Consider the following 57671-nt stretch of genomic DNA (forward strand, 5'->3'; position numbering starts at 1 on the left):
TGCACGAGAGTGGCTTTTTGCTTTTTTGATTAATTTACCAATTACGTAAGCTATTAGAGTAGCTGTTAAGCTAGCTAATACGCCAATCAAAAAATTATCCATACATACACACCTCCCTTCTATACGTTGGGAGGATAATCTTTTGTATGAACTCCACTCTATAAATTGTAGATTACATCTTCTTGCTTACAACTATTATAGCACATAATTCTTACATATTTTTCCTATTTATTACTTTTTTCATTATCATCACATCCTTTCAATTAAAAAAACACCTACTATTTAAGTAAGTGTTCTTTGATATTTTTAATTTTAAGTCCACATAGTTAGTATAAATTATTTACTATTACTTTACTGTTTATCTCAAAAGAAGACTTTACATACCACTTAGTTAATATAAAATTAAGATAGAAATACCAATAATTTTAATGGTTACACTCTTTACATACCACTTAGTTAATATAAAACACTTATAATATTGTCTAACCATTCTTTAAATTTTCCCTTTACATACCACATAGTTAATATAAAACGTAGACAAGAGTTTTCTAGCATGTTAGAAGAATTAACTTTACATACCACATAGTTAATATAAAACCAAATTTTTCTATCTTATTTACATAATCTAAAAGAATCTTTACATACCACATAGTTAATATAAAACTAGTTGGATAGAATTTTTTACTCAACATCGTAAATTCTTTACATACCACATAGTTAATATAAAACGAGATGACGTTGATGATTCTGTATAGCTTTCTGAATGTCTTTACATACCACATAGTTAATATAAAACTGAGAGCACTTTAAAGGACATTTTTTTGTTAATTCAACTTTACATACCACATAGTTAATATAAAACGAGTCCTAGTATGCCAATTCAAATTCCAAGTGTTGCTGCTTTACATACCACATAGTTAATATAAAACTTCTTTAAAAGTAAGTGTAAGAAAAGAACTTTTAAACTTTACATACCACATAGTTAATATAAAACGAGATGGGAGATAAGTTATTAATAGAATGTGCAAGACGCTTTACATACCACATAGTTAATATAAAACTAGTTGTGCGTACAATATAAAAGCTAGGAGTAGTAAGCTTTACATACCACATAGTTAATATAAAACCCCAAAATAAGTTGAGTATTTTCAATACTTACACACATAAAACTCTCTCAAATTTGCAGTGAGCGGCTAGCAGTGCAATTGATAACACTTATCAGACCTTCTCGATGCCTTATATTTCAACTGTTAAAGCATACTTAAACAGAAAAATCGCACGCTGCAAAACTCTTATATTTTTATTATATCATAAATAGATTATTTTTGAATATTTGTAACAATTTATAATTTAATAAAAATAAATACTTTTTAATAAACTCTGAAAATTTTTTTCACTTGTTATAAAATATAATTAAGTAATTAATTCAAATTAACTCAAAGGGTGGTGCTCTTATGAATATTAAATCAGCCTTCATAAGAAAAAGAAATGAAAAATTTCATGTATATGTGGAGTATGTGGAAGAAACCGGTAAAATAAAACAGAAAAGTTATGGAAGTTATGAAAAGAAAAAGGATGCTGAAAAACATTTAATTGAAATAAAATCGACTATAAACAATAATAGGTTTGTTGCTCCAAGTGATGCAACACTTGTAGAAAGATGTTACAAATATATAAAAGATAGAGAATGTAGTTTTTCTCCTAATACTGTTAGAAATAGAAAAAACATGATTAAAAATCAAATTGAAGTTTTCTTTAAAGATATGAAATTAATAGATATAACTCCTTCTATTTTACAGTCTTATATAAATAGCATCTATAATGAACACATGTTAAATTCAGCAAAAAACCAAGTCGGTTTTATAAAATCGGTATTGAAAGAATCTTATAGATTAAAAGAAATATCAGAAAATATTTGTGATTTTGTTACAACTCCAAGCAAAAAAAATAATTCAACTTCTAATTTTTATACAAAACAGGAAGCTCAATTATTATTAGAAAAATCAAAAAACACTCCTATAGGGATACCAATTTTTTTGATGCTAACTCTTGGATTACGTTTTGGTGAAGCTGTATCACTTAGATGGTCAGATGTAGACCTTGATAAAAAAATCATACATATAAATCAAACATTAGTTTATGTAGACAATAAAATAATCTTCAAAGACCCTAAAACCCCTAAATCAAAAAGAAAATTATTTGGTCCTGATGAACTTATAAGTTTACTTAAAGAGGAAAAATTAAAACAAAATAAGTTAAAATTACAAGGTATATTGAAAAATGAATTCGATTTGATATGCTTAAATAAAAGATTCAACCCATGGGTTCAACCAACTTTTGTTGCTCCTTTTAAAAAACTATTAAGAGATAATAATCTTAGAGATATAAAAGTACATGAATTAAGACATACAAATGCAACTTTAATGTTACTCTCAGGTACTAACATAAAAGCTATTTCTGAAAGATTAGGACATGCAGATATAAAAATAACTATGAATAGATATTCTCACCTATTAGATGAAATGGACAAAGAAGCATCTGAAAATATAAGCAAAATACTATTCAAATAATGGTCAGTTAAATGTCAGTTAAAGTACTTTTTTTCCTATTTGTCAGTTAAATGTCAGTAATATATATAATAGAATATACTTATAAAACGCTTAAAATCACTATCATTTAATAAAATCTATAATTATTTACTATTTGCTGTTGACATTAGTACTATACCATAGTTTATCATTTATACTAGAAATAAAATTATTAATTAATAGTTTAATATTTTTATAATAGATTTACAAGGAGTGGTAATAAATGGATACCAAAATATCTATAAACGAAAACATGAGCCTAGGTAAGAGGTTTTTTAAATACCTAGCACCATCTGTAGTTGCAATGTGGGTTTTCTCATTATATACAATGGTTGATGGAATATTTGTAAGTAAAGGAGTTGGTGAATTAGCTTTAGCTGCTGTAAACATATCAATGCCATTTATTAATTTTATATTTGCAGTTTCTCTGTTATTTTCAACTGGTGCATCTACTATAATTGCAATTTATCTTGGCAAAAAAGATATTAAGTCTGCAAATGAAGTCTTTTCATTCAACTTAGTATCAATAATTATATTATCTATAATTATTTTAGCTATAACTTTTTTTAATTTAGACAGATTAGCATTATTTTTAGGAGCCACAGAATCTACAATTGGTATGGTTAAAGATTATCTAGGAATAATAATATTTTTTAATGGCTTCTTTATAGTATCTTACTCTCTAGAAGTTATAATAAAAACTGATGGATTCCCAATATTAGCTACTGTTGGTGTAATAATATCTGCTCTTACAAACATCGTACTTGATTACTTATTTGTAATTGAATTTGGATGGGGTGTAAAAGGTGCCGGCATCGCGACAGGTCTATCTCAAGTCTTTTCTACTGTTTTTTTCTTGATACATTTTTTAAGAAAAAACTCAACTTTGAATTTCTCAAAATTTAAAGTCGATTTCAAAACACTTAGAAAAATTATATTTATAGGCTTCCCAGATTCGACTACTGAATTAAGTTGTGGTATAGTTGTCTTACTTTTTAACTTGAGTCTTACTAAATATATTGGTGAAAGTGCTCTTATCTATTACAGTGTTATAAATTATATAAATACATTGGTACTTATGACTATGATGGGTATAACTCAGGGTATGCAACCTCTTACTAGTTTTTATTACGGTGCAGGGAATATAGATAACGTAAAAAAATTATTAAAGATGGGGATAAAAGCCACAGTAATAGCATCAATTGCTGTATTTGCAACTTGTATGGCTTTTTCAGGACCAATAGTTTCTTTATTCATACACCCAGAGGAAACCGTACTATTCAATGAAGGAATTCGTGTATTTAAAATATTCTCTATATCTTTCTTACTTGTAGGAATTAACGTAATAATTTCTGGATTCTTTGTTTCAGTAGAAAAACCATCAATTTCTACTGTTATATCCCTTGGTAGAGGACTTGTAATAGTTGTTCTAAGTCTAATTTCAATGATACTAATATTTGGCGGTCAAGGAATATGGATGACTACTATTGTTTCAGAATTTATATGCCTTATTTTATCAATAGTTTTCCTAAAAAAGAATTATTCTACATTAGACTCTAATCTAAATAAGGTTGCTTAAAGAATATTATGTAAAATATATAAAATAAAAAATACCTATTATACAATCTTGCAAAAACTAGACCTTTGCAAAAACTAGGATTATATAATAGGTATTTTATTTATGTAATTATTTTATTTCTAAATATCCATAACCATCTTTTGTTGAAGTTCCTTTCACTTCATACTCTACAGGCTTTTTAAATATTGGACCATCCACTACAAATGTATGATATTCACCATGTTCTCCACATGGGTCAGCACCTGCATCTTTTATCTTTTTCACAAGCTCTCTAGTCAATTTTTCTCCTAAGAATTCCTCTCCTAGATACTTTAAGTTTACTTTTGTTACAACACTGCAAAATCCAGTTTCTATAAATTCATATACTAAATTTTCTCTACTCTCTTGCCACAATGGTAAACTTACTTTCATACCAACTGCATCACATCTATCAGAATCCCATTTTCTATGACTTTCTATGTCTATATCTCCATATGCACATATTGTTGCTCCCATATTTTTAGCTTTTATTAAAGCTCTCTCAAAACTCTCTTCATATCCTTCTACTCCACACTCAGCAACTAATAAAGGTAATCCTATATTGCTACTTACCTGTTTAAGCATATTATATTCTAAATTATGTGTCCATGATTTCCCATGTTCTTCACTTATAGTTGTCAAGAGTGCCACAGGCTTATATCCTTTTTTCAACATTCGATTTAATGCTAATATACTATCTTTACCACCACTAAATGACATTACAAATTTTTCATCAGCCAATTCTAACACCTCTTTCATCTAACTTTGTTTTGTTACCATAATTATACCAAATATCTGAGTTGTATAGCAAATTATATAGTACTTTAAATTACTAATTTACTATAAAAAATGTTCCCAATATTAAAAGTATAACACCTATGTACTTGTATAAATGCATTGTTTCTTGTCCTAAAATCACGCTATCAATAAAAAAACCAACTAGAACTTGAGATACAAGAGTTAATATAAGTGTATTTGATACGCCTAAATTTGGAATTGCTTTTACTGTAAAATATATTATTAGCCCACCAAATACTCCCCCTAGTAATAACTTATAGTTAAAACCATTTATAGACACCAAACACTTTAAATCACCTGTAACTATTATACTTGCCAAAAAAAATATTGCCCCTACAGTTAAGCTTATAAATGTTGCAACTAACGCTGTTGTACTTTTACCTAGTTCTCCATTTATAAAGGCTTCAAGAGCAGTAGACCCACCTGCTAATAATGCAAATATTATTGCCCATAATTTTGTCATGGACAAACCTCCTCCTATATAATTCTATTAATAAAAGTTTATGATACAACCTATCAATTAATTACTAAGTACAGTTTAATTTTTATACTTGGTGACTTTATTTGAATATAAATTTCTGTTATAATTGTTCTATTGATTTTGGAGGTGATTTTATGTACACAAATTTTAATATCGATTTTAATAACTTTAATAAAAAAGAAAATGCTACTAAGTTTATGTTAATGGGAGTATTACTCATTGTATTAGGAGTATTATGCCTTACATTTAAGACATTAGGGATAAAACTAATTTCTTGGACTTTTGGTATTGCTCTTTTATTCTTTGCATATTTAAATCTAAAAAATATCAATGAATTAAAAAGATATGCTACTAAAGAAGAGATTAAGCCATCTACTAATGTTCAATGGATTCTAATAATTGCATGTATATTACTTTTCATATTTCCGCAAAAAATACAAAGTATATTTTCATTATTTTTAGGATTTTATTTAATATTTAATCAATTAGTGGCACTTGTAAATAGCAAAAACAATCCATATTCTAAATTTACAACTTGGAATATAATTAAGACTCTATTTGGCATATGTCTTATACTGTCTCCACTTTTTCTATCTAGATTTATAGTATCAATAATGTCCTTTTTCATAATATTATTTGGACTAATTCTATTCTTTTCTGGAAATAATGCAAGAAAATATTAAATATTTTCTTGCATTATTTTCATATAATTTAAAATAGAATTTGTTTAAGTTATATATTTATGGTAATATGTTTTTTGTACAAGTCCAGTGTACAATTTTATTAGAAATAGGTGATTACTTTGGATAAATTTAAATATGCTTTTGATAATAAAAGGTATCATACTTGGAATTATTATCTTAGAAATACTTTTGGTGAAAAAGTTTTTAAGGTATCAATAAATGCAGGATTTACTTGCCCAAACATTGATGGAAGTATTGGCTATGGTGGATGTACCTATTGTAGCAAGGAAGGTTCTGGTGACTTTGCTGGTAACCCTAAAGATAATCTTATTAGTCAATTTTATAATATAAGAGAAATGATGTTAAAAAAATGGCCTCATGCAAAATATATTGGTTACTTTCAAGCCTATACAAATACGTATGCTCCTCTTGAAATTTTAAAAGAAAAGTATGAAACCATATTAGAACTAGATGATGTCATAGGTCTTTCAATATCAACAAGACCTGACTGTTTGCCAGATGATGTTGTAGAATACTTATCTGAACTAAATAAAAGAACTAACTTATGGGTTGAGCTTGGCCTTCAAACGATTCATGATTCCACATCTAAAATTATAAATAGAGGTCATGATTATAAATCGTTTGTAGAAGGTGTTGAAAAACTAAAGGCTAAAAATATAAAGGTTGTTGTACACATTATAAATGGTCTTCCTGGCGAAGATTATAATATGATGATGGAAACTGCAAAAGCTGTTGGTAAAATGGGTGTAGATGGCATAAAAATCCATCTATTACATGTTATAAAAGACACTCCTATGGAAAAGATGCTACAAAATGGCATGCTAACTCTTATGGAACAAGATGAATATATAAATCTAGTATGTGACCAATTAGAAATACTTCCCGAAACTATGATAATCCATAGACTTACTGGTGATGGCAAAAGAGATGAACTAGTTGGCCCTTTATGGAGTCTAAAGAAATGGGAAATTTTAAATCAAATTGATGATACCTTGAAAGCTCGAAATTCTTATCAAGGTTGCAAGTTTTTTTAATTATGTATATGTATTGCACATAAAACAGTATCAAAATAATAATAACTATAGAAAGAGTTATGTAAACATGATTCTCTCTATAGTTATTTAGTATTTATAAAACAAGATATTAATTTGTATATTTTATAGTATATAATAAAAAATTTAATTTATATTTCTAAATTAACTACAATTACCTATAATTTTATGTAACATTATTAATTTCAATGTTTTTAAATCTCAATACCTTTAAACCTCTAATTCTAAATACTTTCTGTTTTTTCAATCTGCTTTAACTTGTTGGATTTACAAAACATTTTTATTCCATCATAAGAAAGATTAAGTGCTACTACTGCTGATATTAGCATCAGCATCACTCCAAATAACTTCCATAAAGAAAAATTTTCTCCTAATATAGTACAACCGATTATTACAGAACCAACTAGCTCTACTGATGCCACAACACCTGCAACAGATAACTCTACTCCCTTAGATATACCTGCTGCATAAAAAATATATGCCAGTGCAGCTGGTACAACACCTAACATTAACATACAAGATAAAATATTTAAATCTTTAGCATAATACAGTATCTCCCAAGGTCTAGCAGATGGAATCATAAAGATAGCTCCAAATAAGAAACTGTATACTAATATTGTCGAACTTGAGAATTCTTTCAAGGCATTTTTACTAATAGTTGGCATAAGTGCATATGCTATTGCTGATAATATACCAAGTAAAAGTCCAAAAGCACTTAAATTTTGAAAATCTAAACTTCCACCAGTCACTGCCATAACTGCACCCATAAAGCAAAAAATAAGTGAAAGTACTTTACTTCTAGTAATGCTCTCTTTATAACAGATTTTTGAAAATACTGCTAAAAATAATGGTGAAGTATATAATAAAACTGCTGCTACTGATACACCTACAGTTTCAATTGCTTTAAAATAACATAAGTTAAACATAGCTTGACATATAATACCTATTATTATTGAATATATGATTCCTTTTTTACTTATTTTTAAAATATGTGGTGTTCTTATAGAAGAATATACTCCCAAAACTATAAACCCAAAAAACAACCTTGTAAATGCTACCTGTTCTGATGTCAATCCATTTCCCATTAAAAACTTTCCAAATAAACCAAGTGTAGCCCATAATATTCCTGCTGTCGCTATAAATACATACCCTTTACTTTTTTCTCCCATTTTAAAATCCCCTCTAATTTTATTTAAGTCAATGCACATCGTTTTTGTTAAGCAAAAATTATGCCACTTTAATCCAATATGTGTCAACACCAAAAACCTAGTATTTTCAATAATACTGATAAATCTTCAATTTTTTCATATTTGTTTCATATACATTTTAAGTTGATTTAGACTTGTTTTAATTGTAAAATAAGTTATATATAACTTATTTAAAGTTAAAATAGACTGAAACTTATATATTATATAAATATTAAATTTTAATTATATTTAACAAATTAAACCTATTTTAATATATCATTAAAATTTTAGGAGGACAACGGAAAAATGAATTTTGAATTAGATTTGGAATTTTACCAAAAGATATTGGAGGCTTCTCATGACGAAATATGTGCCTCTGATAATAAAGGAATAATAATATATTGTAATAAAGCATTTGAGGAAAATTACGGTCTAAAAAAAGAAGATATTTTAGGGAAAAACGTTTCTTTTTTAGAAGAATCTGGATATTCAACAAAAAGCCCCATACCAGTTGTATTAAAAACAAAGTCTAAATTTTCACTAGAACAAGATACTCAAACAGGAAAAAAACTCATTATAACTGCTACCCCTGTATTTGATGAAAATGGAAACTTAGAATTTACTGTTGAGAATTGTAGAGACATAACTGAACTTAATAATATAAAGAATAAACTTGAAGATACAAGAAAACAAGTAAAAAAATATAAGTCTGAAGTAGAAACATTATATAGAACTGCTCTTAGAATTGAAGATACTGTAATTATGGATGGTCTAGTTATGAGACCTATCATAAATACAGTAAATCATGTTTCTAAAACAGACGTAAGTGTTCTTCTCTTGGGAGAGTCAGGAACAGGAAAAAGTTCACTTGCTAGATATATACATCACAACAGCAATAGAGCTAATGGTCCATTTATAACCATAAATTGTGCTACTATATCTCCACAACTCCTTGAATCTGAACTTTTTGGATATACTTCAGGTGCTTTTACAGGTGCAAGTACCAGGGGTAAGGTTGGACTTGTAGAATTAGCTGATGGAGGTACTCTTTTCCTAGATGAAATAGGAGATATACCACAAAATTTACAAGCAAAATTTTTACAATTAATACAAGATAAAACTTTTACCCCAGTTGGAAGTTTAAAAAACAAAAAAGTTGATATAAGGATTATATCTGCTACAAATGCTGATTTAATTTCAAAAGTAAAGGAAAAAAAGTTTAGAGAAGATTTATATTATAGATTAAACGTTATAGAAATAAAATTACCCCCTCTTAGAGAAAGAAAAGATAATCTCGTAGAAATTATAAAATATTATTTTAATAGGTATTCAAGTGACTTTAATTTAAATAAAACTATTTCTAAAGAGGCTATAAATATTATTGCAAACTATAGATTCCCAGGCAATATAAGAGAATTACAAAATATAATTCAAAAAATCTTACTTACTTGCACAAATAATCATATAACAGTAAATGATTTACCAAATATACTTACAAAAAATGTAACTATTGACAATAATGAAAATAAATTGAATATATCTCAAATTAATGAAGATATAGTATCTGATTTAACATCCATTAATTGTAAGAATAAAAATCTTGACACACTAATTATGGAATATGAAAAAAATATAATTTTGGATAGTTATGAAAAATTTGGCAGCTCTTATAAAGTAGCTAAACACCTTGAAATTTCTCAATCTAAAGCTAGTAGGTTAATTAGAAAGTATACTAATACTTAATTTTAAATTTGATAAACAAAAACTTAACACTATTTACATATTGTAAATTTGGCCATTTACTGGTATTATGAATATGGTTGAAATTATTTAAATAAATATGATTGACTTAGTTTCATATATTTACCATTAAACTTTTATCATAAATATCATATCATAATAATATATTTAATAAGTCTAACAAACTATACGAGGTGTAAATATGTTAATGAATACTCATTTTATTATGGCAAAATCAATACTTGATAATATAGATGAAAATAAAACATTCTTTATAAGTGAAAAAAACTTTATATATGGTAATATAAAGCCAGATGCTTTTTCTAAATATAAATTAAAAAAACATTATTTAGATGAATCATTTAATATGGTTGTTTCCAAAATAAACTATTTGTGTAGTCTTACTATAGATAGTCTTTCTAAATATTTCTCAGTAAGCAGACTTAGCCAAGAGCTAGGAGTTATATGTCACTTTCTATGCGATTTTTTCTGTGTAGCTCATAGTGAACGTTGGGAATTTAAACATAGTCTAAATAAACATGTTACTTATGAAAGAGAACTTGGAGCATTTGCAAAAGATGTTGATTTGTCTAAAATTAAAGGTACTAGTATAAATAACGGTTTTGAAAAATTTTTTACTAAGCTTTACAATGAATATAAAAAGAAAACTGATTATATGAATGATTTAAAGTTTTCAGCTTATACTTGTAATAGTGTTATAAATTATATATTGGATGCTATTTTATCTAATACAATAAAATCATATCATATAGCAAATTGTGGTTAATTTAAGAACTTTTGAACTTATAATTAAGTATAATCAAAATGACTGCTCTATAGAATATAAAAGATAATTTTATAATTCTTTAGAACAGTCATTTTTTATATTAAGTAAACAAAATCTCTAAAATTAATTACTTAATATATTTGTAGGAAAATATATTCCATTAAATTTTTATTAACTATATAAATCTTGTATCTAACTATTTATCGCCATTATAACATCAATAGCATTTTTCACACTATCCACTATATAATTTGCACTTTGTTTTACTTCTTCCCTCGCTTTGGACATTGCAAAACTGTATTTAAATCCTTCCAACATGCAAATATCATTTGGAGAATCTCCAATAGTAGCAACCTCATCTGGACTTACATTTAAAGTTTTTATTACATGTTCTATACTTCCTCTTTTTGATACACTTTTAGGTACTATATTTAAAGTATAAGTTCCAGAAAAATATATTTCTAATACATCACTGAACTCACTTTTTAGATACAATTCTATTCTAGATAACTCTTCTAAATTTTCAGAGCATACCCCTATATTTCCTATAAGGTTATCAAAACTACTTCTTTTCTCAAAGTCAGGGTCAACTATGAAATCACTAGAATAGTGTCTAAAAGCAGTTGTATCACTACCCACAATTACATCACCCTTATACTTAAAGTACAATTGTGCATCACTTGACTCAAATCTATCAATAACTTTTTTCACTAAATTATCGTCTATAGTTCTTTTAAAAATTACATTATAATCTTTATCATGTATAAATGAGCCATTTTCACATATATAATATCCATTCATATCTAAATTGTCTTTAATAATATTACGAGCCTGTTTAAATATTCTACCTGTAGCAACATTAAACTGCACACCCTTTTTTTCTACTTCTTCAATTGCTGATATATCCTCTTCTGTTATAGTTCCATTTTCGTATAGAGTTCCATCTAAATCACAAAATATATGTTTTATCATAAATTAAAAGCCTCCAAAAATGATTTTATATTATACCAATGCTTTAAATATATCCAATATAATAATAATTTAAAGCTTTTCTAATTGTATTCTCAATTCATTAAGCAAATCTCTAGTAGCTCTTAATCTTATCTTTCTTCTATCTCCATTAAATATATTTTTTTTCACTACCGTTTTCCCATTTATATATATTGCAGTATAAACTAATCCTACAGGCTTCTCTTCAGTTCCTCCGCCAGGTCCAGCTACTCCAGTTGTAGATATGCCTATATTAGCTCCTAGCCCTTTAGCAATGCCCTCAGCCATTTCTATTGCTGTTTGCTCGCTTACTGCTCCAAATTCTTCTAAAGTTTCTCTTTTTACTCCTAATCTTTTCATTTTAGCCTCATTAGAATATGTTACACACCCTTCAAGAAACACAGAAGATATTCCTGAATAATTTATAAGAGATGAAGAAACTAAACCTCCAGTACAAGATTCAGCTACTGCTATTGTTAAGTTTTTTTCTACAAGAAGTTTAGCAACAGCATCTTCTAATGCAGTCTCTCCTTCAGACACTGAAATATCACCTTCAGTATATATATATTTACCAACTCTATTTTTTATTTCTTCTTCCACTGGTTTTATTAATTCAAAAGCATCTTTTTCATTTTTAGCTTTTGCAGTTATTCTTATTGTAACTTCTAACTCCTTTGCATACAAAGCAACTGTTGGATTGGTTTGTTCATTGATTATATCGAGAATTTCTAATTCCAGATTTGACTCCCCTATTCCATATAGTCTTAAAGTCTTAGATACTAGCATTTCATTTGTAAATTGTTGTAAGTAAGGTTTGACACTCTCATTAAACATAGCTTTCATTTCTCTTGGTGGTCCAGGTAATACTATTATACTTTTATCATTTTTCTTTAGAATTGCTCCTGGAGCTGTACCATTATTATTTTTTAATACTATAGCATCTTTTGGAAAGTATACTTGTTTCATATTGTTTTCAGCCATTTTTCTTCCTGTTTTAACGAAGAAAGATTCCAAAACTTCTAATGATGGTTTATGTAATTCTAGTTCCTGACCAAAGTATTCTGCTGCAGTTTCTTTTGTCATATCATCACCAGTTGGTCCAAGACCACCTGTAGTAATTACTAAATCACTTCTCTTTAAACTTTCATCAAAACATTCTAAAAGTCTTTGCTTATTGTCTCCAACTGTACTCTGATGGTATACTTCTATTCCCAATGATGCAAGCTCTTTAGCCAAAAATTGAGAATTTGTATTTACTATATCACCTAATAATATTTCTGTTCCTACACTTATTATTTCAGCTTTCAAAATTTATCACTCCTTGATTTTATAGCCATTAAGACTAGTCTTAAGTTCATAACAATAATTTTAGCAAAAATAATAACATAAATAAAGTTAAAAAATCATTTAAATATATCTTTAAATTAGATTATTACTCCAAAACCACACATGATACAAACTTCATATATAGTGGTACTTTCATCATCAACTCTTAATTCATATAATTAAGTAAGTAAATAAAAAATTTAATTTAAAATAATAAAAATCAAAATAGGAGTGTATAATATGAAAATAGCAGTTATAATGGGTGGAATATCATCAGAGAGAGAAGTTTCTTTAAACTCAGGAAAAGAGATATATAATAATCTTGATAAAAATAAATATGATGTTGTAAAAGTAATAATAGATGATAAAAAAGATATATTTACAAAAATACCAGAAGATGTAGATTTTGCAATACTTGCCCTACATGGTAAGTTTGGAGAAGATGGATGTATTCAATCAATACTTGAAACTATGGATATACCATATTCTGGATGTGGACCTCTTTGCAGTGGAATGTGTATGGATAAAAATATAACTAAAAAAATGCTTAGAGATTCAAATCTTCCTACTGCTCCATGGGCTTTAGTAAAATCAGTTGATGAAATAGACTATGATGAAATAGATAAGATAGGTTATCCAGTATTTATAAAACCAAATTCAGGAGGTTCAAGTGTAGCCACATTCTTTATTCATTCTAAAGATGAAGTTGAGGATGCAGTTCGCAAAGGACTAGAAGTTGATGAATTTGTAATGATTGAAAAGTATATACCAGGTGGAGAATATACTTCATTTATACTAAATGGAGAAGTATTCCCTACAATATCTATAAAATCCGATTCAGGTTTCTTTGATTATGAAGCTAAATACTCAGTTGAAAAAGGAGCAAAAGAAGAAGTTGTTTATTTAGAAGATGAACTTCAAAAAAGAGTAAATGAAATTTCTGAGACTTGTTGGAAAATTTTTAATTGCAAAGCATATGTAAGAGTTGATATGATTATAAGTGAAGGTATTCCATATGTTCTTGAGCTAAATACTCTTCCTGGCATGACTCAAACTAGTTTAATTCCTAGAAGTGCATCTGCTAGAGGTATTAAGTATAGTGAGCTATTAGATAAACTTATAGAATACTCTTTAAATTAGATAAAATAATTTGAGGTGGTAATTTGATATTTTCAAATCTAAAATTAAATGATAATGAACCAATTTATATACAAATTAAAAATTATATAAGTGATATGATATCAAAAGGATTAATTCCAGACAATAGTAAGCTCCCTTCTACAAGGGAGCTTAGTCAGCTTTTACAAGTTAGTCGAAATTCTATAGTCTTAACCTATGAAGAATTAAAATCTGAAGGACTAATCTACTCTATTTCTGGAAAAGGTACATTTGTTAAATCAAAGAATAAATCTTCAAATACTACATGGTCTTTGAACTGGGACTGTTTAGAGAATACATACTCCAAAAAAGCTAATGAATTGGATATTATAAAAAGTGAGATTCCTTGGAGCTCTGACTTAATCTCATTTAAAAGTATCTCTCCAGATGGAGATTTATTTGATATGGAAGAATTCAAAAAATCTTTTCTAAATAGAATATCATTAGAAGGTCACAAATTGCTCAATTATGGATATGCACAGGGTTACAAACCCCTTATTGATTATTTACTAAAATACATGACAAACAAGGGTGTTGATATTAATAGCAAAGATATACTAATAACAAATGGATTTACAGAAGGCTTTGACATTATTATGTCATCTTTTACGCAAGAAAAAGATTACATAATATGTGAGAATCCTACTCATAATACTGCTATAAAAATTATGAAATCGCATAATCTTAATATCTTAGGTGTAGACATACATGAAGATGGTTTGGATTTTAATATGCTAGAGAAACGCTTAATTGAGTACAAAAATAAAATAAAATTTGCATATATTACACCTTCTTATCACAATCCTACAGGGATTGTAATGACTCCTGAAAATAGATACAAATTCTATAATCTTATGAAAAAGTATAACATAGCAATTATAGAAGATGGTTTTAATGAAGAATTGCTCTACAATAGTTCTCATATATTTCCTATCTGCTCTCTTGACAATATGAATAATGGAGTTGTATATATTGGCAGTTTCTCGAAAATTTTATTTCCTGGAATGAGAATTGGATGGATATTTGCAGATAAAAAAGTAATCGATAAGTTAGAAAGTGTTAAAAGATGCAGAAATATACATGTATCATTTTTGGACCAAGGAATTTTATTCGATTATTTGAGCAATGGTGCTTTTGAAAAATATGTTAAAAAAATACGTAAATTCTATGGAGATAAATTTAACTTTGCATATGAATGTATAAAAAAATATATAAACACAGAATACATCTTAGGTGATGGTGGTTTGCATATATTTATAAAATTAAAAAACATAGATACTAGAAAACTATTGGAAAAATGTTATGAAAAAAATGTTATATTTATGCCTGGAGATTTATTCTTTACAGACGATTCTGGTTATGACACTCTAAGACTTGGATTTTCTAGGTTATCTTTCAAAGACATTGAAATTGGAATAAAAATAATTGGAGAAACTATAGATGAAATGTCCTAGGTTAACTAAATATTGTTAGCCTAGTTTATTTTTATGATGTATAATATATATAGTTTATATGAATCTAACACTGGGGGATAATATGAGTAAAAAGTCAAAACGAAAAAAGATTAATAAATTAAAATTAACAATTGTAATAACTGTATTATTTCTTGCCTTATTATCTATATATGAGATACTTTTCTCTAATCCTAACAAAAAAGATAACATAAACAGCCAAGAAACTATGCAAAATAAAAACAATACAACAGATGATTCTAAAAATAATCAAAGCTCTAGTAAAAAGCAGGAAGACAACAATATCAAACCTACTTTTTCATATTCTTCAATACCAGATAATATAAAAACCAAGATGATTGGTAAATCTATGCCTTCTGATGAACCTATAAGCTTTGATAGCCTATCTTATTTAAAGCTTACATACTATGGATTTGATGAAAAGACTCATCAAGGAGAAATGATAGTAAATAGTGAACTAGCTCCAGAAATTGTGGATATTTTTAAGGAATTATATGAAAAAAAATATCCAATTGAAAAAATCAAACTAATAGATGATTATGATGCTGTAGATGAAAAATCTATGTCTGATAATAATACCTCATCATTTTGTTATAGAACTGTAGCTGGTACAAGTGTCGTTTCAAACCATGGTAAAGGACGTGCTATAGATATAAATCCATTACAGAATCCTCAAGTTTCTGGAGATAATGTTAGTCCTAAAGTAAGCACAGTCTATGCTGATAGGTCTACTTCGAAATTTGGAATGATAAAAAAAGGTGATGATTGTTATAATGCTTTTGTAAGCAGAGGTTGGAGTTGGGGTGGATATTGGAAAAACCCAGACTATCAACATTTTGAAAAATAATAGATTAGAAATAAAGGTGAATTATATGAATTTAATGACATTGGAAAACATAAGTAAAAGTTATTCCGAAAAAAAATTACTTGAAAGTATATCTCTTGGAATCAATGATGGTGAAAAAATAGGACTCATTGGTGTAAATGGAACTGGTAAATCTACTTTACTTAAGATTATTGCAGGAGTTGAAGAAAGCGAAACTGGTAATATAACAAAAACTAATGGTATTAGAATAGAGTATCTACCTCAAAACCCAACTTATAATGAAAATTCAACTGTACTTGAACAAGTATTTAATGGGACTTCAGAGGAATTAAAACTACTTGGTGAATATCAAGAAATTTTGGAAAGACTTAATTCAAACTTTACAGATGAATTGAATAAAAAATTATTATCAATACACGAAAAAATAGATGCTTTAAATCTTTGGGATTTGGAAAGTGAAGCCAAGTCAGTGCTTACGAAACTTGGTATAAATGATTTTAATCAAAAAATAGCAGAACTTTCTGGAGGTCAAAGAAAGAGAGTTTCTTTAGCATCAGCCCTTATTACTCCTTGTGAGCTTTTGATACTGGATGAGCCTACTAATCATCTAGATAATGATACTATAGATTGGCTTGAAGAATATCTCAATTCAAGAAAAGGTTCACTACTTATGATAACTCATGATAGATACTTTTTGGATCGTGTTACGAATAGAATCATTGAACTAGATAAAGGTAGATTATTTAGTTATGATGGTAATTATTCAATATTTCTAGAAAAGAAAATGGAAAGACTTGCACTAGAAGCAAGTATTGAAGATAAAAGACAAAATTTAATTAGAACAGAACTTGCTTGGGTTAGACGAGGAGCTCAAGCTCGTAGTACAAAACAAAAAGCTCGTTTACAAAGATTCGATGAACTTACAAACAGGGAAACTTTCAAGCCTGATGAAAATCTTGATATATCAGTTGCATCAAGTAGGCTTGGAAATAAAATAATAGAAATACACAATATATCCAAAGCTTTTGAAGGTAATACAGTTATAGATAACTTAGAATATACTTTAGCTCGTACTGATAGAATTGGTATAATAGGAAAAAATGGTATGGGTAAATCAACCCTTATAAACATACTTAATGGAGAAATAGAACCTGATAGTGGATATATTTCAATTGGAGATACAGTTAAAATAGGTTGTTTTTCTCAAGATGACTCTCATATGAACATTGATATGAGAGCTATAGACTATGTAAAAGAAGCTAGTGATTATATAGAGACTTCAGATGGTACTAGAATTACAGCTTCTCAGATGTGTGAAAGATTCCTTTTTAATGGTACCATGCAGTATACTTTGATAGGTAAATTATCTGGTGGTGAAAGAAGAAGACTCCACCTTCTTAGAATCCTTATGACAGCTCCTAATGTACTTCTGTTGGATGAGCCTACAAATGACTTAGATATTGAGACACTTAAAATCTTAGAAGAATATCTTGATGAATTTAGAGGTGTAGTAATTACAGTATCACATGATAGATATTTCTTAGATAGAATTTGTAATAAAATATTTGCATATGAAGGAAATGGAAAAATCCATGTATATACAGGTAATTACAGTGATTATCTTATATATAGAGAGATTCAAGGAATTGAGTTTGAAGAGTCTAAAAAGGAGTCAATAAAAAAAGACGATTCTACTACTTCAAAAAAAGAAAAACCTAAAAATGATAAAAAACTCAAATTCTCATATAATGAACAAAGAGAATTTGAAAATATTGAATCTGATATAGAAAAACTTGAATCTAAAATTTCAACACTTGATGAAAGTACTTCAAAATTTTCAACTGACTTTACTAAGCTTCAAGAAATTTTAGATGAAAAGTCAAGACTAGAAAAGGAACTTGAACATAAATATGAGAGATGGGAATATTTAAATAATCTAGCTGATGAAATAGCTAATAATAAATAATTATATGTTAATATTAAGTTTAATAATTTCTAATTTAAATTTACAGGTTTTAAATATATTTTCATAATTTTAACACTAAAAAAGAGGCTTATCTCCATTTTGAGATAGCCTCTTTTATAATTATCTTCTAACTTTTACATTCCGATATATCCTATAATAAGCTTCCTTATATTTATATATCCAGTCTTTCAACATAGTGACAATTAACTTCAATATGATTTAAAAAAACTAACAATCTTTCATAAAGTGGATAAGATTCTTCTCCATATTTAGCTTCTAGGTTCTCGCCTATCGCTCTAACAGTCCTTTGACCATCAATCTGTAAAAATACGAAACTAGAATATTCATCTAGTTCTATTTTTTTATATTTAGGTATCCTAGCTTTTAACTTTCTAAAAAACTTTTGGATTTTATGGTCCTGTTTTTCAAGTATCGTTACAATACTATTTTCATCTACTTCATATTCAAGTCCACTAGTAATTTTAAATACAATATCTAAAACATCATTACTCTTGCTCATTATTTTTTACTTTAGATAAAACAATAGGTAATGCTGTAAGTACAACTAAAACTACCAATAAAGCAATTGCCATTGAATTTGTTGCAGCAAATCCACTTGGTACTTTTGGAGTTATAACTCCAGTTACTTGTAATATTATACCTATTAAACCAATGATAGAACCACCAGCAACAAGACCAGAAGATAAACTTATACCATTAGAAACTTTAACTTCTTTTTCTTTTTCAGTTTTAGATACCAATTCAACAAATAAACGGATTAATGCTCCAACTAATATTATAGAAGTAGTTGCTATTGGTAAATAGAATCCTATAGCTATAGTCATTATTGGTAAATTTAATGCATATAAAACAATTGCCATAAATACTCCAACAATAATCATAACCCAAGGTAAACTACCTGACATAATACCAGAAGTTAATGTTGACATTAAGTTAGCTTGTGGTAATGCAAATTGAACATTATCACCAGTTGCTTTAAGTTGGTCAGAAAGTAATAAAATTACTCCAACAACAACTATAACACCAACTATACTTGCAATTGTAAAGTAACGTTGCATTTCATTTTTGCTACCACCAATGATATAAGTTACTTTTTGAGATTGAGTATAACCTCCAGCTATAGCAATAGCAACAACTATAAATGAACCAAATAAAAGTAATGATTTATTAGCTTCTAAATCAGTCCAGCCCATTACAACAAATACTAATGTTACAATAACTAGAGAAGCAATAGTCATACCAGAAACTGGAAGGTTTGATGTTCCTATTGTTCCTGTTAAACGTCCTGCTACTATAACAAATAATAAAGATAATAAAAGAGATATGATAGCTCCAATAATTGCCATAGCAATATTACCAGAAATTAAGAACGCTGCTAGGAATCCAACAACTACTCCACCTAATAAAAGTATCATTTGTATAGATGAACCTTCTTCTCCTTCTCCAGTACTTGATTTAGCTTTAAGTGTTTCTTTTATAGAAGCGATTATAGTTGGTATAAGTTTTATTGCACCAATAATACCACCACAAAGCATCATACCAGCACCTATATATTTTACATAACTACTAGATATAGCTCCAACATCCATTTGGTTAAGAGGCATTGCAGGATTATTCCATACCATAGCTCCATCTCTAGCCATATCTGTAAAGTATCCTATTAAAGGTGCGATACCAAAGTTTGATAATATACTTCCTGCAAACATTGTTAAAGAAACTTCAAGTCCTACTATAAATCCTATTCCTAAAAGTAGAGGATTTACTTCGATATCAAATTTCCATTTGTAGAACTTACTTCCTACAAGACTCATTACATTGTTTGCTACATTTAAGAATGAACCAGTTAATACAGTAATAAATCCACTTATTACAAATCCTATTCCCATGTACTTAATTGAATCTCCACCAGCTTCTGAAGCAACAAGTGTCTCAGATATAGCCATTGATTCTGGGTACATAAGTTTACCATGTTCTTCAACTATTAGATAGTTGTGAACTATAGCAGCAACTCCTATACCAAATAAAACTCCACCAACTCCAACAGCTAAGCCTTCTAAAAATGTAATTTGGCTTCCAATTAATATAACTGCTGGTAATACGAAAATGAATCCACTTGCAACAGATTCTCCACCACTTGACATACCTTGGATTAAGTTCTTACCAAGAATACCCTTTTGACGAGCAAATGCTCCAACAAAAGCAGAACCTATTATAGCTCCTGGAATACCAGCTGCAACAGTAAGACCAGCCTTCATTCCAGAATAAGTTGTAGATGCGGCAAAAATGGCAGCTAAAATGATACCGATAATCAGTACAGCTACATTTCCACCGGTTCTGGACTTATCTGTGATGTAAGGAACGTAATCTTTTCCACTAACCTCACCATAAGCACCCTTAGGTAATTTTTTGTTCATAAAATTTTCACCCCTTTTCAGTTTGTATATATTATAACATATATACATATAAAACTTAACTTTTTATTATTTTACAAATAGCGAGTTAAAGTTACTAAAATTTAACCCCATATTATTATTTTCTATTTTTAGATATTTTTATGCTAATATTCTTTTTATTTTTCAATTATACTAAAAAGCATTAAGATAAAAAATAAAAAAAATTTTTAATATAAAATTAAATTTGTTAAAAAAACACTTTAAAACACGCAAAAGTATAAAAAATACAATAATCATTCCCATAAACAAATTTTCATCACAGTAAAAATGTACAGAAAATTCTTTCTTTTGTGTAAATTGATTCATTCTAAAAAACAGGTGTCATAAAGAAATTTCTGCAATAACTTTACGACACCTGTCATAATAAAAAATCACTCTGGTAGTGCTTTTTTATTTACTTTTCCGATTGGTGTAACTGGTATTTTATCTATCCTCATTATTATTGTTGGAATCATATATGGAGGTAGATGCTCGTTTAAATATTCTCTAACTGCTCTTTCATTTACCTTATCACTATCTTTATCATCAATAACATAATAGGCACATATATACATATCTCCATCATTATTTGTCCTTGATATACAAACAACACTTTTAATTTCTGCAATATTGTTTATTATATTTTCAATCTCATATAGCTCTATCCTAAACTCATCAATTTTTACTTGATTATCCATTCTTCCAATATAATCTAAATTTCCATCATCTAGCCATCTTACTAAGTCACCAGTCCTATACATTAACTTATTATATTCACAAGTTTTATAAGGATTTTCTACAAATACTTGCTCTGTTAACCCTTTTTTATTTAAATAACCTCTTGATATTTGAATCCCTGATAGACATAACTCTCCTGGAACTCCAATTGGACATAGTTTATTCTTTTTATCCAATACATACGCATAAGTATTAAATATAGGTTTACCTATTGGTATTTTTCCGTATTCCTTATCTACATGGAAAGAAGTTGATACAACAGTAAATTCTGTTGGCCCATATTCATTATACAACTCATAGTTACGTTTTCTATACCCTTTTAGTCTTTCTCCTCCAGTCTGTACAACTCTAAGTGAACTATTATTACAATTTTGTATAAACAATTTTGCAAATGCTGTTGGTAATGCTAAAATAGTTATATCATTTTCCTCACAATATTCATTTACTGTATATTCATCAAATTTAGCTTCTTCAGGCATAATATTTATTGATGCACCTATAAGCAAATATGGAAATAACTGTTTCATTACAGCATCAAAGCTAAAGCTTAAGTATATGCCACATATATCATCTTCTGTAGCATTTATTACTTTTACACTATAATAGCACATATTTACTAGACTTTTATGCTCTATGGCTATAGTCTTTGGTCTACCAGTTGAACCTGATGTAGATATCGTATATGCACAGTTTGATGGTGTTATTTCTGCAGTCAATTCATATCCTATTTTGAATATATTTTCATTATTTATATCAAGTACTATAGTATTTTCATTTACAACTTTGCATCTAAGTTCATCTGTAGTTATCACTACTTTTGCATTACTATCTTCAAGAAGATAATTTAATCTTTCTTCTGGATTGCTTGTATCTATTGGAAAAAAAGCTCCACCTGATTTCATAATCCCTATTGCTGTAATAATTATATTAATATCTCTTGGTAACATTACAGCTACTATATCTTCACTTTTTACTCCGATATGATTTAAATAACCTGCAAGTTTATCAGTTAACTCATCTAATTCTCTATATGTTAAATTTCTATTTTCATCTCTAGCTGCTATATTATCAGGTGTTATTTTAGCTTGTTCTCTAAATAAATCAATGTAGTTTTTATCATATGGAACTTTATATTGATTATTATTGAAGTCTTCTAATAATACTTTTTCTTCTTTCTTACAGACAAATTCTAAATCTTCTATTAAAATATCGTTATCTTTTATTATTTGTTCTATTATATAATCAAATTGATTCAGTATTCTTCTAATAGTTTCTCTTTTGTATATAGATGGCTTATATTTTATTTTTATTTTAAGTGCCCTCTTTGTATATACTATTACAGATAAATCATATCCTTTTTTTTCTATGTCATAGTCATATGATAAGTCAAAACTTTTAGCTACAAATATGGTATTTATAAGTTTAGTATTTAGATGATTTTTATTCTCTATATCTGATAATAAATAATATCCATATTCTAAAGACCTACTCCATTGTCTTTTTAACTTTCTTACAACATCTATAAATTTCTCACTTTGTCTAACCCTAACTCTTATTGGAATTATATTTATTGTTTTTCCAAAGACTACATCATCCTCATATATATATTTTTGAAGTATAAGACCATATATAGTTTCTATGATAGAACTTATGCTGATATTATTATTTTTAGAATACCGAATTAATCTTTCATGTTTCTCAATATTCATCTTAAAAACTTCATCTACTACTTCATCAGAACAGTCTTTATAAAAAAAATCATTTGGAATTTTTGCTATATTTGTATAATCATCTAACAAATCCATCCAATAATTCATAGCTCGTTCTAAATTAACTTCATACATATCAAAATTCCCCCTTACTACTAAATCTATAGAAAAATTCTTTTGGAATTTTATTTTCGCGATACAGAAATATATCAATAATACATATGCAAGCTCTAAACACATGAGCTTGCATAAAATTATACTTATTATAACTGCTAAATTCTTAATATTTTCAATGTTTAAAATATATTATAACACATATATGATTTTATTTTTCTACATTTATATAATATATAAATTATAAATAGTTATTTAATTAATATATAACAATACCTTTTAGAATATGATATATTATATTAATTAAAATTTTTTAAGATAAGTTATATTTATTGGAAGGAGCTATATAAATGAATATTTACGCTCATAGAGGTTTTAGTGGAAAATATCCAGAAAATACTATTTTAGCTTTTAAAAAATGTTTGGATACGGACATATATGGAATAGAACTTGATGTTCATAAGACTAAAGATGGAAAAATTGTAGTTATTCATGATGAAAAAGTTGATAGAACTTTTAATGGACATGGATTTGTAAAAGACCTTACTTTAAAAAAACTAAAGACTCTAAATTCATCTTTTGAAGGATATCAAAACAACAAAGAATGTAAAATTCCAACTTTAGAAGAAGTATTAATTTTAATTTCACCTACAGACCTTATTTTAAATATAGAACTAAAAACTGACAAGGTGAATTATCCTAATATAGAAAAAGATGTTTTGGGACTTATTTTAAAATACAATATGAAAAATCGAGTTCTTATATCTAGTTTTAATGGCAATAGCTTGAAAAACTTTCATAAATTAGACCCTAGTGTAAAAACGGCATTATTGTGTTATTTACCTATAAACAATGTAGTCAATTTTGCTAAATTTCTAGGTAATAGTTACCTTCATGCACCTTTAATTTTAGTAAATGAATCTCTTGTTGAACTTTGCCATACAAACTTACTTGGTATCAATGTATATACTGTAAATGAAGAGGATGATATGCTACATTGTCTAAAGCTCAATGTAGATGGCATTTTTACTAACTATCCAAATATAGCTTCAAATCTTTTAAGTTCAAAACAACATAGTTAACCTTACAATGTTTGTACTCCTTGACTTTTATATAATTAATATGTACAATTTTATTAAATTTATCTCGGAGGTATAGCTATGGATAACTTATTAAATGAACTTGAAGCTTTAAAAAGTAATTTAGATAATCTACCAATAGAAAAAATAGAAAATTATGATTTGAGTAAAACTGCTTTATTTATAATTGATGTCAATAATGGTTTTGCAAAACAAGGAGCTTTATACTCTCCTAGAGTAGAGTCTTTAATAAAACCAATTGAAGCATTTACAAAAAAAATAGCAAATAAATTAAATCGAATAATAGCATTTACTGACTCCCATACTTCTAAGTCTATAGAGCTTTTGAGTTATCCTGTTCACTGTTTGGAAAATAATATAGAAAGTGAATTGGTTGATGAGCTTAAATCAATAAATAATCTACTAATTCTTCCTAAAAATTCTACTAATGGATTTTTTGCATTAGAACGTTTAGATTTTGATGATATAGACAACATAATTATAGTTGGTGATTGTACAGATATATGTATATATCAATTTGCAATAACTCTAAAAGCCTATTTTAATCAATATAATATTGAAAAAAATATAGTTGTACCTATGAATTTGGTAGATACTTATGATATCCCAAATGTTCACTCTGCAGAACTTTTAAACTTAGTATTCTTTAATAGTATGATTCAAAATGGTATCAAAGTATTAAAAGAAATACATTAATAATCCAATATTTTATACAGTATATTATGTAATTAATAAATGAGATATTTTCAATAAAAACTTTAATATAAGAATACAGTTTTAACAAAGACATCATTACTTATAAATATTATTTGCTACGACTAGCTTATGCAATATAAAAAATCGCAATTTACATATTCATTACATATTTTTGTAAGAAATATAAATTGCGATTTTTATTTTTAAGTTATATAACTAAATAATATTGCTTCAATAGTTAAATTTACTTTTTAATAATCATACTTGTTTGTAGTCTCACACATAACTACTTTTATCTTTTTGTTGAACATATTTTTATATTCTAATAAAAACTCATTTAATTCTGAGTCCATAAGATTTATTTTTTTATCACTACAAAGCATTATTTTTTCTTGGTCTATTATTACATTAATATCATTCAAGTCATTTTTTATGAATGTTGTTATACAACTTTTTGGCTGAATTTTTTCACCATATTTCTCATAAAAACCTGCACTCTTCTTAAACGATTCTAAATCTTCTGTAGATACTTTGCTGGAAGTATTATCACTCATAAAACCTGCTGTAGAAGGGTCGATTCCAAAGTTTCTAAGTTGTTTTTCTACTTCTTCAGTGTCCATACCATATCTCTCCATAAATTGCTTTTGTATCTTCATAAACTTTTCTTGAGATATGTTGTTATCTCTCATATAATCAAATATTTTTCTTGAAAACTCAGCCATAGACATTTTTCCATCCATAACAGAAAAATATAAGTTATATATATATTGCTCAAATTTATCTACATCAGAATCTTTAACTTTGTTCTTTAGTTCGTTAAAGTCTATTATTCTATCATCAGACATTCTTCATCCTCCTAGCTAAATTTTTACTTGTATAAGATTATACCATATTTCCATTATATTTATATACACACTATTTTTTTAATTTAATCATTTTTTCTGTAGCATTTAATTCACACATTCTACCTAAAGGAATAGTTATCATTGGGATGCAATGTCCAGACTGAAGATTATATATAGCTGGCTTATTTACCTTCCTTGCAAATTCTTCTAATAATTCTATCAAATCCTTTTCTTCAATACAATCTTTGAAATCTCCAAAAATTATACCATTACATTCCTCAAGTTTTCCTGAAGAATATAGTTGGGTTAACATTCTATCTAGTTTATATTGAGATTCTCCAATCTCCTCAATAAATAAAATTTTATCCTTTGCATCTATTTCATACTTAGTTCCCATTGTAGCAATTATTAAGGATAAATTTCCTCCCATTATTATTCCCTCTGCTTTACCTTCACATACCGTGTAAATCTTTTCTTCTTTTGGGTTTTCTAAATAGAGTTCATCTTTAAATTCTAAAGCATTTATTAGAGATTTATAGGTAAACTCATCCCATTTGGCTACATTTGCTGCCATTATGCCATGATATGGTAAGAGACCACAATTTTTATAGAAAGCTAAGCTTAAACCTGTTATATCAGAAAAACCTATAAATGGTTTTGGATTTTGCTTTATTATATCATAATTTATTTTGTCCAATATCCTTGTTGTTCCATAACCTCCTCTTAAACACATAATAATATCTACATTTTTGTCTAAAAACATATCTTCTATATCTCTAGCTCTGACATCATCATTACCAGCTAAATACCCTTTATAATTTAAACTACAACTTTCGGAAAATTTAACTTCATAACCATACTTCTCTAAATTAGACTTTATTTCTTCTAAACTTGTATTTCTCAATGGCCCAGATGGCGCAATTATTCCTAACATTTAAACACCTCTTATTCTAAAATGATATATTTTTCCTCATGCTAAATCTATCTACTATAATTATAAGATATTTTATTTGTACTTGATACAGAATAATGATTTACATTAAATAATATAATTAATGAAGAAAAATAAATTTTTAATATAGTTAGGATGTGTTTTATGCTTAATATAAAAGCTCTTTGTAATGAAATAAATGATTGGGTTATAAATATCAGGAGAGATTTACATAAAACTCCAGAACTTGGATTAGAAGAGTTTCAAACTAAGAAAAAAATCATTAAATATTTAAATGAAATAGGTATAAATTACATCGAGTATAAAAATCATACAGGAATAACTGCATATATAAATGTAAATCCAAATTTTGAAACAGTTGCAATAAGGGCCGATATAGATGCATTACCTATAATAGAAGAACTCAATTATTCTTATAAATCCATCAATCTTGGTAAAATGCATGCATGTGGTCATGATGCACATACTGCTATTTTACTTGGCACTTGTAATATACTATTTAAATTAAAGGATTATCTAAATGTAAATGTAAAACTCTTTTTCCAACCTGCTGAAGAAACCATTGGTGGTGCTCAGCTTATGATAGAAGATGGTTGTCTGAAAAATCCAGATGTTAAATATATATTTGGCCTTCATGTAAATCCCAATATCGATAAAAATTTAATTGAATTAAAATATAATACTTTGAATGCCTCCACTGATACACTTCGATTGACTGTAAATGGCTCAAAGTGCCATGGGGCTTATCCACACCAGGGTATTGATGCTATAGTTATATCTGCTCATATCATAACTGCTCTACAAACAATAGTCAGTCGAAATACAAATCCTACCGATTCTGTGGTTATTTCTCTAGGAAAAATTGAAGGTGGAATTAAAGAAAATATAGTTTGTGATAAAGTTATTCTAAAAGGAACTTTAAGAACTTTAACTCAAGAAACTAGAAACTTTTCAAAAAAACGAATTAAAGAAATTTGCGATTTTACTTGTAAAACATTTGGAGGAAGTATTTCTGTTGAAATTGAGGAGGGTTATCCAGCACTTATAAATTCAAATCCTCTTGTAGATTATGTTAAACAAAATGCTATAGATTTGTTTGGAAAAGAAAATATTATCATTAAAGATACACCCACTCTTGGAGCTGAAGACTTTTCATATTTTTTAAGGCACTGTGAAGGAGCTTTTTACCATCTTGGTTGTGCAAATAGCAAAAAAAATATTACCTCTCCTCTACATACATCTACCTTTGACATTGATGAAGATTGCCTTATTACTGGTGTCATGCTTCATGTAAAAAATATATTAGCTTTTTAATTATTAATATTTATATCTAATAATTTTTTATATTGACTCTCACATGGTGTTAGGTACTATCCTAAAATTACAAATGACAAACCAAATAATTGGAGGTAATATTATGAAACAAATATCAGTAAATCCTATAGGAAAAATACGTGTTCAAGGTGAAGAAATCTTTATTGAATTGGATAAAAAATATATACCCGCACTAAAGGAACTTGATGACTTTGCTCACTTAAATGTACTTTGGTGGGCAGATGGATTTGATAATACCGAATTAAGAAATATTTTAGAAACTCCAAAACCATATAAAAATGCGCCAGATATTATGGGAATATTTGCAACAAGGTCACCTATTAGACCTAATCCAATAGCATTAACTACTGTACAAATTATTAATATAGACCATGAAAATGGTATAATAAAAATCCCATATATTGATGCTAATGACAATAGCCCTGTTATTGACTTAAAACCATATACTCCAAGTGTTGATAGAATTGAAAATCCATCAGTTCCTAAATGGTGCAATCATTGGCCTAAAAGCGTAGAAAAGTCAGGAGAATTTGATTGGGAAAATGAATTTGAATTTTAAAACTATATAATTCTTCCTTTTATTTGCTTTAATATTAGTAAATTATCTTGTATACTTAAATATAAATAAATATAAAGGAGAAAATACATGACAATATTTAGTCTACAAGCAGCAAATTTATTTGGATGGATAGCTATGGTTCTTGGTGTTATCATGTCAATTAATGATAACAAAAAACAACTTCCGAAATTCAAAAATTTAAACTACTTTTTCTTTGCTTTCATAGGCTTATTTTACGCATTTACTTTATTTGCACTTGCTCAAAATTTTATACCACATATATTTAGAATATTAAATTGTATCATTTATATAATAATCCTAATAGCATGTAATAAAATTTCTACAAAGAAAAACCTTAATAGTAGTTTCTGGACATTATTTGGATTTTCAATAAATCCTATTTTATCAATAATTATTGTTTTCTTTATTAAAAATAAAAAATACAATTAAAATAATACATTTCTTTTTGAGAGTTATTTAGCAACTATAAAGTACACTTTTGTACATTAATTATCAGCTTATTTCTTATAACTCTCTATTTTTTTACTTTTATTTCTTATAACTTTCTACTTTTTGCCTTCTCTAACTAATTAATTACAAATCTATATAATAGTTTCTATAAACAATTTAACTTAAAAATGATACTTAACTATGTTAAACTAGTAAATGTAACCACTTATATGTTACAATCTTATATAAATATTATACATAAAAAAATTATACAAATAGATGTACTTAGTATTATATTTTTAATACTAGTTCAGTAATTTTCCAGTTACAGATTTAATAATAATTAATAGTAAGACATAATATTTCTATGACCTTTATTGATTATATTTTTCTGTTATCTGTTATTATCATTAATAATAAATATAAGGGGGTCTATATTATGAAATTATATTTAAGTGCTGATATAGAAGGTACTTGTGGTATTGTAAATTGGGATGAGACAAAACTTGAATGCGAATTTTCACATCACTACAGAACACAAATGAGCAAAGAAATAGCAGCTGCATGTAATGGAGCTACTCAATCTGGCATGTATGAAATACTTGTTAAAGATGCACATGATAGTGGTAGAAATATTAATCCAGACATTTTACCTGAAAATGTAAAAATACTTAGAGGATGGACTAAAGACCCACTAGTTATGATGGCTGGAATTGATGAAAGCTTTGATGCATGTATATTTACTGGTTATCATTCTGGAGCTACTTGTAATGGTAATCCACTTTCTCATACCATGGATATTGATTACGACTATTTTAAAATAAATGATGAAATAGCGTCTGAATTTACTATAAATGCTTATATTGCTGCATATTATAATGTTCCTGTAGCATTTTTAAGTGGAGATGAAATGCTTTGTGAGAGTGCAAAAAAACTAAACCCAAATATAGTTACTATACCTGTATCAAAAGGAATTGGAAATGGTTCAATTTCAATACATCCAAATCTAGCACTAAAAGAAATAGAAAAAGGTGTTAAAAAAGCTTTATCTGGAGATTTATCTAGACACTTAATAAAATTACCTGATAAATTCAAGATAGAAATAAAGTTTAGAGAACATTACAAGGCTTTTAAAGCTTCTTTTTATCCAAATATGAAAAAAATAGATTCTCAAACAATATTATTTGAAACAGAAGACTATTATGAATTTTTAAGAATGTTATTATTTATATAAATTAAGGAGTTGATTAAGATAAGTAATAAAAGAAGAATTCCTTTAGGCGAATTTATTTCTGTATTTTTATTTTTTGCTGTTTTTTTTGGTATAACTTTTTGTATTTTCACGGTTATAGGAATTGGCTTCTTATCATTCTTAGGTTTTGAATATAAATCTCTTGGGTCTGTACTAATTTTCTTTTTAATATATTTTTGTATAACTACCCCAATTGATTTTTTATGCACTACTATTTTAGATATATTTAGATATGTAAACAAATTACCTTACTCATTATATAAATTTTGCGAATTTATAATTGATTTTATACTAACTTTTCTAGCTATGAACATAATTGATACATTTATGGATTCAATAACGATTCCTTTAAGTACAGAAATCTTATTCGCTTTACTCTCTTATCTTTTATCCGAATGTATGGATTTTTTTGATAGAGATAAGAAAAAGTCCTAATAAAAAAGATAGATTTTTTAATAGAACACATACATTAGTGTATCTATTATATAATCTATCTTTATTTTATTTAACAAGTTTTCTAATTAAAATATAGTTTCTTCTATCTCTTTAGTCATTTGTTTCGCATTATCAAAAAAATCTTCTATATATACTACTTCATCACTCACTCTTGAATATTCAGCTGCAAATGCCATTACATGACTTTGTATAGCCTCTTTCGCTGCTACTCTACTCTTTTCTAATTCTTTATTTGAAACTAATTTAACAAACTCAGAAATAAGATTTCTGTCATATTCCTCTACCATATTCTGTTTATTTGATGGTTTTATAACTATTTCTTCATTTTTTCCAAATTCTTTAATTCTTATCTCATTTTTATTTAAGTCTCCGCCAACTTCACCATGGCTAAACATTAGCTTTATAGTTCTTCCGTTTTCTTTAGTAAATGCACATAAATTAAAAGTAGCTGTCACTCCATTTTCAAACTGCAATATATTTACCATATTATCTACAACATTATTATCACATCTATAGACACATCTTCCATATGGGCTAGTCTCAAGTATTTTTAAAATATTTTCTTCTGTTGGATTTATATGAACAGCTCTGTTTATGCTTCTATCTTTTTCTAGATAAATTTTCTTGGCTGAATATGGACATTTTTTTTCAACTAAACATTGAAGACAGTTCTGTGCCATTTCTCCACTAGCATGTTGGTTGTTAAGATGCTTCAAACTTCCAAATGCAGATATTTTTTTACATCTACTACCTACTAAATATAATAAGATATCCATATCATGACAACTCTTAGCTAAAATTAAAGGACTTGTTTCATTACTATTTCTCCAATTTCCTCTAGTAAAACTATGTGCAAAATGCCAATATCCTATATTTTCATTGTACTGTATACTAACCAGTTCTCCTAATTTCTTACTTTCTGCAATTTCTTTTAATTTATTATAAAATGGAGAATATCTAAGTACATGACAAATCATAAAAATCTTATCTTTATACTTATCACATAAATCATTTATATGCACCAAACCATCTAGACTGTTAGACATTGGCTTTTCTAATAATATATGATAGCCTTTTTCAAAAGCTAGTTTTGCTACATCATAATGTCTATCATCATTTGTAGCTATTATGACTGCATCTGCCATTTTATCTTGTTCAAAAAAATCTTCTAAAGTTTCAAATACGTTTTTGCTATCTAAATTATATTTTTGTGTAAATAATTCTCTTCTTCCTTTTTTAGGTTCAGCTACAGCAACTATTTCACATACATCAGAATTTTCATAAATATATGGAGCATATGCATATGTTCCTCTATTACCTGCTCCAATTACAGCAATTTTCACCTTTTCCATACTTTAATTTATCCCCTTTATATTATTTATACTACTCTATTATAGTCTATTTTTACATACATTTGGATATTTTTAATAAAAGAAATAGCAGTTATAACTTTTCAATTTTAACTGCTGTTTTATACCAATATATTAAATATTTTCAATCTATATATTATTTAACGTTAATACAAAATCTTAAGTATTAAATACAGACTCTAAACACAATTTTTATCTATCTTATTGCTTTATTATCTTCTATTTTCTTTGTCTAATTTATCTAACTTCTTATTATATAAAAACATATAAAATGCTGCTGAAAATACTATTAAATATCCAACAACACTTAGCATATCTGGATAAACATTGAACAAGAAGATACTTAAAATTGCTGAAAAAATTATATTACTATAATCAAAGATAGAAATTTCCTTAGCAGGTGCATACTTATATGCTAGAGTTATCCCAAATTGACCTAAACTTGCAAATACGCCTCCTAGTAATAAATATATAAGTTGCATAGGAGTCATTGGTTCATATACTGCAAAAGCAATTGGCCCTACAGTAATCAACGAAAATACTGAAAAGAAAAATACAATTGTATAATAATCTTCTCTATCTCCAAGAACCCTTAAACATGTATATGCCATTGCTGCAAATATAGCTCCAGCAATTCCTCCTAAGTAAGGAATCACTTCTACACTAAATGTTGGTTTTATTATGAATAAAGCCCCTATAAATGCAATTATAATAGCTCCTATCTGTTTTACATTTATTTTCTCTTTTAGAGCAATTGCACAAAATATAACTACAAGAAATGGACTCATTTTATTTAACATGTTAGCATCTGAAAGCATCAATCTGTCAATTGCATAGTAATTAAATATAACTCCTAAAGTTCCAAATATTGACCTATATAAAAGCACTTTTAAATTTTCCTTTTTACCAGTTAGACTACCTCTATGTTTTATGATAAGCCAAAATGCTATTATGGCTGATACCAAGTTTCTAAAGAACACTTTTTGAAAACTTGGTAAATCCCCTGCTAGTTTTACAAATGCAGACATCATTGCAAAACCAAGAGCTGATAATATTATGAACATTATGCCCTTTATTCGATTTGATTTGATTGTACTACTCATACTTACCTCTTTTCTATATAAATATATAAAGTCATATTAATTAAAGACTTCTACTAATAGATTAAATAATAATTATCTAAATATTCCAATTTATACTATAATTAAAAGTATAAATTATGTCAAGTAACTAATAAAGCTTTTCAATTAATAACAATAATAATTATAATTAAAAAGTTGTATGTTTTTATAGATTATTATTACAATATATAATATAATTTTATATAGTATAGACTTTTTTTAATTTATTATTTAGATTTTTAATAGATTTTTTAATTATGGAGGTATTTAAAACATGGAAATAAAAAGATATGAAGGAACTGGAAGAATGAGTAGAGCTGTAGTTCATAACAACACAGTTTACTTATGTGGACAAACTCATGCTGAAGGTGGAGTAATTGAACAAACTACTGAAGTTTTAGCTAAAATAGAAGATTTATTAAACAAATATGACTCAGATAAACAACATTTATTATCTGTTACTATTTATTTAAGAGATATGAAAGACTTTGAAGCTATGAACTCTGTTTGGAATGCTTGGGTTGAAAAAGGATTTGAACCTGCTAGAGCTTGTGTTGAAGCTAGACTTGCTAGAGAGCATTTATTAGTTGAAATGAGCGTTGTAGCAGCTACAAAATAATTAATTTAACTAACAAGGAGATATAATATTGATATTATATCTCCTTACTATTTTATCCATATCAATTTAATTATTTTCTACAGGCAATATCAATCTGGATGGATATTTACCTCCATGATAAATGATATTTTTTGCTTCTATATACTCAATACTATTATAACCTTCTACAGTGTTGCTATTTTGAAAAATAAAGTTTTTAGCACTAGATGTTATATCTAGTCTAATTTTATGACCAACTTTAAATGTGTTTGATATTTTTGAAGTTATAATTGAGAACTTGTAAATCTCTCCTTCTTCCATAAACTCCGACTTATAAAAACCATTTCTAAATCTAGCACTAAGTATACCATCAGCTAATTTAATTGAATTCCCATCTAAATCTACATCCATGATTTTTATAACCCAGTCAGTATCTTTGGCAGAACTTGATGCAAAGAACTCTAACTTTATATCACCTGTTATAGTAAATTCTTCACTAAAAGCATCTGATGTATAACACAACATGTCACTTCTTTTTTCTAAATCCCTATAGTTATTTGGAACACCAACTTCATTTTCTGACATATCAATTAGTTGTATTGATGGGTCTTTAGGATTATATATATACTTATCACACTTTTCTTCTAAAGTACTATCAAGTACTAATCTTCCATTTCCTAAAGATGTGTTAGCATTCCCATCACTTATTAGATATAAAGGCTTATCTATTTTGTTTCTTATTGGCCAATTTGTTTCTGTCTTCCACCTATTAGAACCAACAGAATAATACTCTACTGGAGCAGTCTTATCTATATTATTTTCTATACCTTTTAAGTATTTATCGAACCACAGCAGATAATTATAATCCAAGTCATATCTCAATGAATTATTTCCTAAAGAAATACCATTTATATCTCTTAAAGTATTTGAGTTATGCATCCATGGACCTAAGATAGCCTTTCTCTTCCCTTTTTCATAACCTTTTATTACATCTAAAGCTTCTGTAGTCCCCATACCATTATCATCATACCATCCAGATACAACCAATGCAGGTACATTTATTTTACCTTTTTGTGAATGCCAATCCATCATATCCCAATACTCATCTTTTTCTACTCTTTTTAGCCATTCTTCTAGGAACTTAATCCTATACCCAAGAGCTTCAACAGGTATATTCTGTATTGGTCGTATGTTTAAAACATCATCCCAATCATCTCTTACCATTTTACTTCTATCAACTTTATTTCTTGATACCATAAATGCCCATGCAAGCATACCAGATACGAAGGCTCCTCCTTTTCTTGGTATGTCAATAAAAGGACTTCCTGATGTTACTATACTAACTAAAGCTTTAAGATGTTTATTACTTGAAGATGCAGCTGCCCACTGAACATAACCAAGATAAGATGCCCCTAACATGCCAACCATGCCATTTGACCATTTCTGTGATACTATCCAGTTTATAGTACTATCTCCATCTTCCCTTTCATGAATCATCGGCTCCCAATCACCTTCTGATTCATTTCTTCCTCTAACATCTTGTATGACAACAACATATCCTCTTTGTACATATTTATAGTATATTTCTTTATCATTTTCTTTTCCATATGGAGTTCTCATAAGAATTGTTGGTGCTTTTTTAGTAGAATCTATAAAGTTAGGAAGATACACATCTGTAGAAAGTTTTATTCCATCTTTCATATCAACCATATAATTTCCACCAAATTTTATAGAATATATCTTTTCATTTTTATGAGTTTTATTCCATTCTTTTAATACAGTATAATCTTCATATCCATCCATAACTAATATAGTACAAGTTTCCCTAGATAAGCATATGAAACCAACTATTTTATTATCCACAATAATTATATCTAATGGAAATTTTTTATTTCTTTGAACCCATATGTATTCATTAAGCCTAGAATATGTCTCTCCTAACTTATTTATAATGACGCTTTTATCTGTATTTACTAAACTACTAGTGTATACATCAAAGTTATAAAATAAAGAGTTTAAATCCATTTTTGTAAGATTTAAATAGTATGCATTTTCTTCTTTACTTATTATTTTTAAACTTTCGATTTTATTTGTAAAAGGATTTAACTTTTCAATTAATAACTCATTATCAAAAACTACATTTCCACTATATAATCCAGATATATATAGCCTAAATTTTGGCAATTAAATCACCTCCTATAATCCCAAAGACATTTTTATAGCATATGCCACTGATATACCTGCATAATTTCCTAACACTCCACCAATTACTCCCATGACCACTGCCACACTTACAAGTGAATTCCATTTTGCAGATGCAGCTACTAAAGCTGAAGTTGGTCCATCAGCAATTGCTCCTACTATAGAAAGTATTACATATTGATACTTTATTTTTAAAAGTCTAGTTATACATAGATGGAAAACAAATGAAGCAAAAATTATGCTAAAACAGTAAAGTGTTATGGTGAAAGTTGAACCTAAAAATTCTTTTATATCTACTGAAAAACCTATAGTACATAAAAAGAATAATGCAACAAATAACCCTAAATCTAAATTCCCTTTTAGTTTTTTTACTGGCTTTAACTGAGCAATTATAATTGAAATAGTTGTAACTAAAAGAATTCTTGCTGCACTACTAAAACTTGAATTGAAATATCCAGAAAGAATTGTTGCGACCTCTGTAACCACAAAACCTATGGCTAACATCCAAGCAATATCTTTAATACTCCACTCTTTTGACTCCATAAATTCTTCATTCTGCTCATCCTCTAATTCTGATTCTTCTACATGATATGGCCAAAGTTTTTTAAACTTCTTTGAATTCTTTAGTATAGCTGGTAGAGCAAACATGAATATTAATGTTGGTACTCCAATTACATAATCTGCTGCATTTGCTGCTGCAAGAGTCTGTCGACTTACATTAAGACCTGTACCAATGGCTGTAAGATTAGCACTTCCTCCAGTATATGTACCTACAAACATTCCAGCAACTTTCCAACCTTCTGATATTTTTTCTGCAAATACAAGTCCAAATAAAAATGCCATTATGCTTACAGTTAATACAGCTACAAAGATTGCAATCAAAGGCTCTTTTGATAACTTTGTCATTTCTTTTAAATCAACACTCATCAACATTATAGTCATAGAGACTGGAATGGCATATGTAGAAATAGTTCCATATAACTCAGTACTTACTGGAACTACTTTTAAGTTTGAAAGTATTATTCCCATTATGATTATTGTAAGTGCTGGTCCTAAACTCTTAATAGCTTTATATCTTTGTAAGTAAAAACCCAATGCAATCATTGATGTCATTATAGCAAGTATACTTCCTGTACTTGAAAAAAGTGTATTCATATTTAACCTCCAATTTTATCATAAGTTTACTTCTATTCCTAAGCCTGGTTTATTGACAAGATTCATAATATCTCCATCCATCACAAATCCTCCAGAGATACCATTTAATTCTTCACAAAACATGAAACTATCAAGGTCAGCTTCTGTTATATTTTTTTTAGATGCAATTAAATTTGCTGCTGCTGTTATACCAATTCTCGTTTCAAGCATGCATCCTAACATACAATTTACACCACTTGACTCGGCTATGTTATTAATTTTTATAGCAGGGTATATTCCTCCTGATTTCATCAACTTAATATTAAAGGTATCAACTGCATCCTTTTTTATAGCTTTAATAGCATCTATTGGTGAATGTAGTGATTCATCCATCATAATTTTTATATTACTCTTACTTCTTATGTAAGCAGTTCCATCCAAATCCCAATATGGAAGTGCTTGTTCAATTGCATCAACACCAAATTCTTCTAATTTTTTGATAGTATTTATACTACTATTTACGTTCCACCCCTGGTTTGCATCAATTCTAATTCTTATGCTTTCTCCAACAGCTTCTCTAATTAATCTCACAGCTTCAATATCATCTTCAGGGTTTATCCCTGCTTTAAGCTTCAATATCCTAAAGCCTTCTTTAACTTTTTCTAAAGCTTCTTTTGCCATTTTTTCTGGTTTATCTATACTTATAGTAATATCTGTTTGAACTTTATTATCAAACCCTCCAAGAACTTTATGAAGAGGTGCATTCATGAGTTTTCCTTTGATATCATATAAAGCTATATCAATAGCTGCTTTTGCAGAAGTGTTACCTATTATAATTCCATCCATGATTGTATGTATCATTTCAATATCCAGTGGGTCTTTTCCTATCAGCTCTTTTTTAAACATAAGTAATATTGAAAGTACATTATCCAAAACTTCACCTGTTACTGCTGCAAGAGGAGCTGCTTCACCAAATCCATAATATCCTTCATCAGTTTCAATTTTTAAAATTATACTTTCCCCATATTCAATTACTCCAAATGAAACTACCACAGGTTTTTTTAATCTAATTCTCAGTTTTTCAAATTTTATATCTGTTATCTTCATATTACCCTCCTTTTTGAAGTTATAATTTAATTTTTTAAATTTTATACTTCAAATTATATTATTACTTCAATACATATGTCAAGATAATTTACTGAAAATTTACTATTTTCTAAAATATGCTTCAATAATCTTCTTTTAATTAATATTTCCATGCTAAATTCTTTTTTATTATATTAATTCAACAATAATTGATTTTTATAAATTTTTATTTACATTTAATTGAATTTTAATTATCAAAATATTCTATTTATTCTTATTGCCACTAATTCTATGTTATGCTATAATTACTTTGTTTTTATCGAATATTTATATTAATTTTATTAATTGGAGGTTCTTATGTTAGGTGAAAAGATGAGAAATATAAGAAAAAGCAAGAAAAAAACATTAAGTAATGTTTCCAAATTGACAGATTTATCTATAAGTTATATCTCTCAGATAGAAAGAGATGCTATTGAACCATCCTTGTCTTCATTGAGAAAAATTGCTGAAGTTTTAGATACTCCTTTATATATGTTTATGGATGATAATAATACTGATGATTTAGTCATTAGAAAAGAAGATAGAGTTATGATGAAATTTCCAAGAAGTGAAATGTTTTATGAGATAGTATCTCCAATGCCAACATCTGAATTTACTCCTTCAAGTTTACTTGTAGAGTTTGAACTTAAACCAGAAAGTGAAGATGCTAAAGATTGTATATATCACGCATCAGAAGAAATCATGGTAGTAACAAGTGGTATGGTTGATATTTGTATGGGGGAAAAAATAATAAGATTGAATACAGGAGATTCAACATTTATAAAAGCCAACATACCTCATAAAATCATCAATCCTAGTAAAGATACAATAGCTCGTGGATATGGTGTTATTTCTCCTCCAATTTGGCCAATAAAATCTAAATAAACACTATATAAAATACATACTTTTTATATATGCTACAAAATAAAAATATTTAAATACTACTTTTACTTTCAAATTGAAGTATTTATTTAAATCTATAATATTTATTTAAACCAAAAAATAGCTATTTGACTAACTAAACCATCTTGATTATGGTAAATAGTAAATAGCTATTTGTAAATTACATTTTAATTTATAATAAGAGTTATGTTTATTAAGGTTAAATTAAACTGCTATATCATTTAACACTTTTGCTTTTACAACTCTTATATTTTTCATACTCTTGTAAATATCTTGAATCTTTTCTTCTTGTTCCCTCAGCAATCTATGTGCTTCATATATATCTACAAATTCAAATTTTACTACATCATTTGGCTTTGCTTGTGCCAACTTATACAAATCTACACTTATGACATTTCCTATTTTAGTATATCCACCACTAGTCTGTCTATCAGATAGCATTATAATAGGTTTTCCATGTCCAGGTACTTGTATGGCTCCATAAGAAATACCATCAGATATAATATCTGCTCCATTAAGGTGTTTTATACTCTCTCCATCCAGTCTACAACCCATTCTATCTATTTCATTTGTAACTTTGTATTCATTTGATAAAAACTTTTCTACTTCATCTTTAGAAAAAGCATCAAATTGAGGTCCTTTTACAATTCTTAAGACTATTTCTGAACTATAGTTTGGAATATATTTTGAATTTAATTTTTTATTTATTGTAAAATCTTTTTCCTGAATGAAAGTATTTATATAATCACCTTTTTTAAGTGCCCTACCTTCAAAACCACCAATCTTAGCTCTTGTATAAGTCGATTTACTACCCATTGCAAGTGGGACATCTATTCCACCAGCTATTGATACATATGCTCTAGCTCCTGATTTTACACCTCTAAATGATAATACATCGCCAGGGTTTATTTGATATGACCTCCAGTTTTGAATTTCTTTTCCATTTATTCTAGCGCCTAAATCTCCCCCAGTTACTGCTATTTGTGTATATTCATCAAATGTAATTGTAGGGCCCAACATTAAAACTTCTAAAGAAGCTTCATCTTCAGAATTTCCAACTAATATATTTCCCACTCTATGTGCATACTCATCCATTGCCCCACAACCAGATACACCATATTGTCCATATCCAACTCTACCTCTGTCTTGTATTAATGTTTGGAAACCTCCTAATTCAACTTTGAATCCCATATATACCACTCCCTGTACTATAACGATATTTAAATACTCAAATTATTTTTTTCAATTTCTATAAATTCATCTAATGTTATTGGAACAAATTTTATAAAATCTCCAGCTCTAAGTAAAATTTGTTCTTCTCTATTTTCATCATATAATTTTAAAGGTGTCCTACCAATTATTTGCCATCCTCCAGGACTATCGATAGGATATACACCTGTCTGAGAACCTGCTATACCAACACTTCCACCATAAATTTTAGTTCTTGGCACCTCTAGTCTAGGTGTAGCTATTCTTTCATCCATACCTCCTAGATACGGAAAACCAGGAGTAAATCCCAACATATATATCAAGTAATCTCTACTTGTGTGTATTTTTATAACATCATCTACAGTAAGATTATTATGACTTGCAACATTTTCAATATCTATACCAAAAACCTTATCATAACATACTGGAATCTCATGTATTTTAGGTTTTGGTAATTCTATACTTTCTAAATTATTTTCTATTTTTTTTAAACGCTCAATTAAACTATCAAAATCTATTTTTAGAGGATTATAACTTATCATAAGTGACCTATATGTTGGCACCATTTCTGTGACAATCCCTTTAAGATTTGATATCTCTATTGCCCTCATAAATGAAATTACTTTTTTATTTATATCTTCTGATATCTCATTTCCAAACTCAGCAACTACTGCTTTATCTCCTGATAGCAAGTATCTAGTTTTCATAAATGTCACCTCTTCTAAATTAAGCAAATAAAGTACCTAGACTACTAAGAGAAGTTATTCCTGTATAGGCAGATATTAATACTACTATTACTCCAAATATTAAAAGCCATGTAGGATGTTTGTAATCTCCAACAATATCTTTTCTTTTAGATGCTATAAGCATTATTCCTAATGTGATTGGAAGTATTAATCCGTTTAAAGAACCTGCTAAAATTAATAAAGTTGCTGGTTTTCCTATAAATGCCATTATAAGTGTTGATATTGCTATAAAGGCTATTATAAAATACTTTTCATACTTATCTATAAAAGGATTTAGTGTTTTTAAGAAAGAAACTGATGTATAAGCAGCACCTATAACTGATGTAATTGCAGCAGACCATAATACAAGTCCAAAGAATTTGTATCCTATTGCCCCTGCACTAAATTTAAAAGCTGAAGCAGCTGGATTTTCTGGGTCAAGTTGAAGACCTTTTGAAACTACTGCTAATATTGCTAAAAATAGAAGAACCCTCATCATTGTTGCAACTAGTATTCCTAAAAGAGAAGACTTAGTTATTTCTTTTATATTTTCTTCTCCTGTTATTCCACCATCTATTAGTCTATGTCCTCCAGCAAAAGTTATATAACCTCCAACACTTCCTCCAAGTAGAGTTATTATTGGGAATATAAGCCCTTTTGGATTCTCTGGTTTTACCATTTTAAAAACTGCTTCTCCAACAGGAGGATGATTTGATATTGCTACATATCCAACTATAATTATCATACCTAATGCTAAAAACTTAGTTATCTTATCTACTAGAGAATTTGAATTTTTTGACATAAATACAAATATTGCTATCAATCCACTTAATACAGTTCCAAGTGTCATATTCATATTAAACATTACATTCATACCAAGTGCAGCTCCACCAACATTTCCTATGTTAAAAGCTAATCCTCCAAGGGCTACTAAAAAAGCAACTAGATAACCTAATCCAGGCACTATTTTATTTGCTATATCTTGACCTCTAAGACCTGATACACCAATTACTCTCCATACATTTACTTGAGCTCCTATAAAAAGAATTGTTGTAATTAAGATTACAAACGAAAAACTCGGCCCAAAATCTTGAGTAAATTGTGCTGTCTGAGTTAAAAAACCAGGTCCAATTGCTGATGTTGCCATTATAAAAGCAGCTCCTATAAGTGCCCCAACATCTTTTTTATTTTTCGTTTTATCAGTAATATTTTTTGTACTCATATTTTATCTCCCCCTCATATTATCAGTCTTAAACCATGTTCTCTAATGAACAAGCTTCCATATCTTCTAATGGACAAACTTCTATATTTTCTAATTCAAAGCGTTTTCTTATCTCTTTAACAAACTCTATTGCCTTTGGATTATCCCCATGAACACATATAGAGTCAGCTTTGATATGTATAACTTCACCTGTTAAAGTTTCTACAGTTCCTTCTTTTACCATCTTAATAACTCTATCTATTGCACATTCTGTATCATGTATAACTGCACCCTCTACACTTCTTGGAACTAAAAATCCATTATTATCATAAGCTCTATCTGCAAATACTTCATTTGCATACCTAAACCCAATCTCTTTAGCAGAATTTATCATTTCACTATTGTATAATCCTAAAAGTATGATATCTTTGTTTACTTCATATATAGCCTCACAAATACCCATAGCTAAATCTTTATCTTTAGCTGCCATATTGTATAAGGCTCCATGTGGTTTTACATGTTGTATGTTACATCCATTTGAACTTGCAAAAGCCATTAAAGCTCCTAATTGGTATTTTGTATAATCTTTAGCTTCTTGCTTAGTTATTTTCATCTCACGTCTTCCAAATCCCATTAAATCTAGAAAACCTGGGTGCGCCCCTATTTTCACGCCATTTTCTTTAGCTAACTTTACTGTTTTGTCCATATGATTAGGGTCACCTGCATGAAACCCACAAGCTATATTAGCTGATGAAATATATTTTAAAACTTCTTCATCTAAACCAACCTTATATGCTCCAAAACTTTCACCTAAATCACTATTTAAATCTACTTTATACAATTTATGACCCCCCTCACTAGCATTTTGATAGAATAAGTAGTTTTAATTTTTAAATTTTGTTTATTTTATATATTGCATGAAATATTTTATTACTTTTATTCAATTTTAGTTTTGCAACTATTTCGTTGCATTTTATAATATAATTTTACCATTTGAGGAATATTTTTGCAATTATTTTAATTTCGCATTCATTTGTATTTCTTTTTCAAAAAATGTTTTTGCCATTTTTTAGTTAATAATTAATCATTTCTACCTAAAAAAAGGTATTTGACTTTCATTTTTAAAGTATTTTTCAATTTTAATCACTTTGTATGCAAGACAGAAGTATTTTTCTTCATTCATTTGTTTATTTCATCCATATAATTATCGTTTTTTGTAAATAAAATATCTTTATATTCTCTTAAGTAAATCTTTATAGAGTTTTACGTATAATAAAATCATGTATACTAAATACATGTTAAAATATTATTTTAAAACAAAGACAATATTTGTACATATTGTAGACATACAAACCTATAAATTATACAATAGTATTATTAAGATTATATATTTTTTAACATAAATTTTGTATTGGGGGAAAAACAATGGATAAAAATTATACGATGCCAATATACCAAAAAATAGCTTTGGATATTGCAAATAAAATATATACAGGTGAAATACAAGAGGATTCAGTATTATTTGGACGTTCTGTTTTGGCTGGTAAATACAATGTATCTCCAGAAACTATAAGAAGAGCTGTTAAAATTTTAGAAGATATTGGTGTTGTTAAAAGCATAAAGGGTAAAGGTGTTATTGTATTATCTCCAGACAAAGCTTCTTCTTTTATAAAAAAATACAGGGATATTACAAATATATCATCATATAAATCAACTCTTTATAATTTAATAGATACTAAATCTAATTTAGAGAATGAAATATTGGATACTATAAATAAAATTTTAGATTATTCTAACAGACTTGAAATAATAAATCCTTTAGTGCCCGTTCAGTTCACAATAAATTCTAAATGTAAGTATGTTGGACAAACAGCCGCTCAAACTAAATTTTGGCAAAACACAGGTGCTACAATAGTTGCAATTAAAAGAGGTGAGGAACTTATAATATCTCCTGGCCCGTATATCGAGTTTTTAGATGGAGATATTCTCTTAGTTGTTGGAGACAAACATATTTACAACTCTATACCAATGTTCTTATATGAAAGTGAAAAATAAATCATACAATTTAGTATGATTGTATAAAAAGTGTAAGTAAACAATAAAAAAAGAGCTTCATATTTTACATAAAGCTCTTTTTAAGTTCAAATAAATTTTGTTTTTGACTACTTTTTAAATATCTACTTCATCTTCTTTTTCCCAACTTAAAGCTCTTGATACAGCCTTCTTCCAACCTTTATATAATTTATTTCTCTTATCTTCATTCATATTTGGATTAAATTCTTTTTCTACTGACCATTTTGATGGGATTTCATTACTTCCAATATAGAAACCAACAGATAATCCTGCCAAATATGCTGCCCCTAAAGCTGTTGTTTCTACTATTTTAGGTCTATCTATATCTACATTTAATATGTCTGACTGAAATTGCATTAAAAAATTATTATTACTTGCTCCACCATCAACTTTTAGTGACTTTAATTTCAATTTTGAATCATTTTGCATTGCTTCTAAGACATCTTTTGTTTGATAAGCAATCGATTCCAATGTAGCTCTTATTATATGTTCTTTTTTTGCACCTCTTGTAAGACCTAAGATTGACCCTCTAACATACATATCCCAATATGGAGCTCCAAGACCTGTAAATGCTGGTACTACATATACACCATTAGTATCCTCTACTCTATTTGCATACATTTCACTATCTTTCGCAGATTCAATTATCTTTAATTCATCTCTAAGCCATTGAATAGATGCACCTCCTATGAATATACTTCCTTCTAGTGCATATGTCACTTTTCCATCAACACCCCAAGCAATTGTTGTAAGCAGTCCATGTTTAGATTTTACTATCTTACTACCTGTATTCATAAGTAGGAAGCAACCTGTTCCATAAGTATTTTTTGCAGTACCTTCTTCAACACAGTTTTGACCAAATAATGCTGCTTGTTGGTCTCCTGCACATCCAGCAATAGGTATTTTAGCTCCTGATAGCATACGTTCATCTGTATGGCCATAGACATAACTAGAAGGTTTTACTGATGGTAACATGCTTATTGGTATATCTAACTCTCTTAGTATATCTTTATCCCATTCTAAACTATTTATATTGTACATCATCGTTCTAGATGCATTTGAGTAATCTGTTACATGTACTTTTCCACGTGTCAAATTCCATATTAACCATGTGTCTATAGTCCCAAATAACAACTCTCCTTGTTCTGCTTTTTCTCTAGCACCTTCTACATTATCTAATATCCATTTTACTTTTGTTGCTGAAAAGTATGCATCTATTAAAAGACCAGTTTTTTCTTTTATTAGTTCTTCTAACCCTTTATGTTTAAGCTCATCACATATTTCTGATGTTCTCCTACACTGCCATACTATCGCATTATAAATCGGTTTCCCAGTATACCTACTCCAAACAATTGTAGTCTCTCTTTGATTAGTTATTCCTATTGAAGCAATTTCTTCTGGTCTTATTCCTGCTGTTTCTATAACTTCTCTCATTACTCCACTTTGTGAACCCCATATTTCCATAGGGTCATGTTCTACCCACCCAGCTTTTGGGTAAATTTGTTTGAATTCTTTTTGTGCGATTTTTACTATTTCACCCTTTTTATTAAATAGTATAGCTCTTGAACTAGTTGTTCCTTGGTCTAGTGCCATTACATACTTCTTTTCCATCACAGTATTCTCCTTATCACATAATAATATTTAATTTATTAAAAAGAAAAATCTAATATTACATATTTAAGTAAATAATCATACTTAAGTATAAATTTAATAAATTAGATACTTCTAATAAGACACTTATTTTATATCATATCTATATAATAATATTATACATTATAGCTTACATATTGATTAATAAATTTTAAAGGTTTATAATAAACAGTGTTCATAATAATTTTGATAAAAGAGGTGGTAATATGCCAAAGATTTTAGAAAATGTAAAAGAAGATATACTAAAAGTGGCTCGAGACATGATTCTAGAAGAAGACTACTCCAATATTAGTATCAGGAAAATAGCTCAAAGATGTGGTATAAGTGCAGGCACAGTATATAATTATTTTGATTCAAAGCAAGAAATAATAGAATACATAACAAAATCGGAATGGGATTTATTGATAAGGCGAATTGAATACTCCAACAAAAATACTGAAGATTATATTAAAAAATTAGATATTATTTTTACAGAAATAAGAAATTTTATAAACAAGGTTCATAATATTCAATACAATGATTTTTTAAACACTTTTGAGACTAAAAGATTTTTTGAAATGAAAAAACATAAAGATGATTTTCATGAGCAGCTTTCAAATAAAGTATATGAGGCTTTAGAAAAAGAAAAGTTTTTTAATAATGATACATTAGTATGCAATATAATTATTAAAATGTTTTTTTCATACTCAACATATACTCATATAGAATTTAAAGATTTAAAACCCTATATTGAAAAATTAATACATTAAGGTGGTGTTTGCCTTGAATTCTAATACTAGTATTCAGAACAAGGATAGTAATCCAAAAATATTTTTAGTACTTATACTTTATCTCTTAGGTATATTTATGGGAGCTATTGATACAGGAATAGTATCACCAGCAAGAACGATTATACAAAATAGTCTTGGAGTAAATGAAAAGACAGGAATTTGGATGATTACCATATATACATTAACATATGCATCTGTAATCCCTATTTCTGGAAAATTAGCAGATAAAATAGGAAGAAAATATGTGTATTTAGTTAGTATATTTCTATTTGGTAGTGGTTCATTAATATGTGGATTATCATCACTATTTTCCAATTTCAATATTTTACTAATTGGTCGTGTTATTCAGGCAATTGGTGGTGGCGGAATTATGCCTATTGCTACAGCAGAGTTTGGAACTACCTTCCCAGAGAATAAAAGAGGTATGGCTTTAGGTTTAGTTGGAGCAACGTATGGTATTGCCAATATTTTAGGTTCAAGTATTGGTAGCACAATTCTAAGTATATTTGGAACTCAAAATTGGAAATGGCTATTTTTTGTAAATCTTCCGATTTGCTTAATCATACTTATTGGTGGAATTTTGTGTATTAAAAATAATAAGTCTACATCTACAGAAAAAATAGATAAACTTGGTACATTAATGTTGATATGTATAATTGTATCATTATTGTATGGTCTTATGAATATAGACTTTTTTAACTTTACAAATTCTATGCAAGATATATCAGTTTATCCTTACTTATTGGCATTTATTGTACTTATACCTATTTTTATATTTATTGAAAATAAGGCTAAAGACCCTATTTTAAATTTTGAATATTTTTTAAATCCAAGAATACTGATAGTCCTTATTTTATCTTTAATTGTTGGTATTGGAATGATGGGTATGGTATTTGTTCCACAATATGCTGAAAATGCATTAAAGATAAATGCTGGTTCTGGTGGATATTTTGTTGCTATATTAGGATTATTTGCAGGTGTTGCTGCTCCTTTAAGCGGGAGACTTATTGATAAGTTTGGTGCAAAGAAAATACTATTATTAGGATTTTCTGTATCCATGATAGGGTCTCTTTATCTGGTATTAATTGCACTAAAAACAAACACAGTATTTAGTGTATGTATAAGTCTAATGTTTATGGGCTTAGGTATGGGATTTACTATGGGAACTCCTCTAAACTATATGATGTTATCAAATACAAGATTAGAAGAATCTAATTCAGCACTTGCTACATTGTCTCTGATACGCTCAATTGGAACTTCAATTTCTCCAGCTATAATGATTGGCTTTATAGCGCATGCAGGGTTATCTGTACAAGATAATATTATGGACTTAGTTGGAAAACCATCAACACCTAAAATAGTTCAACTTGAAGAACTTGAAAATATGATAGATGATTTAAAGTCAGACCCTGAAATGGCAAAGAATTTAAAAAATGTTTCTATACCAAATATGGATGATACATCAAATATCAACATGGATATGACAGGTGGTAAACTACCAAAATACTTGTTGGATAAGGTTCAGTCAGCAGATACAACCAACATTACCAATATCACAAAGGAAATATCAACAACCATGTTTGATGAAAAAGTTCCATCTGTAATTAATAAAATCCAGACAAATGTACAAAAAGGAATAGATGGAACACAAAGTGGAATAAATGGTATCGAAGAAGGTGAAAATAAACTAAATAGTGGTATTAAAGGAATTCAAAAAGGTATTGACAATATGATAAAAGCTAGGGCTGGCATTAATCAAGGAATAGATGGTATAAAAAAAGGCATTGATGGTGTTAATAAAGGTATTAAAGGTATGGAACAAGGTCTTGTAAAGCAAGATAAAGCCATAAATGAATTGACAATTGCTTACAATAAAATACCTACTATACCACAAGAAAATACTCCTACTAATAACGAAAATAACTCAAATGACCAAGAACAAAATAATACTAGTAATTCTAATCCTGACAACAATAAAAATAATTCTACAGAAAATAAAAATAATAATTCGGGTGAAAATAAACCAAATTTAAACGAAAAAAAGGAAAGTTTAAATGCTCAAATACAACAATTAAAAAAAGCAAGAGCTGAATTAAACACAAAGCTACAGAAAAGTAAAACTCAAAAGAAACAATTGAATAAAAAACTCAAAACAATGGAAATTCAAAAAAAGGAACTTCAAAGTAAGCTAAATGATTCTATAAATAAAAAGAAAGACATGGAAAAAGGCCTTGGCACTATGGAGCAACAAAAAAAATCACTTCAATCAGTTTTAGCAAAGACACAAGAAGTAAAAACTGAAATACCAAAGGCTTTTGATAAATCAAAATTAGATTATATAAATTCTATAGAAAACAATAGAACAAAAATAGAGAATACACTTCAATCTACTCTAAACTCAGGGTTTAAACAGATGTATATAACAGTATTCTGTATAAATTTACTTGCATTCATAATATTGTTATTCTATAAAGAAAATAAAACTAGATAAAAGAGTGTTATAGTATTATATTGTAGATTTATCTTATATCTTAAATATGTTGTCTTAAATGTTAAATTCATAAATTTTTTATAATTGATTAACATAAACTACAATATAATACTATTTCTCTTTTACTGTTTGTTATTTTTATAATCAGTTAAAAAATAACATTAGTTTATCAAACCAAATTTATAGATTAATTTACAAACCCTATTCTTAACTCTTTCACCTTTCATACCTAATTACGTCTATCGAAATATATATACAAATCAAAATAAACCACATCTTTTCAACTATAATATGTTAAAATCATAGTATGAGCATATTAATTTAAGCAAAATGTCAATTAGACTTTATTTTGTTAGTCTTTTACATATAAATTTTGATATCTTTATTTTAAATGTCATTTTGACCTCGACAATAAAAAGAAAGGAGTGTATTTTGTGGATACTTTAGGAAAAAGAATTGCTTATTTAAGAAATTCCAAAAAACTTACTCAGCGTAAACTTATGAATATTTTAAAGTTTGAAAATTTAGGTAAGTATGAAACTGGAGATAGAAAACCTAATTGTGATATATTAATGTCAATAGCTGATTATTTTGATGTTACTACTGATTGGCTTCTATATGGCAAAGAAAAAGTAAACTCTAACAATAGTGTAAAAGAAAATAAGGAAGATTACCTACATGTTACTGATGATGAGATGAAGATATTAAATCTATACAGACAATTAAATGAGCGTGATAAAATAAAAATAGAAGGAATACTTGAACTTAAGATATCTGAATATAAAGACTTAAAAAAGCATTCCTCTAATACTAATGAAGATAAAATGGTTTAAACATACATAATTTGATACGATTTTACATCATCTATTAACTTTCTTTTTTTGTAACAGACTACTAAAATATGGATATTAAGTTATTTAAAAATAAGCATAATCTAATTTCAATAATATTTAGATTACCTATCCATATTTTAGTTTATGTATTTTGAACAGTGTTGTACATTCCTATATATTATTTATGTTCCCAAGAAATGTATTATTCATGTTTTCAACTCTTCCAGCATCTTTTTATATACAATTGTGCATCCTTTGTAATTACCCTCTTTAAGAAGGCTTGAGCATGTACTAGAGTATATAGTTAAGATATCTAATCTTTCCATATTTAAACTTTTTATACCATTGAGAGCCGTAATAAAATCGTCAATCGCTCTACAGCACTCTATTACTCCATCCAAATCTGATTTACACATAAGAATACTCACCTACTTCACACACTATTTGCTAATCATCTTCTGAATATTCTATATTAAGCAATTGATAAATTGATGATTTATACTTTTTACCTGTCCTTCTGCCATTTAGAATGGCTGACAAATAGTTTTCATTAACACCTATTTTCTTTGCTAATTCTCTTTGAGTCATATTTAATTCAATAAGTCTTTGTTTAACTTGTACTCCTAAAAAAGGTATCCATTTTTTTCGAGCATCCATTTATCAAGTTCCTTTCTAAGTGATTTATACTTCCTTTTGTTTTTTAGTTTACACACCTTCCTATATTTAGTATATTTTTTTGATATATACAAATATTAAGTACATAAATTTATTTGATACTAAATAAGATTTTTTGATTACTTTATGCTAAAATTAGGATGTAATTTCGTATCATTAAATTAATTATAAAGTCATTTTGACCTTAAGTCAATGTTTTTCATGTCATTTTGACCTTTATTTTGCAGCTATTTACATTTTAGAAAGTCTTTTTGACATTAATTGAATGGAGAGTGTTTATGAATACTTTAGGAGAAAGAATTGTTTATTTAAGAAAAACAAAAAACCTTAAACAATATGAATTAGAAGAAATGTTAGACTGTGATAACTTAAGTAAATTTGAGAGAAATATTAGAAAGCCAAATTATGAAATATTAAAATCTATAGCTGAGATATTTAATGTTTCAGTGGACTGGCTATTAAATGGAACTTCTTCACAAGATCCAGATTTAATTTGTGATTTATCCTCAAATTATCCACTTAATAGTATAAACTCTAATGAAATAAATCTTTTAAATAATTTTAGAAAGTTAAGTGATTATGATAAGGCCAAAATAGAAGGTATGATTGAATTAAAACTTCATGAATATGAAAAAGAGAAAGATTTGAAAGAAACTGAATATAATAAAAATAAGGATGAGAAAATAGATAAATAATTTTTATGTTGCTTTTGATACGATTTTACATCATTTCTTAGTTCTAATATTTTTATTTCATTTATTTTCTTTTTTATAGTTTTATGATAAAATAATTAGTATATTTTGCTTTACTTGAATGTAATTATTTATACAAAAGTCAAACATAATATAAATGTGGTAAATTTTTAGTTTCAAGTAATATCTCGTTATTATAACTAAATATTTATTAAAATTAGGAGGATAAAATGGGCTTAAGAGACAAATTCGCGCAATCATTTGCTAGATCAAAAACTATGAGTGGCCCTGAGAAAAAGGCTAATGAAATAATGGGTAAATTGCTTCTTAAGAAAGCTATATTACCTATCGTTTTAATGTTCGTGATAATAATCGCTGGAGCTATGCTTAAAATTAATTCTTGGGTTACACTTGGCATAAATTTAGTTATTGCTGTTGGTGCTTTCTTCTACATAAGAAATTCTAGTAAAAAGTATCAGAACTTCAAACCTTATGTTGGCAATTTGATTAGTTTAGAGAAAAAGGGTAAAAAAGAGTATGTTGCTATTATAAAACAAGGTAAGTTACCAGTTAAGTTACAAATAGCTTATGGTGGTGAGGACCTTGAACATATTAAGAAAAATCAAATGGTTCAAATAAGTTATAATCCAGATGCTAAAATAGCTATTTTGGTTAATAGACAATAATTTAATAAAAAAAGAGGTAGCATAATGCTACCTCTTTTTGTTTTGTCTGTTTATTTTTTATTTATTTTAAATATATCTTCCTAAATATTTTAACACAAGTTCAAAAGTCTCTTTTCTGTCTTTTCCAATAAATTCAATATACTTATTAACATCTTTATTCATTGTTTTAGAGGCTTTCCCTCCTATGGAAAATATATTAGTTGCTATTTCATTTTTATAGTCTTTTACATCGATTAATGTACTATTATTTATATAAAACGACATTATGGTTGCAATTGCTTTATCCACTTCTCCAGAATATAATATTATATTTTCAGATTTTTCTTGTGAAATATCTTCTTTTATATCTTTATTTAAAATTCCTTCTGCTATTAATTTTGCAATTGTATGTTTGCTTCTAATATAATAGTCTGTATCTTCTTTGCTATCTACAAAGCAAGTTTCAATTAGTATTGCTGGTGCTTTTGTATGATTAAGCCAGTATAGACCTCTTGTATCTTTTTTTGACCCTCGATTTTTAAATATAGTTGAAAGCTTTGAGTTTACTTTTTCTGCATATATTTTTCCATTATCTGTCTTATATATTGTTTCTGTTCCCATAGGATTTAGGGTTGTCTTATTTGCATTAAAATGGATTTGTACTGCTAGGTCTATATCTTGTTTGTTGGCTATTTGACATTGCTCTGACAGATAGTTATCTGATTTATCAATTTTTCCAGTATAGGTTGTCGCTCCTCCTAGTTTTAGCCATTTTATTATTAAGTTTGTTAGGATTCTATTTTCCTTTCCTTCATCTATATATCCAACTGCTCCAGTTCCTTTTCCTGACAATGTATGTCCTGGTACTACTGCTACTTTCATGTTATACACCTTCTTTTTGTAACATGCCTTTTATATCGGTTACATTTTCTTTAATTTCCTCTACATCTGTTTTCATTGTTCCCATTTGAACAAGTACATTCTTATTTATTTCTTGCTGTTGTGTGGACAATTCTATAAAATTTTCTACAGTCTTTTTATACATGTCTCTATCTTCTTTTTTCTCCTGCATAGTATTTTTAAATAATAGAGCACATAGTATACCTATTGCCCCTAGGCTACTCAATTCTGTTATTAATTTCTCCATTATATCCTCCTGTTGTCTAAATTTTCTACACTTATAACTTTAATTTTTGTTATATTTTCATGTCATACAATGTTATATTTTAAGTACTATTATTTTAATTTTTAGTATTTTAAATTGTAGATATATTTTGTAGATTGATTAGGTATACCTACAATTTACTAATATAACAAAAAATAAGTACAAGGATTACTTATTGAAGTTAAGACCTTGTACTTTATATAAAAAAAATAACTAGTATATAGTTATTCTGAATTTATTATTCAACTGGTATTTCTAATTCTTTACATCTAATTCTAACCTGCTCTCTAATTACTGCTGGTACTTCTTCTATTGTTTTCTTTCCTCTTAGAATCAATGCTACATATACTTCTACCATTCCACTCTCACCTCCAGATTTTGCTACACTAAAAGTACTTATATTATTTAGTTTATCAACAGGGTTTTGATTTAACAACATCTCATATATTTCTGCATTTGCTATAAAGTTGCTTGTTATATCATCATCTTGCTTTATTTGACTTATACTTATATCAGAGATATCTTTATGTTGTACTTCTACTTTTCTACCTTGTTTGATTTGCTCTATTTTATTTTTATCAAATTTAAACAATTTTTACACCTCCATTTTAAGCTTGTGGTTCGTTGTTTTCAGCATCATATCTAAAAATCATAGATGGACGTTTTATAGCTGTCCATTTATCTCCTTTTTCTACTATGATTTTAGGTTGAGCACTTTTTATATTGGCTTCTTCTAATTCATATATTTCTTGATAACTTGAGTCTGATTTTTTAATTTCAACTAGTTTCATATCTTTGAATAAGTCAGATTTATTTATTTTTACTTGAACCTTAGTTTTATTTATCAATTGATATATAGGATTATCTTCCATCATATCATCCTTTAGCCCTTCATTTAATGTTACTATTAAATCAGCATTATTTTCAGTAATATTTACAATTGAATATACTTTATTATTTATCATTAAAATAGAATCCTTTTTTACTTTAAGTCCTGTTTCTGACTTAAATATAAACATACTTGAATATAAATCACCTGTAGTACTACTTGCTTTAATTAGTATCTTATTTTCTCCTAATACTATTTTATTTGATGGGATTTCAAATATAATACTATTTATCTCCAAATTAGTCTTAGTAGATATTAATTCATCGTTTATAAACATTTCAAGTTTTTCTATAACACTATTAGGGTCTTGTACTACTACTCTTACTTGAGATATTGATTTTTCAATTATTTCTATAGATGCTTTACTTGTATCTACTTTTGTTATCATATAAATTGTATCATCTGAAAGCTCTATATCTAAAATATCATTTAAATGTTCTGGTACTGGTATTTTAGTGAATTCATATAAGTCAGTAATTGATATAGATATTTTATACATAGATTTGTTTTTACCAGTTATCCATAGACTGTTATCATTTTTAATTACTAGTATATGATCATCATTATGTGATTTAATTTCTTTGACATTAGTTAATACTTTAGTAAAAGTTTTTATTATTTTATCTTTTTCATTTTCTCCCAATCCAAACAATCCATTTGTGTTATACCCTTGAGCATACAATTCTCCTTCATTAGTTAAAACAAGTGTCATTGAGTTATATATACTTATATCTTTAATAGAAGGTAGTCCAGTAACTTTTTGTAATTCTCTTACATCATTATTATGACCAACTCCCAATTGATACTCAGTATTTTTTCCATATGACCACATAGTATTGTCTGTCTTAATAATATAGGAATAATTATCCCCACAAGCGACCTTTTTAACATCTGATATATTGACTTCAGTAAATGTTAATAATTCTATGTCTTCAAGAGTTTGATTAATTTCTTTATATGAATTACTTCCTATACCATATAATTTACCATCTTTAGCAATAACTAATGAATGTGTTTTTGATATGTCAATATCAGATACCTCAAATGGTAATACTACAGAAGTATATTTAAAATCCTCTTTAAATATATTTTTATAATTTATATACTTATTAGTTGTTTTTATATACTTATCATTGAACAGTACTAATTTTTCATTTTTCTTATTAAAAGTTATTTTATCTGATGTATTATCTGTTTTAAAATATGAATATAAATAACCTCCAAGAGCTTCATTTCTATCATTATCATATCTATGGTGAATACCTAGATGATTGTATCTATTATCTCCTGTTGAAGAATAAAATTTTCCATATATATCTTTAATAAATATAGTATTAAAACTAGAAAATACAGTGTCAACATCTTTCTTGACAACCATTTTATAATATGGAACTGATATCTCCTTATAATATTCGTCAGATATACCATAATTATCTCTTCCTGATGATATCAAAGTATTGTCTTTATCTATATAAAGTGTATTACTAGATGTTACAAAGACATCTTTAATATCTTCCACACTATTCGTATTACTATTATTTGCTAAACTTCCATATCCATTGATACCTGCAACAAACAGTTTATTATCATTTGTTAAAATAGCTGAGGTATATCCATTAACTTCTATTTTTTTTGCATTTATAATATTATTAATTACTCGTATACCCTTTATATCATTGGTTTCTGTTGAAAAAAATACTCTCTCTTTTTTCCCTGTAGTATAAATCATATTGTCATTTGTTATAAAAAATGTAGCTTCACATCCTGCTGTTACAACAGATTTTATGTTTTCAATATTTATTTTTGAAAATGTACTTATACTTCCTTCAGTAAACCCAAAATATCCGTTTACAAATCCACATACATAACATGTATTATCATTTTTAACAATTATTGATACATCATTACATATATACACATCTCTAACTCCATTTATCGGTATACGTGTAAATATATTTCTACTTGTAGTATCACCTAATCCTAATTGGCCTTTTTCATTATTTCCTGCTCCATATAAAAGACCATCATTAGTTAATAAAAGAGATGTATTTCCATATATAGCTACATATTTTACATTTTCAACATTTATTTTAGTAAATACATTTCTATTTACATTATCTCCTATTCCTAACTGACCATAGTTATTTAAACCAACAGCATAGCATGTATTATCATTTTTTATAGCAAATGAATGCTTACTATTATCAGTAAATCTATTTATATTTATAGATTTTATATTATCAATATTTATTTTAGTAAATACATTTCTATTTACCTCATCTCCCACACCTAATTGACCTACATCATTTAAACCTACACTATAAAGCATGTTATTATTAGTTAATAAATACGTAGACTTTGAATGGCTATATATTTCTTTAATATTAGAAGATATTTCAGAACTGTTATTCTTTTTATTATAATTTATCTTATTATTTAAATTCGAACTACTGTTAACTGATATACCATGTGTACCTTTAGAGTTATATCCACATATAAATAAACTCTTATCTGTCAATATCGCGAATCTAGTCTTATCTCTACTTAAATCATAAGGAGGTATAAATATATTTTTTATATTTTTCATTACTTTTTTATAATTGGTAGCATTATACCCCTCTTGTAAGTCTGACACGTCTAGACCTTTTGCACTTTCAGATATATTCCCAAAACCATATAATGTGTTAGAAGATAGATACAATAAAGCTTTATATAAAAGTACAGCTTTGTCAGATGTAATAGGTCCTGAACTTATATTAGATGATGCAATATTATTAGATGGTAAATTATTAAGATAATTCCTTCCATATTGATGTATATAAGATGAACCTCCAGAAATAAGTAAATTG

The 57671-nt window shown here is 27.6% G+C and carries 51 protein-coding genes and 1 CRISPR repeat array (1 of these 52 running past the window's edge); of the genes, 25 read left to right on the top strand and 26 right to left on the bottom strand.

What is annotated here, in order from left to right; genetic code table 11:
- Window positions 1-374 precede the first annotated feature (374 nt).
- A CRISPR array of direct repeats spans window positions 375-1127; the repeat unit is 29 nt; unit sequence CTTTACATACCACATAGTTAATATAAAAC.
- Window positions 1128-1454: 327 nt separating this feature from the next.
- Together Q3304_RS00005 and Q3304_RS00010 are read left to right on the top strand one after the other, a co-directional pair.
- Window positions 1455-2570: a tyrosine-type recombinase/integrase gene (locus tag Q3304_RS00005; RefSeq protein WP_407813582.1), complete on the top strand. Its 1116-nt coding sequence runs from the start codon at window positions 1455-1457 to the stop codon at window positions 2568-2570.
- A gap of 241 nt (window positions 2571-2811) precedes the next feature.
- Window positions 2812-4167, top strand: a complete 1356-nt coding sequence (locus tag Q3304_RS00010) for an MATE family efflux transporter (protein WP_407813583.1) — start codon at window positions 2812-2814, stop codon at window positions 4165-4167.
- Window positions 4168-4275: 108 nt separating this feature from the next.
- Here Q3304_RS00010 and Q3304_RS00015 read toward each other — a convergent pair whose 3' ends face one another.
- Together Q3304_RS00015 and Q3304_RS00020 are read right to left on the bottom strand one after the other, a co-directional pair.
- Window positions 4276-4944, bottom strand: a complete 669-nt coding sequence (locus Q3304_RS00015) for a diphthine--ammonia ligase (RefSeq protein WP_407815405.1) — start codon at window positions 4942-4944, stop codon at window positions 4276-4278.
- A gap of 73 nt (window positions 4945-5017) precedes the next feature.
- A complete protein-coding gene (locus Q3304_RS00020; RefSeq protein WP_003429356.1) occupies window positions 5018-5446 on the bottom strand; it encodes a DMT family transporter in 429 nt (142 codons plus the stop codon).
- 152 nt (window positions 5447-5598) lie between these two features.
- Here Q3304_RS00020 and Q3304_RS00025 point away from each other — a divergent pair, with 152 nt between their 5' ends.
- On the top strand, window positions 5599-6147 hold the full coding sequence (locus Q3304_RS00025) for a DUF308 domain-containing protein (RefSeq protein WP_054269896.1): 549 nt from the start codon (window positions 5599-5601) through the stop codon (window positions 6145-6147).
- A gap of 119 nt (window positions 6148-6266) precedes the next feature.
- Window positions 6267-7202: a TIGR01212 family radical SAM protein gene (locus Q3304_RS00030; RefSeq protein ID WP_054269895.1), complete on the top strand. Its 936-nt coding sequence runs from the start codon at window positions 6267-6269 to the stop codon at window positions 7200-7202.
- A 242-nt stretch (window positions 7203-7444) separates the two neighbouring features.
- On the opposite strand, the gene Q3304_RS00035 is transcribed toward Q3304_RS00030, so the two are convergent.
- Window positions 7445-8389: a DMT family transporter gene (locus tag Q3304_RS00035; RefSeq protein WP_054269894.1), complete on the bottom strand. Its 945-nt coding sequence runs from the start codon at window positions 8387-8389 to the stop codon at window positions 7445-7447.
- A 324-nt stretch (window positions 8390-8713) separates the two neighbouring features.
- Here Q3304_RS00035 and Q3304_RS00040 point away from each other — a divergent pair, with 324 nt between their 5' ends.
- Window positions 8714-10150: a sigma-54-dependent Fis family transcriptional regulator gene (locus Q3304_RS00040; RefSeq protein WP_054269893.1), complete on the top strand. Its 1437-nt coding sequence runs from the start codon at window positions 8714-8716 to the stop codon at window positions 10148-10150.
- A gap of 199 nt (window positions 10151-10349) precedes the next feature.
- A complete protein-coding gene (locus Q3304_RS00045) occupies window positions 10350-10934 on the top strand; it encodes a zinc dependent phospholipase C family protein (protein ID WP_054269892.1) in 585 nt (194 codons plus the stop codon).
- A 192-nt stretch (window positions 10935-11126) separates the two neighbouring features.
- On the opposite strand, the gene Q3304_RS00050 is transcribed toward Q3304_RS00045, so the two are convergent.
- Window positions 11127-11906: an HAD family hydrolase gene (locus tag Q3304_RS00050; protein WP_407813584.1), complete on the bottom strand. Its 780-nt coding sequence runs from the start codon at window positions 11904-11906 to the stop codon at window positions 11127-11129.
- Between the two features lie 69 nt (window positions 11907-11975).
- Window positions 11976-13232, bottom strand: a complete 1257-nt coding sequence (locus tag Q3304_RS00055; protein ID WP_407813585.1) for a competence/damage-inducible protein A — start codon at window positions 13230-13232, stop codon at window positions 11976-11978.
- A gap of 258 nt (window positions 13233-13490) precedes the next feature.
- Here Q3304_RS00055 and Q3304_RS00060 point away from each other — a divergent pair, with 258 nt between their 5' ends.
- From Q3304_RS00060 to Q3304_RS00075, 4 genes are all read left to right on the top strand, one after another.
- Window positions 13491-14390 carry a D-alanine--D-alanine ligase gene (locus tag Q3304_RS00060; RefSeq protein WP_054269889.1) on the top strand — a complete coding sequence of 300 codons (900 nt, stop codon included), beginning with the start codon at window positions 13491-13493 and terminating at the stop codon, window positions 14388-14390.
- A 23-nt stretch (window positions 14391-14413) separates the two neighbouring features.
- Window positions 14414-15862, top strand: a complete 1449-nt coding sequence (ddlR, locus tag Q3304_RS00065) for a transcriptional regulator DdlR (protein ID WP_407813586.1) — start codon at window positions 14414-14416, stop codon at window positions 15860-15862.
- Window positions 15863-15944: 82 nt separating this feature from the next.
- On the top strand, window positions 15945-16727 hold the full coding sequence (locus Q3304_RS00070) for a M15 family metallopeptidase (RefSeq protein ID WP_407813587.1): 783 nt from the start codon (window positions 15945-15947) through the stop codon (window positions 16725-16727).
- Window positions 16728-16752: 25 nt separating this feature from the next.
- Window positions 16753-18672, top strand: a complete 1920-nt coding sequence (locus tag Q3304_RS00075) for an ATP-binding cassette domain-containing protein (RefSeq protein ID WP_407813627.1) — start codon at window positions 16753-16755, stop codon at window positions 18670-18672.
- A 172-nt stretch (window positions 18673-18844) separates the two neighbouring features.
- Here the strand turns inward: Q3304_RS00075 and Q3304_RS00080 are convergent, their stop codons facing one another.
- The 3 genes from Q3304_RS00080 to Q3304_RS00090 form a co-directional block, all read right to left on the bottom strand.
- On the bottom strand, window positions 18845-19192 hold the full coding sequence (locus Q3304_RS00080) for a PqqD family protein (protein WP_054269886.1): 348 nt from the start codon (window positions 19190-19192) through the stop codon (window positions 18845-18847).
- Window positions 19179-21107, bottom strand: a complete 1929-nt coding sequence (locus tag Q3304_RS00085) for an OPT family oligopeptide transporter (protein ID WP_054276369.1) — start codon at window positions 21105-21107, stop codon at window positions 19179-19181. Before Q3304_RS00085 ends, Q3304_RS00080 begins: the two co-directional genes overlap by 14 nt.
- A 410-nt stretch (window positions 21108-21517) precedes the next feature.
- Window positions 21518-23707, bottom strand: coding sequence for an amino acid adenylation domain-containing protein (locus tag Q3304_RS00090; RefSeq protein ID WP_407813588.1), 2190 nt, complete (start codon window positions 23705-23707; stop codon window positions 21518-21520).
- 329 nt (window positions 23708-24036) lie between these two features.
- Here Q3304_RS00090 and Q3304_RS00095 point away from each other — a divergent pair, with 329 nt between their 5' ends.
- Window positions 24037-24768, top strand: a complete 732-nt coding sequence (locus Q3304_RS00095) for a glycerophosphodiester phosphodiesterase (RefSeq protein ID WP_407813589.1) — start codon at window positions 24037-24039, stop codon at window positions 24766-24768.
- Window positions 24769-24846: 78 nt separating this feature from the next.
- The gene (locus tag Q3304_RS00100) at window positions 24847-25482 is read left to right on the top strand and encodes an isochorismatase family protein (protein ID WP_407813590.1); all 636 of its coding nucleotides are present in this window, start codon (window positions 24847-24849) and stop codon (window positions 25480-25482) included.
- A 251-nt stretch (window positions 25483-25733) separates the two neighbouring features.
- Here Q3304_RS00100 and Q3304_RS00105 read toward each other — a convergent pair whose 3' ends face one another.
- Together Q3304_RS00105 and Q3304_RS00110 are read right to left on the bottom strand one after the other, a co-directional pair.
- Window positions 25734-26327, bottom strand: a complete 594-nt coding sequence (locus Q3304_RS00105; RefSeq protein ID WP_054269881.1) for a DUF3867 domain-containing protein — start codon at window positions 26325-26327, stop codon at window positions 25734-25736.
- A gap of 70 nt (window positions 26328-26397) precedes the next feature.
- Window positions 26398-27261 (bottom strand): LD-carboxypeptidase, encoded by an 864-nt coding sequence (locus Q3304_RS00110; RefSeq protein WP_243192844.1) that lies wholly within the window; start codon window positions 27259-27261, stop codon window positions 26398-26400.
- Window positions 27262-27423: 162 nt separating this feature from the next.
- Here Q3304_RS00110 and Q3304_RS00115 point away from each other — a divergent pair, with 162 nt between their 5' ends.
- The 5 genes from Q3304_RS00115 to Q3304_RS00135 all read left to right on the top strand — a co-directional run bounded on the left by Q3304_RS00115 (window position 27424) and on the right by Q3304_RS00135 (window position 31310).
- On the top strand, window positions 27424-28593 hold the full coding sequence (locus tag Q3304_RS00115; RefSeq protein ID WP_407813591.1) for a M20 family metallopeptidase: 1170 nt from the start codon (window positions 27424-27426) through the stop codon (window positions 28591-28593).
- Window positions 28594-28696: 103 nt separating this feature from the next.
- The gene (locus Q3304_RS00120) at window positions 28697-29173 is read left to right on the top strand and encodes an SAM-dependent methyltransferase (protein ID WP_054276363.1); all 477 of its coding nucleotides are present in this window, start codon (window positions 28697-28699) and stop codon (window positions 29171-29173) included.
- A gap of 87 nt (window positions 29174-29260) precedes the next feature.
- On the top strand, window positions 29261-29623 hold the full coding sequence (locus tag Q3304_RS00125) for a hypothetical protein (protein WP_054276362.1): 363 nt from the start codon (window positions 29261-29263) through the stop codon (window positions 29621-29623).
- A gap of 439 nt (window positions 29624-30062) precedes the next feature.
- The gene (locus tag Q3304_RS00130) at window positions 30063-30857 is read left to right on the top strand and encodes a M55 family metallopeptidase (RefSeq protein ID WP_054269876.1); all 795 of its coding nucleotides are present in this window, start codon (window positions 30063-30065) and stop codon (window positions 30855-30857) included.
- A gap of 9 nt (window positions 30858-30866) precedes the next feature.
- Window positions 30867-31310, top strand: coding sequence for a regulatory YrvL family protein (locus Q3304_RS00135; RefSeq protein ID WP_074178930.1), 444 nt, complete (start codon window positions 30867-30869; stop codon window positions 31308-31310).
- 86 nt (window positions 31311-31396) lie between these two features.
- Here Q3304_RS00135 and Q3304_RS00140 read toward each other — a convergent pair whose 3' ends face one another.
- Window positions 31397-32683, bottom strand: coding sequence for a Gfo/Idh/MocA family protein (locus Q3304_RS00140; RefSeq protein ID WP_407813592.1), 1287 nt, complete (start codon window positions 32681-32683; stop codon window positions 31397-31399).
- A 230-nt stretch (window positions 32684-32913) separates the two neighbouring features.
- Window positions 32914-33804: a DMT family transporter gene (locus tag Q3304_RS00145; protein WP_054269874.1), complete on the bottom strand. Its 891-nt coding sequence runs from the start codon at window positions 33802-33804 to the stop codon at window positions 32914-32916.
- A 292-nt stretch (window positions 33805-34096) separates the two neighbouring features.
- On the opposite strand from Q3304_RS00145, the gene Q3304_RS00150 reads away from it, so the two are divergent.
- Window positions 34097-34441, top strand: coding sequence for a RidA family protein (locus Q3304_RS00150; protein ID WP_407813593.1), 345 nt, complete (start codon window positions 34097-34099; stop codon window positions 34439-34441).
- A gap of 66 nt (window positions 34442-34507) precedes the next feature.
- On the opposite strand, the gene Q3304_RS00155 is transcribed toward Q3304_RS00150, so the two are convergent.
- From Q3304_RS00155 to Q3304_RS00165, 3 genes are read right to left on the bottom strand one after another with little or no spacing between them, the layout of a single operon-like run.
- Entirely contained in the window at window positions 34508-36604 is a 2097-nt protein-coding gene (locus Q3304_RS00155; protein WP_407813594.1) for a CocE/NonD family hydrolase, read from the bottom strand.
- 12 nt (window positions 36605-36616) lie between these two features.
- On the bottom strand, window positions 36617-37777 hold the full coding sequence (locus Q3304_RS00160) for a DUF819 domain-containing protein (RefSeq protein WP_054269871.1): 1161 nt from the start codon (window positions 37775-37777) through the stop codon (window positions 36617-36619).
- An 18-nt stretch (window positions 37778-37795) separates the two neighbouring features.
- Entirely contained in the window at window positions 37796-38863 is a 1068-nt protein-coding gene (locus Q3304_RS00165) for a mandelate racemase/muconate lactonizing enzyme family protein (protein ID WP_054269870.1), read from the bottom strand.
- Between the two features lie 336 nt (window positions 38864-39199).
- Here Q3304_RS00165 and Q3304_RS00170 point away from each other — a divergent pair, with 336 nt between their 5' ends.
- A complete protein-coding gene (locus tag Q3304_RS00170; RefSeq protein ID WP_407813595.1) occupies window positions 39200-39766 on the top strand; it encodes a helix-turn-helix domain-containing protein in 567 nt (188 codons plus the stop codon).
- 222 nt (window positions 39767-39988) lie between these two features.
- Here Q3304_RS00170 and Q3304_RS00175 read toward each other — a convergent pair whose 3' ends face one another.
- Genes Q3304_RS00175 through Q3304_RS00190 form a run of 4 tightly spaced genes read right to left on the bottom strand, consistent with a single transcriptional unit; the run spans window position 39989 to window position 43760 of the window.
- On the bottom strand, window positions 39989-40975 hold the full coding sequence (locus Q3304_RS00175) for a biotin-dependent carboxyltransferase family protein (protein ID WP_054269868.1): 987 nt from the start codon (window positions 40973-40975) through the stop codon (window positions 39989-39991).
- A 29-nt stretch (window positions 40976-41004) separates the two neighbouring features.
- A complete protein-coding gene (gene pxpB / locus Q3304_RS00180) occupies window positions 41005-41700 on the bottom strand; it encodes a 5-oxoprolinase subunit PxpB (RefSeq protein ID WP_054269867.1) in 696 nt (231 codons plus the stop codon).
- Between the two features lie 19 nt (window positions 41701-41719).
- Window positions 41720-42940 (bottom strand): NRAMP family divalent metal transporter, encoded by a 1221-nt coding sequence (locus Q3304_RS00185; protein WP_054276357.1) that lies wholly within the window; start codon window positions 42938-42940, stop codon window positions 41720-41722.
- A gap of 28 nt (window positions 42941-42968) precedes the next feature.
- The gene (locus Q3304_RS00190) at window positions 42969-43760 is read right to left on the bottom strand and encodes a LamB/YcsF family protein (RefSeq protein WP_407813596.1); all 792 of its coding nucleotides are present in this window, start codon (window positions 43758-43760) and stop codon (window positions 42969-42971) included.
- A gap of 584 nt (window positions 43761-44344) precedes the next feature.
- On the opposite strand from Q3304_RS00190, the gene Q3304_RS00195 reads away from it, so the two are divergent.
- A complete protein-coding gene (locus Q3304_RS00195; RefSeq protein WP_021384134.1) occupies window positions 44345-44974 on the top strand; it encodes a TrkA C-terminal domain-containing protein in 630 nt (209 codons plus the stop codon).
- 114 nt (window positions 44975-45088) lie between these two features.
- Here the strand turns inward: Q3304_RS00195 and glpK are convergent, their stop codons facing one another.
- Window positions 45089-46603, bottom strand: coding sequence for a glycerol kinase GlpK (gene glpK / locus Q3304_RS00200; RefSeq protein WP_407813597.1), 1515 nt, complete (start codon window positions 46601-46603; stop codon window positions 45089-45091).
- Window positions 46604-46848: 245 nt separating this feature from the next.
- On the opposite strand from glpK, the gene Q3304_RS00205 reads away from it, so the two are divergent.
- From Q3304_RS00205 to Q3304_RS00215, 3 genes are all read left to right on the top strand, one after another.
- The gene (locus Q3304_RS00205) at window positions 46849-47391 is read left to right on the top strand and encodes a TetR/AcrR family transcriptional regulator (protein ID WP_219673637.1); all 543 of its coding nucleotides are present in this window, start codon (window positions 46849-46851) and stop codon (window positions 47389-47391) included.
- A 4-nt stretch (window positions 47392-47395) separates the two neighbouring features.
- On the top strand, window positions 47396-49903 hold the full coding sequence (locus Q3304_RS00210) for an MFS transporter (RefSeq protein WP_407813598.1): 2508 nt from the start codon (window positions 47396-47398) through the stop codon (window positions 49901-49903).
- Window positions 49904-50337: 434 nt separating this feature from the next.
- On the top strand, window positions 50338-50736 hold the full coding sequence (locus tag Q3304_RS00215; protein WP_074178926.1) for a helix-turn-helix domain-containing protein: 399 nt from the start codon (window positions 50338-50340) through the stop codon (window positions 50734-50736).
- Between the two features lie 206 nt (window positions 50737-50942).
- Here Q3304_RS00215 and Q3304_RS00220 read toward each other — a convergent pair whose 3' ends face one another.
- The gene (locus tag Q3304_RS00220) at window positions 50943-51152 is read right to left on the bottom strand and encodes a hypothetical protein (protein WP_054276352.1); all 210 of its coding nucleotides are present in this window, start codon (window positions 51150-51152) and stop codon (window positions 50943-50945) included.
- A 31-nt stretch (window positions 51153-51183) separates the two neighbouring features.
- Window positions 51184-51393: a helix-turn-helix transcriptional regulator gene (locus tag Q3304_RS00225; RefSeq protein ID WP_003428146.1), complete on the bottom strand. Its 210-nt coding sequence runs from the start codon at window positions 51391-51393 to the stop codon at window positions 51184-51186.
- Window positions 51394-51689: 296 nt separating this feature from the next.
- Between Q3304_RS00225 and Q3304_RS00230 the strand changes: the two genes are divergently transcribed.
- The gene (locus Q3304_RS00230) at window positions 51690-52106 is read left to right on the top strand and encodes a helix-turn-helix domain-containing protein (RefSeq protein WP_407813599.1); all 417 of its coding nucleotides are present in this window, start codon (window positions 51690-51692) and stop codon (window positions 52104-52106) included.
- Between the two features lie 227 nt (window positions 52107-52333).
- Window positions 52334-52789, top strand: coding sequence for a hypothetical protein (locus tag Q3304_RS00235; protein WP_021384080.1), 456 nt, complete (start codon window positions 52334-52336; stop codon window positions 52787-52789).
- A gap of 66 nt (window positions 52790-52855) precedes the next feature.
- Here the strand turns inward: Q3304_RS00235 and Q3304_RS00240 are convergent, their stop codons facing one another.
- The 4 genes from Q3304_RS00240 to Q3304_RS00255 all read right to left on the bottom strand — a co-directional run.
- Window positions 52856-53650, bottom strand: a complete 795-nt coding sequence (locus Q3304_RS00240; protein ID WP_407813600.1) for an N-acetylmuramoyl-L-alanine amidase — start codon at window positions 53648-53650, stop codon at window positions 52856-52858.
- Window position 53651: 1 nt separating this feature from the next.
- Window positions 53652-53915 (bottom strand): hypothetical protein, encoded by a 264-nt coding sequence (locus Q3304_RS00245; protein WP_054269857.1) that lies wholly within the window; start codon window positions 53913-53915, stop codon window positions 53652-53654.
- A gap of 256 nt (window positions 53916-54171) precedes the next feature.
- On the bottom strand, window positions 54172-54525 hold the full coding sequence (locus Q3304_RS00250) for a CD1375 family protein (RefSeq protein ID WP_407813601.1): 354 nt from the start codon (window positions 54523-54525) through the stop codon (window positions 54172-54174).
- A gap of 16 nt (window positions 54526-54541) precedes the next feature.
- Window positions 54542-57671 carry the 3' portion of a hypothetical protein gene (locus Q3304_RS00255; RefSeq protein ID WP_407813602.1) on the bottom strand. 2192 nt of this gene lie beyond the right edge of the window, so only the last 3130 of its 5322 coding nucleotides appear in the window; the start codon falls outside the window, past its right edge; its stop codon occupies window positions 54542-54544.

Source organism: Clostridioides sp. GD02377 (genome assembly GCF_045899875.1).
Lineage (GTDB): Bacteria > Bacillota > Clostridia > Peptostreptococcales > Peptostreptococcaceae > Clostridioides > Clostridioides difficile_A.

Excerpts from the sequence above, each read along its gene's own strand:
- Q3304_RS00005 (WP_407813582.1), top strand. The coding sequence starts at position 1,455 with ATGAATATTAAATCAGCCTTCATAAGAAAAAGAAATGAAAAATTTCAT.
- Q3304_RS00010 (WP_407813583.1), top strand. The coding sequence starts at position 2,812 with ATGGATACCAAAATATCTATAAACGAAAACATGAGCCTAGGTAAGAGG.
- Q3304_RS00015 (WP_407815405.1), bottom strand. The coding sequence starts at position 4,944 with ATGAAAGAGGTGTTAGAATTGGCTGATGAAAAATTTGTAATGTCATTT.
- Q3304_RS00020 (WP_003429356.1), bottom strand. The coding sequence starts at position 5,446 with ATGACAAAATTATGGGCAATAATATTTGCATTATTAGCAGGTGGGTCT.
- Q3304_RS00025 (WP_054269896.1), top strand. The coding sequence starts at position 5,599 with ATGTACACAAATTTTAATATCGATTTTAATAACTTTAATAAAAAAGAA.
- Q3304_RS00035 (WP_054269894.1), bottom strand. The coding sequence starts at position 8,389 with ATGGGAGAAAAAAGTAAAGGGTATGTATTTATAGCGACAGCAGGAATA.
- Q3304_RS00040 (WP_054269893.1), top strand. The coding sequence starts at position 8,714 with ATGAATTTTGAATTAGATTTGGAATTTTACCAAAAGATATTGGAGGCT.
- Q3304_RS00045 (WP_054269892.1), top strand. The coding sequence starts at position 10,350 with ATGTTAATGAATACTCATTTTATTATGGCAAAATCAATACTTGATAAT.
- Q3304_RS00050 (WP_407813584.1), bottom strand. The coding sequence starts at position 11,906 with ATGATAAAACATATATTTTGTGATTTAGATGGAACTCTATACGAAAAT.
- Q3304_RS00060 (WP_054269889.1), top strand. The coding sequence starts at position 13,491 with ATGAAAATAGCAGTTATAATGGGTGGAATATCATCAGAGAGAGAAGTT.
- Q3304_RS00070 (WP_407813587.1), top strand. The coding sequence starts at position 15,945 with ATGAGTAAAAAGTCAAAACGAAAAAAGATTAATAAATTAAAATTAACA.
- Q3304_RS00075 (WP_407813627.1), top strand. The coding sequence starts at position 16,753 with ATGAATTTAATGACATTGGAAAACATAAGTAAAAGTTATTCCGAAAAA.
- Q3304_RS00080 (WP_054269886.1), bottom strand. The coding sequence starts at position 19,192 with ATGAGCAAGAGTAATGATGTTTTAGATATTGTATTTAAAATTACTAGT.
- Q3304_RS00085 (WP_054276369.1), bottom strand. The coding sequence starts at position 21,107 with ATGAACAAAAAATTACCTAAGGGTGCTTATGGTGAGGTTAGTGGAAAA.
- Q3304_RS00090 (WP_407813588.1), bottom strand. The coding sequence starts at position 23,707 with ATGTATGAAGTTAATTTAGAACGAGCTATGAATTATTGGATGGATTTG.
- Q3304_RS00095 (WP_407813589.1), top strand. The coding sequence starts at position 24,037 with ATGAATATTTACGCTCATAGAGGTTTTAGTGGAAAATATCCAGAAAAT.
- Q3304_RS00100 (WP_407813590.1), top strand. The coding sequence starts at position 24,847 with ATGGATAACTTATTAAATGAACTTGAAGCTTTAAAAAGTAATTTAGAT.
- Q3304_RS00105 (WP_054269881.1), bottom strand. The coding sequence starts at position 26,327 with ATGTCTGATGATAGAATAATAGACTTTAACGAACTAAAGAACAAAGTT.
- Q3304_RS00110 (WP_243192844.1), bottom strand. The coding sequence starts at position 27,261 with ATGTTAGGAATAATTGCGCCATCTGGGCCATTGAGAAATACAAGTTTA.
- Q3304_RS00115 (WP_407813591.1), top strand. The coding sequence starts at position 27,424 with ATGCTTAATATAAAAGCTCTTTGTAATGAAATAAATGATTGGGTTATA.
- Q3304_RS00120 (WP_054276363.1), top strand. The coding sequence starts at position 28,697 with ATGAAACAAATATCAGTAAATCCTATAGGAAAAATACGTGTTCAAGGT.
- Q3304_RS00125 (WP_054276362.1), top strand. The coding sequence starts at position 29,261 with ATGACAATATTTAGTCTACAAGCAGCAAATTTATTTGGATGGATAGCT.
- Q3304_RS00130 (WP_054269876.1), top strand. The coding sequence starts at position 30,063 with ATGAAATTATATTTAAGTGCTGATATAGAAGGTACTTGTGGTATTGTA.
- Q3304_RS00140 (WP_407813592.1), bottom strand. The coding sequence starts at position 32,683 with ATGGAAAAGGTGAAAATTGCTGTAATTGGAGCAGGTAATAGAGGAACA.
- Q3304_RS00145 (WP_054269874.1), bottom strand. The coding sequence starts at position 33,804 with ATGAGTAGTACAATCAAATCAAATCGAATAAAGGGCATAATGTTCATA.
- Q3304_RS00150 (WP_407813593.1), top strand. The coding sequence starts at position 34,097 with ATGGAAATAAAAAGATATGAAGGAACTGGAAGAATGAGTAGAGCTGTA.
- Q3304_RS00160 (WP_054269871.1), bottom strand. The coding sequence starts at position 37,777 with ATGAATACACTTTTTTCAAGTACAGGAAGTATACTTGCTATAATGACA.
- Q3304_RS00165 (WP_054269870.1), bottom strand. The coding sequence starts at position 38,863 with ATGAAGATAACAGATATAAAATTTGAAAAACTGAGAATTAGATTAAAA.
- Q3304_RS00170 (WP_407813595.1), top strand. The coding sequence starts at position 39,200 with ATGTTAGGTGAAAAGATGAGAAATATAAGAAAAAGCAAGAAAAAAACA.
- Q3304_RS00175 (WP_054269868.1), bottom strand. The coding sequence starts at position 40,975 with ATGGGATTCAAAGTTGAATTAGGAGGTTTCCAAACATTAATACAAGAC.
- pxpB (WP_054269867.1), bottom strand. The coding sequence starts at position 41,700 with ATGAAAACTAGATACTTGCTATCAGGAGATAAAGCAGTAGTTGCTGAG.
- Q3304_RS00185 (WP_054276357.1), bottom strand. The coding sequence starts at position 42,940 with ATGAGTACAAAAAATATTACTGATAAAACGAAAAATAAAAAAGATGTT.
- Q3304_RS00195 (WP_021384134.1), top strand. The coding sequence starts at position 44,345 with ATGGATAAAAATTATACGATGCCAATATACCAAAAAATAGCTTTGGAT.
- glpK (WP_407813597.1), bottom strand. The coding sequence starts at position 46,603 with ATGGAAAAGAAGTATGTAATGGCACTAGACCAAGGAACAACTAGTTCA.
- Q3304_RS00205 (WP_219673637.1), top strand. The coding sequence starts at position 46,849 with ATGCCAAAGATTTTAGAAAATGTAAAAGAAGATATACTAAAAGTGGCT.
- Q3304_RS00220 (WP_054276352.1), bottom strand. The coding sequence starts at position 51,152 with ATGTGTAAATCAGATTTGGATGGAGTAATAGAGTGCTGTAGAGCGATT.
- Q3304_RS00225 (WP_003428146.1), bottom strand. The coding sequence starts at position 51,393 with ATGGATGCTCGAAAAAAATGGATACCTTTTTTAGGAGTACAAGTTAAA.
- Q3304_RS00230 (WP_407813599.1), top strand. The coding sequence starts at position 51,690 with ATGAATACTTTAGGAGAAAGAATTGTTTATTTAAGAAAAACAAAAAAC.
- Q3304_RS00235 (WP_021384080.1), top strand. The coding sequence starts at position 52,334 with ATGGGCTTAAGAGACAAATTCGCGCAATCATTTGCTAGATCAAAAACT.
- Q3304_RS00240 (WP_407813600.1), bottom strand. The coding sequence starts at position 53,650 with ATGAAAGTAGCAGTAGTACCAGGACATACATTGTCAGGAAAAGGAACT.
- Q3304_RS00245 (WP_054269857.1), bottom strand. The coding sequence starts at position 53,915 with ATGGAGAAATTAATAACAGAATTGAGTAGCCTAGGGGCAATAGGTATA.